The sequence below is a fragment of the Micromonospora sp. CNZ296 genome (assembly GCF_007827635.1).
This window is the reverse complement of the sequence record NZ_VISW01000003.1, coordinates 1-56738: the sequence shown is the minus strand read 5'-3', so window position 1 is coordinate 56738 and position 56738 is coordinate 1. Positions and strand designations below refer to the sequence as shown.

The 56738-nt window shown below is 71.8% G+C and carries 55 protein-coding genes (1 of these 55 running past the window's edge); 31 read left to right on the top strand and 24 right to left on the bottom strand.

The window, feature by feature from the left end:
- The 3 genes from FB455_RS05775 to FB455_RS05765 all read left to right on the top strand — a co-directional run.
- On the top strand, nt 1-1070 hold the 3' portion of the coding sequence (locus FB455_RS05775; protein WP_013285131.1) for an SPFH domain-containing protein. It extends 61 nt beyond the left edge of the window; the window shows 1070 of its 1131 coding nt (coding positions 62-1131); its start codon lies off the left edge, out of view; its stop codon occupies nt 1068-1070.
- On the top strand, nt 1067-2155 hold the full coding sequence (locus tag FB455_RS05770; RefSeq protein WP_013285130.1) for a TFIIB-type zinc ribbon-containing protein: 1089 nt from the start codon (nt 1067-1069) through the stop codon (nt 2153-2155). The genes FB455_RS05775 and FB455_RS05770 overlap by 4 nt, the downstream gene beginning before the upstream one ends.
- 147 nt (nt 2156-2302) lie before the next feature.
- Nucleotides 2303-3001 carry a DUF4386 domain-containing protein gene (locus FB455_RS05765; protein ID WP_145752577.1) on the top strand — a complete coding sequence of 233 codons (699 nt, stop codon included), beginning with the start codon at nt 2303-2305 and terminating at the stop codon, nt 2999-3001.
- A 6-nt stretch (nt 3002-3007) separates the two neighbouring features.
- Here the strand turns inward: FB455_RS05765 and FB455_RS05760 are convergent, their stop codons facing one another.
- The gene (locus FB455_RS05760) at nt 3008-3805 is read right to left on the bottom strand and encodes an SDR family NAD(P)-dependent oxidoreductase (protein ID WP_123109548.1); all 798 of its coding nucleotides are present in this window, start codon (nt 3803-3805) and stop codon (nt 3008-3010) included.
- Between the two features lie 87 nt (nt 3806-3892).
- Here FB455_RS05760 and FB455_RS05755 point away from each other — a divergent pair, with 87 nt between their 5' ends.
- Nucleotides 3893-4744: a helix-turn-helix transcriptional regulator gene (locus FB455_RS05755; protein WP_013285127.1), complete on the top strand. Its 852-nt coding sequence runs from the start codon at nt 3893-3895 to the stop codon at nt 4742-4744.
- A gap of 75 nt (nt 4745-4819) precedes the next feature.
- Here FB455_RS05755 and FB455_RS05750 read toward each other — a convergent pair whose 3' ends face one another.
- Nucleotides 4820-6055, bottom strand: a complete 1236-nt coding sequence (locus FB455_RS05750) for a cellulose-binding domain-containing protein (protein ID WP_145752575.1) — start codon at nt 6053-6055, stop codon at nt 4820-4822.
- A 241-nt stretch (nt 6056-6296) separates the two neighbouring features.
- Nucleotides 6297-7160 carry a DUF6745 domain-containing protein gene (locus FB455_RS05745; protein ID WP_145752573.1) on the bottom strand — a complete coding sequence of 288 codons (864 nt, stop codon included), beginning with the start codon at nt 7158-7160 and terminating at the stop codon, nt 6297-6299.
- Nucleotides 7161-7312: 152 nt separating this feature from the next.
- Here FB455_RS05745 and FB455_RS05740 point away from each other — a divergent pair, with 152 nt between their 5' ends.
- Nucleotides 7313-7774, top strand: coding sequence for an SRPBCC family protein (locus FB455_RS05740; protein ID WP_123109681.1), 462 nt, complete (start codon nt 7313-7315; stop codon nt 7772-7774).
- Nucleotides 7775-7820: 46 nt separating this feature from the next.
- Here the strand turns inward: FB455_RS05740 and FB455_RS05735 are convergent, their stop codons facing one another.
- The 4 genes from FB455_RS05735 to FB455_RS05720 form a co-directional block, all read right to left on the bottom strand.
- Nucleotides 7821-8513, bottom strand: coding sequence for a hypothetical protein (locus FB455_RS05735; protein ID WP_145752571.1), 693 nt, complete (start codon nt 8511-8513; stop codon nt 7821-7823).
- A gap of 16 nt (nt 8514-8529) precedes the next feature.
- The gene (locus FB455_RS05730; protein ID WP_240638082.1) at nt 8530-10839 is read right to left on the bottom strand and encodes a fibronectin type III domain-containing protein; all 2310 of its coding nucleotides are present in this window, start codon (nt 10837-10839) and stop codon (nt 8530-8532) included.
- Nucleotides 10840-11000: 161 nt separating this feature from the next.
- Entirely contained in the window at nt 11001-12860 is a 1860-nt protein-coding gene (locus tag FB455_RS05725; protein ID WP_145752568.1) for an AfsR/SARP family transcriptional regulator, read from the bottom strand.
- 189 nt (nt 12861-13049) lie between these two features.
- Nucleotides 13050-14231: a zinc metalloprotease gene (locus FB455_RS05720; protein ID WP_145752566.1), complete on the bottom strand. Its 1182-nt coding sequence runs from the start codon at nt 14229-14231 to the stop codon at nt 13050-13052.
- A 140-nt stretch (nt 14232-14371) separates the two neighbouring features.
- Between FB455_RS05720 and FB455_RS05715 the strand changes: the two genes are divergently transcribed.
- Together FB455_RS05715 and FB455_RS05710 are read left to right on the top strand one after the other, a co-directional pair.
- On the top strand, nt 14372-14944 hold the full coding sequence (locus FB455_RS05715) for a hypothetical protein (RefSeq protein ID WP_013285119.1): 573 nt from the start codon (nt 14372-14374) through the stop codon (nt 14942-14944).
- A 113-nt stretch (nt 14945-15057) separates the two neighbouring features.
- A complete protein-coding gene (locus FB455_RS05710; RefSeq protein ID WP_145752563.1) occupies nt 15058-15462 on the top strand; it encodes a DoxX family protein in 405 nt (134 codons plus the stop codon).
- Nucleotides 15463-15486: 24 nt separating this feature from the next.
- Here the strand turns inward: FB455_RS05710 and FB455_RS05705 are convergent, their stop codons facing one another.
- Together FB455_RS05705 and FB455_RS05700 are read right to left on the bottom strand one after the other, a co-directional pair.
- Nucleotides 15487-16611 carry a glycosyl hydrolase 53 family protein gene (locus tag FB455_RS05705; RefSeq protein ID WP_145752561.1) on the bottom strand — a complete coding sequence of 375 codons (1125 nt, stop codon included), beginning with the start codon at nt 16609-16611 and terminating at the stop codon, nt 15487-15489.
- 11 nt (nt 16612-16622) lie between these two features.
- Nucleotides 16623-17798: a cellulose binding domain-containing protein gene (locus FB455_RS05700; protein ID WP_123109540.1), complete on the bottom strand. Its 1176-nt coding sequence runs from the start codon at nt 17796-17798 to the stop codon at nt 16623-16625.
- 209 nt (nt 17799-18007) lie between these two features.
- Here FB455_RS05700 and FB455_RS05695 point away from each other — a divergent pair, with 209 nt between their 5' ends.
- From FB455_RS05695 to FB455_RS05685, 3 genes are all read left to right on the top strand, one after another.
- Nucleotides 18008-18286, top strand: a complete 279-nt coding sequence (locus FB455_RS05695) for an FmdB family zinc ribbon protein (RefSeq protein ID WP_114919853.1) — start codon at nt 18008-18010, stop codon at nt 18284-18286.
- Between the two features lie 21 nt (nt 18287-18307).
- Complete coding sequence (gene fmdA / locus FB455_RS05690; protein ID WP_013285114.1) at nt 18308-19561, top strand: formamidase; 1254 nt, start codon at nt 18308-18310, stop codon at nt 19559-19561.
- 98 nt (nt 19562-19659) lie between these two features.
- Nucleotides 19660-19989: a cupin domain-containing protein gene (locus FB455_RS05685; protein ID WP_013285113.1), complete on the top strand. Its 330-nt coding sequence runs from the start codon at nt 19660-19662 to the stop codon at nt 19987-19989.
- 85 nt (nt 19990-20074) lie between these two features.
- On the opposite strand, the gene FB455_RS05680 is transcribed toward FB455_RS05685, so the two are convergent.
- Both FB455_RS05680 and FB455_RS05675 read right to left on the bottom strand, forming a co-directional pair.
- Nucleotides 20075-20971, bottom strand: coding sequence for a hypothetical protein (locus FB455_RS05680; protein WP_145752559.1), 897 nt, complete (start codon nt 20969-20971; stop codon nt 20075-20077).
- Nucleotides 20968-21351, bottom strand: coding sequence for a PadR family transcriptional regulator (locus tag FB455_RS05675; protein WP_013474617.1), 384 nt, complete (start codon nt 21349-21351; stop codon nt 20968-20970). The genes FB455_RS05680 and FB455_RS05675 overlap by 4 nt, the downstream gene beginning before the upstream one ends.
- A gap of 91 nt (nt 21352-21442) precedes the next feature.
- On the opposite strand from FB455_RS05675, the gene FB455_RS05670 reads away from it, so the two are divergent.
- Complete coding sequence (locus FB455_RS05670) at nt 21443-22690, top strand: FAD-dependent oxidoreductase (protein ID WP_145752557.1); 1248 nt, start codon at nt 21443-21445, stop codon at nt 22688-22690.
- Between the two features lie 8 nt (nt 22691-22698).
- Nucleotides 22699-23187 (top strand): MarR family transcriptional regulator, encoded by a 489-nt coding sequence (locus FB455_RS05665; protein WP_225319448.1) that lies wholly within the window; start codon nt 22699-22701, stop codon nt 23185-23187.
- Nucleotides 23188-23204: 17 nt separating this feature from the next.
- Here FB455_RS05665 and mraY read toward each other — a convergent pair whose 3' ends face one another.
- Nucleotides 23205-24308: a phospho-N-acetylmuramoyl-pentapeptide-transferase gene (gene mraY, locus FB455_RS05660; RefSeq protein WP_047890936.1), complete on the bottom strand. Its 1104-nt coding sequence runs from the start codon at nt 24306-24308 to the stop codon at nt 23205-23207.
- Nucleotides 24309-24423: 115 nt separating this feature from the next.
- On the opposite strand from mraY, the gene FB455_RS05655 reads away from it, so the two are divergent.
- From FB455_RS05655 to FB455_RS05645, 3 genes are read left to right on the top strand one after another with little or no spacing between them, the layout of a single operon-like run.
- Nucleotides 24424-24633, top strand: coding sequence for a hypothetical protein (locus tag FB455_RS05655; RefSeq protein ID WP_013285106.1), 210 nt, complete (start codon nt 24424-24426; stop codon nt 24631-24633).
- A 13-nt stretch (nt 24634-24646) separates the two neighbouring features.
- Nucleotides 24647-24982, top strand: coding sequence for a hypothetical protein (locus tag FB455_RS34210; RefSeq protein ID WP_186466379.1), 336 nt, complete (start codon nt 24647-24649; stop codon nt 24980-24982).
- Nucleotides 24969-25775 carry an aminoglycoside adenylyltransferase domain-containing protein gene (locus FB455_RS05645; protein WP_145752554.1) on the top strand — a complete coding sequence of 269 codons (807 nt, stop codon included), beginning with the start codon at nt 24969-24971 and terminating at the stop codon, nt 25773-25775. The genes FB455_RS34210 and FB455_RS05645 overlap by 14 nt, the downstream gene beginning before the upstream one ends.
- Before the next feature lie 108 nt (nt 25776-25883).
- On the opposite strand, the gene FB455_RS05640 is transcribed toward FB455_RS05645, so the two are convergent.
- Nucleotides 25884-26738, bottom strand: coding sequence for an aldo/keto reductase (locus FB455_RS05640; RefSeq protein ID WP_047890938.1), 855 nt, complete (start codon nt 26736-26738; stop codon nt 25884-25886).
- A 96-nt stretch (nt 26739-26834) separates the two neighbouring features.
- Between FB455_RS05640 and FB455_RS05635 the strand changes: the two genes are divergently transcribed.
- A complete protein-coding gene (locus FB455_RS05635; RefSeq protein ID WP_013474613.1) occupies nt 26835-27248 on the top strand; it encodes a nuclear transport factor 2 family protein in 414 nt (137 codons plus the stop codon).
- A gap of 38 nt (nt 27249-27286) precedes the next feature.
- Here FB455_RS05635 and FB455_RS05630 read toward each other — a convergent pair whose 3' ends face one another.
- The 3 genes from FB455_RS05630 to FB455_RS05620 form a co-directional block, all read right to left on the bottom strand.
- On the bottom strand, nt 27287-28264 hold the full coding sequence (locus tag FB455_RS05630) for a phosphotransferase family protein (protein WP_145752552.1): 978 nt from the start codon (nt 28262-28264) through the stop codon (nt 27287-27289).
- A gap of 93 nt (nt 28265-28357) precedes the next feature.
- Nucleotides 28358-30829, bottom strand: coding sequence for an ABC transporter permease (locus tag FB455_RS05625; protein WP_145752550.1), 2472 nt, complete (start codon nt 30827-30829; stop codon nt 28358-28360).
- Entirely contained in the window at nt 30826-31587 is a 762-nt protein-coding gene (locus tag FB455_RS05620; RefSeq protein ID WP_145752548.1) for an ABC transporter ATP-binding protein, read from the bottom strand. The genes FB455_RS05625 and FB455_RS05620 overlap by 4 nt, the downstream gene beginning before the upstream one ends.
- A 270-nt stretch (nt 31588-31857) precedes the next feature.
- Here FB455_RS05620 and FB455_RS05615 point away from each other — a divergent pair, with 270 nt between their 5' ends.
- Nucleotides 31858-32961 (top strand): FUSC family protein, encoded by a 1104-nt coding sequence (locus FB455_RS05615; RefSeq protein ID WP_030270912.1) that lies wholly within the window; start codon nt 31858-31860, stop codon nt 32959-32961.
- A gap of 20 nt (nt 32962-32981) precedes the next feature.
- On the opposite strand, the gene FB455_RS05610 is transcribed toward FB455_RS05615, so the two are convergent.
- Nucleotides 32982-34055: an XdhC family protein gene (locus FB455_RS05610; RefSeq protein ID WP_030270914.1), complete on the bottom strand. Its 1074-nt coding sequence runs from the start codon at nt 34053-34055 to the stop codon at nt 32982-32984.
- 116 nt (nt 34056-34171) lie between these two features.
- On the opposite strand from FB455_RS05610, the gene FB455_RS05605 reads away from it, so the two are divergent.
- From FB455_RS05605 to FB455_RS05570, 8 genes are read left to right on the top strand one after another with little or no spacing between them, the layout of a single operon-like run.
- On the top strand, nt 34172-35044 hold the full coding sequence (locus FB455_RS05605) for an FAD binding domain-containing protein (protein ID WP_013285097.1): 873 nt from the start codon (nt 34172-34174) through the stop codon (nt 35042-35044).
- A gap of 2 nt (nt 35045-35046) precedes the next feature.
- Nucleotides 35047-35586 (top strand): (2Fe-2S)-binding protein, encoded by a 540-nt coding sequence (locus tag FB455_RS05600; protein ID WP_145752545.1) that lies wholly within the window; start codon nt 35047-35049, stop codon nt 35584-35586.
- A complete protein-coding gene (locus FB455_RS05595; RefSeq protein ID WP_114919845.1) occupies nt 35583-37973 on the top strand; it encodes an aerobic carbon-monoxide dehydrogenase large subunit in 2391 nt (796 codons plus the stop codon). The genes FB455_RS05600 and FB455_RS05595 overlap by 4 nt, the downstream gene beginning before the upstream one ends.
- Nucleotides 37974-37983: 10 nt before the next feature.
- Nucleotides 37984-38850, top strand: a complete 867-nt coding sequence (locus FB455_RS05590) for an XdhC family protein (RefSeq protein ID WP_030270919.1) — start codon at nt 37984-37986, stop codon at nt 38848-38850.
- A gap of 8 nt (nt 38851-38858) precedes the next feature.
- Nucleotides 38859-39431 (top strand): nucleotidyltransferase family protein, encoded by a 573-nt coding sequence (locus FB455_RS05585; protein WP_232236666.1) that lies wholly within the window; start codon nt 38859-38861, stop codon nt 39429-39431.
- Complete coding sequence (locus tag FB455_RS05580) at nt 39428-40297, top strand: AAA family ATPase (RefSeq protein ID WP_030270922.1); 870 nt, start codon at nt 39428-39430, stop codon at nt 40295-40297. Before FB455_RS05585 ends, FB455_RS05580 begins: the two co-directional genes overlap by 4 nt.
- Nucleotides 40294-41103: an SRPBCC family protein gene (locus tag FB455_RS05575; RefSeq protein ID WP_145752543.1), complete on the top strand. Its 810-nt coding sequence runs from the start codon at nt 40294-40296 to the stop codon at nt 41101-41103. The genes FB455_RS05580 and FB455_RS05575 overlap by 4 nt, the downstream gene beginning before the upstream one ends.
- The gene (locus FB455_RS05570; protein WP_013285090.1) at nt 41100-42335 is read left to right on the top strand and encodes a vWA domain-containing protein; all 1236 of its coding nucleotides are present in this window, start codon (nt 41100-41102) and stop codon (nt 42333-42335) included. The genes FB455_RS05575 and FB455_RS05570 overlap by 4 nt, the downstream gene beginning before the upstream one ends.
- On the opposite strand, the gene FB455_RS05565 is transcribed toward FB455_RS05570, so the two are convergent.
- Together FB455_RS05565 and FB455_RS05560 are read right to left on the bottom strand one after the other, a co-directional pair.
- Nucleotides 42260-43216: a LysR family transcriptional regulator gene (locus tag FB455_RS05565; RefSeq protein WP_013474602.1), complete on the bottom strand. Its 957-nt coding sequence runs from the start codon at nt 43214-43216 to the stop codon at nt 42260-42262. The genes FB455_RS05570 and FB455_RS05565 overlap by 76 nt on opposite strands.
- Nucleotides 43217-43382: 166 nt before the next feature.
- A complete protein-coding gene (locus FB455_RS05560; RefSeq protein WP_013285088.1) occupies nt 43383-44150 on the bottom strand; it encodes a helix-turn-helix domain-containing protein in 768 nt (255 codons plus the stop codon).
- 80 nt (nt 44151-44230) lie between these two features.
- Here FB455_RS05560 and FB455_RS05555 point away from each other — a divergent pair, with 80 nt between their 5' ends.
- Together FB455_RS05555 and FB455_RS05550 are read left to right on the top strand one after the other, a co-directional pair.
- Nucleotides 44231-44632 carry a nuclear transport factor 2 family protein gene (locus FB455_RS05555; protein WP_041798932.1) on the top strand — a complete coding sequence of 134 codons (402 nt, stop codon included), beginning with the start codon at nt 44231-44233 and terminating at the stop codon, nt 44630-44632.
- Nucleotides 44633-44899: 267 nt separating this feature from the next.
- A complete protein-coding gene (locus tag FB455_RS05550) occupies nt 44900-45466 on the top strand; it encodes a hypothetical protein (protein ID WP_041798930.1) in 567 nt (188 codons plus the stop codon).
- Nucleotides 45467-45524: 58 nt separating this feature from the next.
- On the opposite strand, the gene FB455_RS05545 is transcribed toward FB455_RS05550, so the two are convergent.
- Nucleotides 45525-46481 carry a helix-turn-helix transcriptional regulator gene (locus tag FB455_RS05545; RefSeq protein ID WP_145752541.1) on the bottom strand — a complete coding sequence of 319 codons (957 nt, stop codon included), beginning with the start codon at nt 46479-46481 and terminating at the stop codon, nt 45525-45527.
- Between the two features lie 58 nt (nt 46482-46539).
- Between FB455_RS05545 and FB455_RS05540 the strand changes: the two genes are divergently transcribed.
- Nucleotides 46540-47283, top strand: coding sequence for an alpha/beta fold hydrolase (locus tag FB455_RS05540; protein ID WP_013285084.1), 744 nt, complete (start codon nt 46540-46542; stop codon nt 47281-47283).
- 108 nt (nt 47284-47391) lie between these two features.
- Here the strand turns inward: FB455_RS05540 and FB455_RS05535 are convergent, their stop codons facing one another.
- On the bottom strand, nt 47392-48147 hold the full coding sequence (locus FB455_RS05535) for an ABC transporter permease (protein WP_041784169.1): 756 nt from the start codon (nt 48145-48147) through the stop codon (nt 47392-47394).
- Between the two features lie 27 nt (nt 48148-48174).
- Nucleotides 48175-49056 (bottom strand): 4,5-DOPA-extradiol-dioxygenase, encoded by an 882-nt coding sequence (ygiD, locus tag FB455_RS05530; protein WP_486481507.1) that lies wholly within the window; start codon nt 49054-49056, stop codon nt 48175-48177.
- Between the two features lie 159 nt (nt 49057-49215).
- Between ygiD and FB455_RS05525 the strand changes: the two genes are divergently transcribed.
- The gene (locus FB455_RS05525) at nt 49216-50334 is read left to right on the top strand and encodes an epoxide hydrolase family protein (RefSeq protein WP_145752539.1); all 1119 of its coding nucleotides are present in this window, start codon (nt 49216-49218) and stop codon (nt 50332-50334) included.
- 101 nt (nt 50335-50435) lie between these two features.
- Here the strand turns inward: FB455_RS05525 and FB455_RS05520 are convergent, their stop codons facing one another.
- Nucleotides 50436-51599: an MFS transporter gene (locus tag FB455_RS05520; protein ID WP_486481506.1), complete on the bottom strand. Its 1164-nt coding sequence runs from the start codon at nt 51597-51599 to the stop codon at nt 50436-50438.
- Nucleotides 51600-51823: 224 nt separating this feature from the next.
- On the opposite strand from FB455_RS05520, the gene FB455_RS05515 reads away from it, so the two are divergent.
- Complete coding sequence (locus FB455_RS05515; protein WP_486481505.1) at nt 51824-55099, top strand: AfsR/SARP family transcriptional regulator; 3276 nt, start codon at nt 51824-51826, stop codon at nt 55097-55099.
- A gap of 49 nt (nt 55100-55148) precedes the next feature.
- Nucleotides 55149-55790 carry an NAD(P)H:quinone oxidoreductase gene (gene wrbA / locus FB455_RS05510; RefSeq protein ID WP_013285078.1) on the top strand — a complete coding sequence of 214 codons (642 nt, stop codon included), beginning with the start codon at nt 55149-55151 and terminating at the stop codon, nt 55788-55790.
- A gap of 28 nt (nt 55791-55818) precedes the next feature.
- Here the strand turns inward: wrbA and FB455_RS05505 are convergent, their stop codons facing one another.
- Nucleotides 55819-56328: a DinB family protein gene (locus FB455_RS05505; protein ID WP_013285077.1), complete on the bottom strand. Its 510-nt coding sequence runs from the start codon at nt 56326-56328 to the stop codon at nt 55819-55821.
- Nucleotides 56329-56738 lie beyond the last annotated feature (410 nt).

Below are 56738 nucleotides of genomic sequence, written 5' to 3'. Positions count from 1 at the left end.
GCCGCGACACGATGGTCTGGCGATTCCCCCGGTATCAGAACGAGATCAAGATGGGCGCCAAACTGGTCGTCCGGGAGTCCCAGACGGCGGTGTTCGTCAACGAGGGGAAGATCGCCGACGTCTTCGAACCCGGGACGTACACGCTGGAGACCCGCAACCTGCCGATCCTGTCCACGCTGAAGGGCTGGAAGTACGGCTTCAACTCGCCGTTCAAGGCCGAGGTGTACTTCGTCAACACCCGGCAGTTCACCGACATGAAGTGGGGCACCCAGAACCCGGTCATCCTGCGCGACGCCGAGTTCGGCGTCGTCCGGGTACGGGCGTTCGGCGCCTTCGCGGCCCGCGTGGTGGACGCGTCGCGGCTGCTGCGGGAACTGGTCGGCACCGATCCGCAGTTCCGCACCGAGGAGGTGCAGGAATACCTGCGGCAGCTCATGGTGGGACGCCTGGGCGGCGCGCTCGCCACGGCCGGCGTGCCGCTGCTGGACCTCGCCGCGCACCAGGACGCGATCGGCCGGCGGCTGGCCGCCGTGCTGACCGAGGAACTGGCCGAGGTCGGAATCGCGATCCCCAAGTTCGTCATCGAGAACGTGTCGGTGCCGCCGGAGGTCGAGCAGGCGCTGGACAAGCGGACCAGCATGGGCGCGGTCGGCGACCTGGACCGGTACACCCGTTTCCAGGCCGCGAACGCGATGGAGGCCGCGGCGAACAACCCGGGTGGCGAGGCGGGCGCGGGCATCGGCCTGGGGCTGGGCATGGCGATGGGCCAGCAGATGGCCCGCTCGATGGGCGGAGGCGCGGCCACGCAGCCGCCGCAGCCCGCCGCCACGCAGCCGGCCGCCACCGAGCCGCCGCCGCTGCCGGACCAGGCCCAGTGGTACGTCGGCGTCGGCGGCCAGCGGCAGGGCCCGTACGACCTCGGCGCGCTGGCCGAGCAGGCGAACGCGGGCGCGCTCGGGGCGGACACGCTCGTCTGGCGTACCGGGATGGCGCAGTGGCAGCCCGCCGGGCAGGTGCCCGAGCTGGCGTCGGTGCTCGCCAGCGTCCCGCCGCCGCTGCCGCCGCAATGAGCGACACGGCTGTCTCGCCGCCCTCCTACCAGTGCGGGGGGTGCGGCGCCCGGGTCGAGTTCGCGCCCGGCACGACCGCGCTGAGCTGCCCGTACTGCGGGCACCGGCAGGAGATCGCCGGCGCCGGCCGGGAGGTGCGTGAGCACGCGTACGCGGAACTGGCGTCGCTGCCCCGCAAGCCGGTGGCGAGCGTCGGGGCGCACACGTTCGTCTGCCCGGGCTGCGGCGCCCGGACGGAGAGCGACGCGCTGGCGCAGCGCTGCCAGTTCTGCGCGGCTCCCCTGGTGGCCGACGCCGGGGCGGGTGAGCTGATCGCGCCGGAGGCGGTGCTGCCGTTCGCCGTCGACCGCAACGGTGTGCGGACGGCCCTGGGCCAGTGGTGCCGCAGCCGCTGGTTCGCGCCCGGGAGCCTGAAGAAGATCAGCGAGGCGGAGACGCTCAAGGGTACGTACCTGCCGCACTGGACGTTCGACGCGCGGACCGTGTCGGACTACCAGGGTCAGCGGGGCGAGCACTACTACGTCACCGAGACGTACACGGTGACAGTCGACGGCAGGCAGGAGACGAGGACCCGGCAGGTGCGGCACACCCGGTGGCATCCGGCCGCCGGCACCGTACGCCGGGACTTCGACGACGTGCTGGTGCCGGCCACCACCCACCTGCCCACCGAGCAGTTGGACAAGCTGGCGCCGTGGCCGCTGACCGAGGCGGCCGCGTACCACGGCGACTACCTGGCCGGATACCAGGCGCTGCGGTACGACACCGAGCCCGAGGCGGGCCTGACCGAGGCGAAGGCGCGGATGGCGCCGGTCATCGAGGGCGACTGCCGGTCGGACATCGGCGGTGACGAGCAGCGGGTGTCCGCCGTGGACACCACGTACTCCGACGTGTCGTACAAGCTGGTCCTGCTGCCGGTGTGGATCGCCGCGTACCTGCACGCGGGCCGGTCGTACCAGGTTCTGGTGAACGCGCGGACCGGTGAGGTCATCGGCGAGCGTCCCTACAGCACGGCGAAGATCGTGGCGGCGGTGCTGGCCGCGCTGGCGCTCGTCGCGCTCGTGGTGGCGTACGCGATGAGCCGCTGACGCGCACGGGCCACCGGTGTGCCGCACCGGTGGCCCGTGCGCATCGCGCGAGGTGACTGCCCGAGCGGCCGATGTGCCGCCGCGCGGGTCCACAGCAGAGTGAGGGCATCACCACCATCGGCCGGGCGGCGACGGAGGGAAGCCCCGATGGACTCACTGCGGAAGACCTCGCTGGTCGCGGGCGGCGCCTATCTGCTCACCTTCGTCTCGATCCCCACCGTGGCCCTGTACGCCCCGGTCCGCGAGTCGGACTACGTCCTCGGCACCACCTCGCAGGCTCCGGTCGTCCTCGGCGGCGTCCTGGAGATGATCGTCGCGCTCGCCTGCATCGGCACCTCCGTCGCGCTGTACCCGGTGCTCACGCGCCACGGTCCGGCCCGGGCGCTGGGCTTCGTCGGCGCTCGGGTACTCGAAGCCGCAGGCATCCTCGTCGGCGTCGCGAGCATCCTGACGCTCGTCGCGCTGCGGGAGTCCGACGCCGGGCCGGACGCGCTCGTCACCGGCCGCGCGCTCGTCGCGTTCTACGACTCGGTCTTCCTGCTCAGCCAGGGCTTCCTGCCCGCCGTGAACGCGCTGCTGCTGGGCACCCTGCTCTACCAGTCCCGCCTCGTGCCGCGCGTGCTGCCGGTGCTCGGGCTCGTCGGCGCGCCACTGCTCGTCGCCTCCGACCTCGGCACCCTGTTCGGCGCGTGGGACCGGCTGTCAGCGGTGGCGGCGGTCGCCGCGCTCCCCATCGCGGTGTGGGAGTTCTCGCTCGGCGTCTACCTGGTCGTCAAGGGCTTCCGGCCCTCCCCCGTGACGGACGGCGCGGTCGAGCCCCGTCCGGTCCAGGACGCCACCGTCTGAGCCGGGTCAGGCCCGCGCGCCGCCGTCGACCCGCAGCACCGTACCGGTGACGAAGGAGGCGCGGTCGCTGAGCAGCCAGGCGGCGGCCTGGGCGATCTCGTCCGGTTCGGCGGCCCGGCGCAACGGGCTGGCGGCCGCGAGCCGGTCGATGATGCCGGGCGACTCCGCGTCCCAGGAGCGCATCATCTCGGTGAGCGTGCTGCCCGGGGCGATCGCGTTGACGCGGATGCCCTCCGGCCCGTAGGTGATCGCCGCGGACTCGGTGAGGCTGTTCACCGCGCGCTTCATCGCCCCGTACGCGGGCAGTGCGGGGTTGCCCATCAGGCTGCCGACGCTGGAGTTGTTCACGATCGCGCCGGTGCCGGCGGTGGCCCGGATCGCGGCGACCTCGGCGACCATGGCGAGCCACGGCCCTTTGAGGTTGACGGTGTAGACGTGGTCGAAGTCGTCTTCGCGTACCCGGTCCATCGGTCCGGGCGGCACGATCGTCGCGCCGTTGTTGAAGGCGACGTCGAGGCGGCCGTACACCTCGACCGTGCGGTCGACGGCGGCGCGCACGCTTGCCGCGTCGGCCAGGTCGCAGAGCACGTACTCGGCGGTGCCGCCGGCGGCCCGGACCTGCTCGGTGACCGCCTTCAACTGCTCCTCGGTCCGGGCGGCGAGCAGCACCCGGGCGCCCTCGGCGGCGAACAGCCGGGCCGCCGCGGCGCCGATGCCGCGCCCGGCGCCGGTGATGAAGGCGACCTTGCCGGCCAGCAGGCCGGCGGTCGGGTGGACGATCGTGTCGGTTCGTGTGGTGTCCATGCCGGCAAGCCTGCGTCCGGTCGCGGAGCCCATCCAGGTACCGCCGGTACCTGGATACGCGCCGCCGCACGAGGGCACACTGGGGTCGTGGACCGACGTGAGCTGGCAGTGTTCCTGCGCAGCAGGCGGGAGCGGATCACCCCGGCCGACGTGGGCCTGCCCGCCGGACGGCGTCGCCGCACCCCGGGACTGCGCCGCGAGGAGGCGGCGCGGCTGGCGTTCATCTCCACCGAGTACTACACCCGGCTGGAGCAGGGCCGGGGTCCGCGTCCGTCGCGGGAGGTGCTGGCCGGGCTGGCCCGCGCGCTGCGGCTGTCCGACGCCGAACGCGACCACCTCCACCACCTGGCCGGGGCGCCGCCCGCGCCGCCGTCCGGGCCACCCCGGGAGGTACGGCAGAGCGTGCTGGACCTGCTGCACCGGCTGCCGCAGGCGGCGGCGTTCGTGACCTCGGCGGCGTTCGAGGTGATCGCCTGGAACGACCTCGCGGCGGCGCTCATGGAGGACTTCTCCGCAGTGCCCCGGCGGGACCGCAACCTGGTCCGCCGGGCGTTCCTCGGCCCGCACCTGCACGGCGCGGGGCTGTACGACGTGTCGGACGTGGGCGAGTTCGCCCGCCACTCGGTCGGGCGGTTGCGTGCCGCGGCGGCCCGCTATCCGGACGACCCGGAGATGGCCGCGTTGATCGCGGAGCTGCTCGCCGGGAGCGAGGAGTTCGCCCGCCTGTGGGCCTCCCACGAGGTGGGCGGCGCGCGGACGCTGTGCAAGACGTTCCGGCACCCGCTGGTCGGGCCGGTGACTGTCAACTGCGACGTCCTCGACATCACCGACCGCGACCAGCAGGTGGTCATCTACACCGCCACACCCGGCTCACCGTCGGAGGAGGCGCTGCGGCTGCTCTCCGTGATCGGCACCCAGCGGATGACTGTCGAGCACTGAGCCGCCCGCCCTCGGTGGAACGCCATGGGTGTCCGCGCTCCCGTTCGACACCCATGACGTTCCACTCGCGGTGGGTCAGCAGCCGATCCGGGTGGAGCCCATCGCCACGTCGTCGTACCAGAGGGTGTCGGCGCCGCCGCCGTAGCTCTCCCAGCCCAGCTTCAGGTCGGTGAGCTGCGGTCGCCAGGTGCGGTTGTACCACTGGCCGTCGATGTCGTGCGTCGGCACGCCGTCGGCGGTCAGCCCGGTCACGGCGACACCGTCCAGCCACGTACGCAACTGGCCGGCGGAGCCGTCCACGATGAACTCCAGGCAGGCCCAGCGGTTGGTGGGCAGCGGCACGCTCTGCGCCACCCCGGCCGGGCTCTGCTCGGGCAGCGTGGCGTCGTCGGAGGCACGGTTCCACTGGAGCGCGCCGTTCTGGCCGCCCAGCCGCAGGTCCCGGTTGCCGTCGGCGGCGTCGGACATGGTGATCATCGTGGTGTGGTCGGTGGGCTGGGCGGTGGTGTGCCGGACCCAGATCCGGGCGTACCTGACGCTGCCCAGGCCGCTGAGGTTCTTCGTGGTCCGGACGAACACGTGATTGCAGTACCCGGCGGCACCGTTGATGCGTATCGCGCGGCTGCCGCTGTGCGTGGTGGTCGTGTCGATGGAGGCCGTGCCGGCGCCGGAACAGTCCGGGCTCACCACGCTCCAGTCACCCGACGGCGTCGAGCCGGTCTGGTTCTCGAAGCCGTCGCACAGCACCGCCCCCGCACACCCGCTGGGCGGCGGCGTCGTGGGAGGTGGCGTCGTGGGAGGTGGCGTCGTGGGAGGCGGGGTGGTCGGTGGAGCAGTCGTGGGCGGGGCGGTGGTCGGCACCGCCGTGGTGGGCGGCGGCGTGGTCGGGCCGGCGCCGTTGCACGGTACGCCGTTCAGGCTGAACCCGGTCGGCGCGCCGCCGGCGGTGCCGTACGTGCCCTGCACGCCGAACTCGGTCGAGCCGCCGGCCGGGATGCTGCCGTTGTACGACATGTTGCGGGCGGTCACCGTCGACCCGGACTGGCTCACAGTGGCGTTCCAGCCGTTCGTGACGCGCTCGTCCCCGGCGTACGTCCAGGTGACCGTCCAACTGGAGACGGCGGTGTCACCCGGTGACACCTTGATGTTCGCGGTGAACCCGCCGGGCCACTGGTTGGGTGCGTAGTCGACCCGGCAGCCCTGTGCGGCTGCGGCCGGGCCGGTGAGCAGGGCCGTACCGGCCGCGGTGACGGCGGCCAGCGCGGCGACGGCCGCCACGAGCGGGGCGGGGCGGGCACGGAGAATCGTCATGGGAAGTCCTTCGGCGTCGGACAGGGCGCAGCGGCGCGCGTCGTCGTCGGACGCGGCGGTGCGCGAGGATGCGGCGCGGCGGTGCGCCACGGTGAGTGGTCGATGCGTACGACCGATGTGCCCGGCTCGAAAGGCGGCCCGGTCAGCCGCCGGGGTCCGGTCTGCGGACCTCGGCGGCGCCCGAGCCCAATCTATTTACCGTCGCCTATCCAATCAAGGTCTCCGCCCGCGCGGATGCCCGTCATCCCGGATCGGCGCCCACGCCGCTCAGCAGTGGTTGCCAGCCGTCGCGGTAGCGCACGCCGCCGGGTCGCAGCCGGACCCGGTCGTGCGGCGTACCGGGGACCGGCTCGATCCGGATCACCTGTGGCCGGTCCACCACGACGCAGACGTCCTCCCCCGGCCACCACCAGCCGCAGGAGCGGGCCAGGTCGGCCCAGGTGTCCAGGTGCCCGGCCTCGTCCGGCCCGTACCGGGCGAGGCCGAGCCGGCGCAGCACGTCGTAGTAGGCGATCCAGGACGCGTCCTGCTGCCCGTACCAGCACACGGGCACCGGGCCGTCGCCCGCGAGCGCCGCACGCACCGGCAGGTAGAACCCGTGCGCGAGGCTGCGGTGCAGCGCCGCGCGTACCCCCTGGTGCAGGACGACGGCGAGCGGTACGCCGCCGTCGAACGCCCGCTGCGGCGCCAGCTCGGGCCACGGCTCCTTGGCCTTACCCCTGCGTGCGGGTGACAGCTCGGGATCGGTGTGCACGACGCCCGCGCTGAGCGCGCCCCGGAGCTGGGACACGACCATGGCGATGTCGCTCGCCAGCATCGGTGTCCGGGGCGGCCGTACCGCCCGGATGCGCTCGTGGAGCCGGTCGAGTGTGGGCCAGCCGCTGACCAGAGGCAGTGCCTTCGCCGGCGAGTCGACCCATTCGAAGCGGGGTCGCGGCCGCGACGCCCTCGCGTAGACGGCGGTCAGGCAGCGCTCGGCGGTGGGCTTGTCGGCCGGCTGTGTGGACAGGGCGTGGTCGAGCCATTCCTGGCGGATCCGGACCGCCTGCTGCCACAGGTCGTGCGGGGTCTTCGCGGCGTCGTCGCGCCGCGTGGGGGCGCTCATCGCGCCGGGGCGTCGCCGCCCTTCCGGTAGGAGATCATGGAACGACTCTGACCCATGTCGCGGCACCGCTCAAGCGAATTCCGTACCGTGGCCGAATCCGCAGTGCCCGGCCAGGAGAGAAGGGAACACCGCTGCCCGTGGACAGTGACCGCTTGACCCGACCCCCTGTCATCACCGCGCAGATGCTCATCCGCCGGCCCGCCGCCGAGGTCTTCGAGGCGTTCGCCGACCCGGCGGTGACCACGAGGTTCTGGTTCACCAGGAGCAGCGGCCGGCTGGAACCCGGCGCCGTCGTCACCTGGGATTGGGAGATGTACGGCGTCTCCACCGTCGTCACCGTCAAGGACGTGGAGGAGAACCGCCGCATCCTGGCCGAGTGGGATCCGGAGTCCCCCACCCAGGTCGAGTGGCGGTTCCTGCCGGGTGAGGACGACACCACGCTGGTCCGGATCACCGAGACGGGCTTCGCCGGCACCGCCGACCAGGCCGTGAGCAAGGCGATCGACTCGATGGGCGGGTTCACCATGGTCCTCTGCGCCTGCAAGGCGCTGCTGGAGCAGGGTGTGCTGCTGAACGCCGTCGGCGACGCCCACCCGGCCGGATTCGAGGACTGACCGCGGCTGCGGTGGGTGGGCCGGGGCCCACCCACCGCAGGCCGGTCTAGCTGCCGAGCGTGGCCTTCGCCGCGTCGATGGCGTCGAGCAGCCGTTCCTGGTGCTCGAAGCCGTCGTCGTCGATCACAGGGCTCGCCCCGCATTCACGCTGCCGCGCGTGCAGCAGCGTCTCGTCCACCGGAGTCACCGGGAAGGCCAGCGGGTCGAGGCCGGGTGCCCCGTCCGCGTCCTCGACGACGAGCCACTTGTTCGCCTCGTCGTAGCGGACCACACCGGCGGCGATTCCCCTGGTCCACTGGTCGAAGAGCACGGCCAGGCTGGGGGCGGCACGGACCGACTCCCAGGCGTCCTCCCCGACCGGGTAGCGCCAGATCTCCCCCTTGTGCTCGCCCGCGAGGACGAACGTGTAGAGCAGGAAGTCGAAGTGGAACAGGGGTAGTTGCTGCCGCCAGGGGAACGGCGTGCCGATCGACAGCCCCAGGTAGTCGAGCGCGTCCCCACCGTCCGGCCACGGCATCCGCCATCCGCCGTTCGGGAGCAACCGCGCGTCCGGCCAGCGCTGCGACTGCAACCAGGCCAGCTGATCCGCGACGTGGTCCACGTCGAAGATCCGGCGCACCCGGTCCGGCGGCGGCCCGGCCGGCGACTCGCCCGAATCGGGCCAGTCGAGGCCGGCAGCAGTCGCCGCGACGCGGTACTCCCGCACCGCTTCGCGCAGTACGCGCATGTCGTCGAGCATCAGGAGGCTCCTCGGCTCACGGTGCCACGGGCGTCATGCACAGGCTAGCCCCGCCGCCGCTGAGCTTGAAGGCGAAGCTCGGGCCGCCGGCCTCGACCCACGGCTTCACCGGCAGCACGACGAACTTGGTCTTGTCGCTCACCTTGCACTTGCCGTAGAACGCGTTGATGTCGTTGGCCTGCGGAAGCGACTCGGCTGTCGACACCAGCTTCAGGCTGGCGACCTGGCCGGTCAGGTCGACCGCCTGGTCGGTCGACCAGAACGGGAACTCGTCGCAGGTCTGCCCGGGAACCCGTACGTCACACGCGTTCGGTTTGAACGCCGCGGTGCCGAACCAGCCGCGGCTGTGGCCCTTGGCGCGCGCCGCCTGCCCGCCGGCGCTTCGCGCCGGGTAGAACCACACCGCCCGGGTCGGCGGCTGCGGATATCCGCCGTCGCCCATGGCGGCCACGATGTGCTTGCCGGTCTCGGTCATGTCGGCGCCCTTGTAGTTCTTGGCCCCGGGTACGTAGACGATGATGTCGTCGTCGCATCCGGCCTTGCCCTGGGTGCCGCGCTGCGCCGTACATGCCTGGTCGATGATCCGCTTGAGGCGCGCGTCCTCCGTGGAGTCCCAGGCGAAGGGCAGGTTGCGCTGGTTCGCCACCAGCTTCGTCGTCTTGATGACCTCGGCGTAGACCTTCAGGCTGTTGTACCACTCGCCCTCGTCCAGGCCCCAGTTGTCGAACTGCTCGAAGTCGACGTCGTGCGAGATCGGGTACTCGATGAGCCCGTTGACGCCGATGGTGCCGGGGAAGAGGATGGCGAGCAGCGTGCCCAGCGCGGCCCCGAGGCCGAGGCCGCCGAGGCCGACGACCCACCACGAGATGCTGGCGGCGGCTACCGGGGCGACCGCGGCCGCCGCGGCCGTCTCCGCGACGGGAGCGATGAGCGTCGCGCAGGCGCCGCTGCTCAGACACCAGGCGATCGGCACCACAGCCGCCTGCAACAGCAGCGGCCGGGGCTGCGTGTCGTCGATCGACGAGATGACCGGACCGCGGCCGGAGGGAGCGATGGCGAACAGCGTGCGGGTGAGGTCGTCCGCACAGTCGACGAGCTTCTCGCCGGACGGTGGCAGGACGGCGTCGAGGCAGCTGGTGTCGGCTGCGCGGTAACAGCCGAGGAAGATCTGCGTGGCGCCGGAGGGCACCGGCACACTCGCACGCGAGCTGGCCGCGATGTAGATGTCACCACCGGCGCCCGCGCATTGCGACGCTTCACTGGCGGTGGTCTGCGTGACCGCCGGCGACAGCTCGTCCACGTGGATCATCGTGGTGAAGTCGCCGGCGAGTTCCCGCACCACAGTGCCGTCGGCGCTCAGCGCCTCCACCCGGAAGGCGTACGGCGTGTACTCCTCGAGCGGCTCGATCGGGAGCTTGATGACGCTGTCCGCCGTACACGGGCTGGCCACGTTGCCGTTGCCGTCCTCGCAGAGCTGGTCTCGCTCGAAGTGGTCGTAGATCTCGCCGTCGAGGTAGGCGCGGTAGCTCGCCTCGGTGGCCGGGTTCGGGTGCCAGCTGGCCATGGCGCCGCCCTCGTCCGGGTCCAGGGTCAGGCCGGCGTCCACGTCGGGCGGCGGCGGCAGGGCGTCGGTCGTGAAGGACGTCGTGGCGGGCGTCTTCGACCGGTTGCCGGCCAGGTCGACGGCGACCACGGAGACCGTGTGGTTGCTGGACGGCTGGAGTCCGGTGATCGAGTACGAGCGGGTGCCGACCGTGGTCCGGTGCGGGGTGCCCCCGTCGACGGTGACCTCGTATCCGGCGAGACCGTAGTTGTCGGTCGCGGCACCCCAGGTCACCTTGGCGCCGGTGGCCGTGATCGTGCCGACCGCCAGGTTCGGAACGTTGCTCGGCGGGATCAGGTCCAGCACGGTGATGTCGCGCAGGATCCGTGCGTAGCGGCCGGGTTCGCGCTGGGCACGGGTGCAGACCTTCACCGGACCCAGTCGCGGTGGGCGCATGCTGGCGGTCCAGGAGGCCGACCAGTCCGTGACGCCCTCCGGCGGCGGGCCGTAGGTGAAGCTGGTCGAGGTGGTCTTCTCGACCGAGACGTCCACCATCGTGGCCTGCTTGTGCACGTAGCCGCTGACGGCGATCCTGCCGTTCGCGTCGACCGCGACCTCCGACCCGGCTGCCGGTCCTTCGAGGCGGATGGACGCGTGGTTGACGTCGTCCGGCACGGACGGGTCGGCGCATGCCGGCAGTTGCGCCTCGGTGACGACCTGGGCGGATGCCGGCTGGCTGATCATGCTGAGCGGGAGGAGGATCGCGACGGCGAATGCCGTCATGCGTATGGACCGACTGAAATAGCGATGACGTCTGTAGCCTGACATGCCGCCCCGTCTCACTGAGATTGGTCGATGACGAGCGGAGCCTGTCACGGCGATCCATATTCGAGATACTTTGTCGTCTACGCTCGCCGGACGACCCGAGCGGTCGGCAGAATCGATCACCCGGACCGGGACGACAACGTGAGGAACGGGTTCCCCCGGACGAGCCGCGACGCCGGCCCGGACGGCACTGTCGACAATTCGGCGGCGTAATCCCTGACCAGCGCCGGCAGCCGGTAGCGTGCAGCACCGTCCCGGGCGACCAGGTGCGCATCGACCAGGCCTTCCATGGCCCGCCTGATCCGTTCGGTGGACTCGCCGAGTTGCGCCGCGGCACGGTCCACCGCCGCCGGAGCCTCCGGGCAGGCGGCGAGAAGCTCGAACAGCCGGCCGGCCACCTCGTCCTCCGAGGCGACGACCGCGACGGCGGCGGCCAGGCTCGCTCGTACGGACAGGTCGTCGTAACTCAGCAGATCCAGCGTGCTCCCTCCCGCTGTGAGTTCGCCGACCAGCGCGGCCACCGGCATCCCCGGCCACGTCGCCAGTCTCGAGCCGGCGACCCGCAGCGCCAGCACCGATCCGGCACACAGGCCGATCAGCTCGGCTGTCGCGCCCGGATCCGCGGCAAGCCGTTCCGGACCGGCGAGCGCGGCCAGCAGTTCCCGGGCGCCGGGTTCGGCCAACGGCGACAGGGCGACCCGCCGTACACCGTCGAGGTTGCCCAGAGCGCGCCGGGCCACGGCGATCAGGGCAGGACCGGGACTGGCGGGCAGTAGGGGCCGCACCTGGGCCGCGCTGGTGACGCCGTCGAGGACCAGCAGCAGCCGGCGTCCGGCGGTGAGCGAGCGCAGGCGCCCGGCGCGCTCGTCGGCGCTGTCGGGCATGTCGCCCGCCGCGACGCCGAGCGCGCGCAGCACCCGGGCCAGCAACTCCGCCGGGGTGACCGAGGCCCGGTACGCGACGTCGACGAAGATCTGCCCGTCGGTGAACTCACCGGCCACCGCGTGGGCCGCGTGTACGGCGAGCCCGGTCTTGCCGCTTCCCGGCGGGCCCGTGACGACCACGACAGCGGGTGCGCGGCCCGTCGCTCCCGTGCTGACCTCCCCCGCTTCCCTGGTGCGCCCGACGAAGGTGACCAGATCCGGTGGCAGCTCCCGGGGCACCGTCCGGCCGGTCTCGGCGGCGGGAGCCGGATCGGCGGCCGACGGTGCCGCGATCACCGGCGGCGGCCGGGTGTACGAGACGTCCGGCGCCCGTTCCAGGATCGCCCGGTGCAGGGCGGCCAGTTCCTCGCCCGGCTCGATGCCGAGGTGCTGGTCCAGCCGGGCGCGCGCGTCCCGGTAGGCGGCCAGTGCCGCCGGCACCTCACCGCAGCGGTACAGCGCGAGCATCAGCTGCCCCCACGCCCGTTCCCGCAACGGGTACGCGGCCAGATGCTCACGCAGCCCGGGTAGCAGCTCGGCATGCCGGCCGACCGCCAGGCGGGCATCGGTCAGCACCTCGAACACCTGAAGCCGCTGCTCCTCCAGGCTCGCCCAGCGGTTGTCGAGCGTGGTGCCGGTCGGCAGCCCTTCGCCCGCCGCGCCGCGCCACAACGCGAGCGCGGCGTCGAGCGCGGGAACGGCGTCGAGCGCATACCCCCTGACCAGTGCCGTGCGGCCGTTCTCCGCCAGCCGGTGGAACTCCGTGACATCCAGCTCGTCGGGCCGCATCCGCAGCTCGTACGCGTTCGGACGCGTCACCAGCCGGTCGCCCACCATCCGGCGCAGCGCCGCCGCGTGCGAACGCAGGTTGGCCGTCGCCGAAGGCGGGGGGACGTCGGACCACACCATGGCGGCCAGCCGGTCCAGGGACACCGACCGGTTCGCCGCCAGCGCGAGCCCGGCGAGCACGGCCCGCCGCTTTCCCGGTCCCGGCGCGACGCGCCGGCCGCCGACCCGCAGCTCGACAGGGCCCAGAAGCCGAATGTCCAATTGCATCCCGTCGCTCCCCCGTCGAACTCCGAGGCCGCCCACAGTAGGCGGCCCCGCAGATCAGGACAAGGCATTTCGATAAGGACCAAATGTGACGGGAATCAATGCAAGTAGCGGTGTGTCGACGTAACGGAAACACCGCAGAAAACGCCCGATCAGATCATGACGCCGACGAGCCACCGGCTCGTCGAGCGGTCAGGCGCCGGCCATCGGTGCCGGCGCGAACAGGGGCGGCGCCGGATCGGCTGCCCGGATCGCGGCCACGAGCTGTGCCAGTTGCGGGTAGTCGCCCCCGGCCGCGCGGAGAAGGTGATCCGCCTCGGCGGGGTTTCCGAGATACGACTCGGCGGCCGCCCGCAGAAGAAGCGCGACGGCGCAGAGGTCGCGCGGCTCGGCGCCGGGACGGACGTCGAGAAGCAGCGATCGCGCATCCTCGGGCCGCTGGTTGAGCAGGTGAGCCAGGCTCATCACGATCCGGGCGGACAACGCTCGCGGCTGCGTCCGGGCGGCGATCCGGGCGAGTTCCGAGATCTCCCGCACCTCCCGGCGTTCCACCGGCGCGCCGGTCACCACTGCGGCGTACAGGTACCACATCCCGAACTGGAGGCTCAGCATCTGGCCGATCGCCGCGGCGGCCGCGGGATCGGTGCCGCCCGCGCGAGCCAGCGCCGCGAGCCGCTCGGCCTCCTCGACCAGATCCGCCGACTGCGTGTGTCCCGCGCTCAATCTCTGCTGGTAGGCAGCGAGGGCCAGGAGCGGATCGCTGCCGTCGCGGGCCTGAATCCCGACCCGGTGGACGTCACCACCCGCTCGGGCGACCGCCCGCAGCGCCCTGACCACCTCCTCCTGGTAGTAGCCGGCCCGCAGCCCTTCGCGGGCGGCTGCCGGAGCCCGGAGCCAGCGGAGCAGGTTGTGGCCGTCGCTGTGGGTCGAACGCCCCGGAACGAGGTTGGTCAGGCCGAGCAGCGCCCCGACGAACGCGGCGCCGAGCAGCGTCAACCGCGTCAACGCCGTACCGGTGGACGCCGACGCGACGACGAGTGCCGTCGCGGCGCACAGGTTGGCCAGCGGGCCACCGAGATAGAACAGCACCATCCGCAGCGGTAACGCCGTCATCGACGGCGACGGCCGGACCGACACCTCGTTGCGCCAGCCGTTGAAGGGCGCGACACGGACCGCGATGACCGGCAGGCGCAGCAGCTTCGCCACGACGAGGTGACCGCACTCGTGCAGGACGACGTGCAGCCACAACGACACGCAGGTGAGGCCGGCGGCGACGATCGCATCCATCACCGACTCGGTGACGAGCAGCGCGAACGCCGTCGCCTCCACCGCCAGGAGGAGTGACACGGCGACCAGCCGACGGCGGAGCTTCACCAGGAGATGGTACGGCCGGACAGGCGGCGGCAGTGGGACACGCGCGCTCACGCCCGGCACAACCACGACCCGGCGGTACGGCCGTAAAGCCCCGACCCGGGCCGGATCAACTGTTGACGCCGGATGACACGCTTGCGCCGATGGATGCGTTCGTCTCACAGTTGCCCGCGCTGCTCGGTGTCGTCGTCGGCGCCCTCGGTACGGGTCTGGTGACCTTCCTGTCCACCAGGAGTCAGTGGAAGCGTGGTCAATCCGTACGGTGGGACGAACGACGACTGGAGGCGTACGGCGAGTTCGCGCAGGTCCTCAAGGAGATCCAGGCGATCTCACTGCGGGTCCTGGCCGCGGCGGACGGCGACAAGTACCGCTCAGGGCTGGACAAGGCCGCGGCACTGCCCCGGCTCGCCGACGCGGACATCAGGCACACCCTCGCGTGGGAACGCCTGTTGCTGCTCGGGGATGCCGCCACAGTCGCCGCCGCGCAGGACTGGCGCGAGGCGGTCTGGCAGCTGGAGCACCGGGCCCGCGAGGTCGGGGAGACCACCGAGCCGCTGACCGACGTCTACCAGCAGGCCAACGCGTGCCGTGATCGCTTCTATGACGCGGCTCGGCGCGGCCTGGGCGTGAGCGGCGGATCAGTCGCCCAGTCCGACCGCCTGCAGCAGCGCCTCGCATCCCCTGAGAACCACCAGCCCGCGTCCTCCGGCAGCTGATTCTGGACTTCGTACCCTCTCCGGCGCGATGAGTTCATGCGCCCCGGCCGGTCTGACCTGGTGTATCCGATCGGATGCGGGAAACCGGCAGACCGCCAGGAGGGACGAGAACCATGACCGTCGTCGACACCACTCCCCCGCCCGTCGCGCGCGGGTTGCACCGGACGCTGTGGGCGCTGCAAATCGTCCTCGGGGTCTTCCTCATCGTCGCCTCCGCCGGCCCCAAGCTGTTCGGCGAGACGAACGCGGTCCAGACCTTCGAGGACATGGGCGCCGCGCCCTGGTTCCGTTATCTCGTCGGCCTGCTGGAGCTGGCCGGTGGCATCGGGCTGCTCGTGCCTCGGCTGGCCGGCCTGGCCGCCGTCGGGCTCGCGCTGCTCATGGTCGGCGCCGCCGTCACCCAGGCGTTCATCCTGCACGGCGGCGCGCTGGTGCTCACGCCCGTGGTGCTGTTCGCGCTGTTCGTGTTCATCGCGTGGGGCCGCCGCCACACGATCCGCTCGCTCCTCGGGCGCTGATCAGGGGGTGCGCCGGCCGGCCCGTCAGGGCGTCCAGCGCACCCCCGGGTTCACCCGCCCGGACCAGTCGAAGACGGCCATGTTGTCCCACTGGTTCCCGGTGCCGTTGATGTTCGCCGGATCCCAGCCGTTGCCGCTGACGGCGTACCAGGTCGGTTCCCAGTAGAAGACACCGATCGCGCCGGCGTTGCGGGCTGTGTTCTGGACCCAGTCGAACTCCTGGGCCTGCCCGGCCCAGGTCGCGCCGATGCCGTCGCAGGTCGCGTCGCCGATGGCGTTCGGCTCGCTGTCCGCGTTGTCCCGGGTGAAGGGGTACGCGGTCTCCACGATCACCACCGGCTTCCCGTAGCGGTTCCGCAGGTCGACGATGTTGTTGTAGAGGTTCGCCAGGCTGCCGTGCCACATGCAGTAGTACGACAGGGCGGTCATGTCCCACTGCACGCCCTGGGCACGGATGCCGTCGTAGAACCACCGGGCGTTGGCGTTGCTGTCGGCGTTCGCGGTGTGGATCATCACGGGGATGCCGCCGCCGCAGGCCTTCACCGCGTTGTAGCCCTGCTTCAGCAGGCCGGCCAGCGGGGCGAAGTCGTTGTTGACGACCTTCCCCTCGTTCCACAGCATCCCGACGTTGATCTCGTTGCCGATCTGCACGCTGTCCGGCAGGGTGCCCTGCCCGCGGAGGGCGGCGCAGACGTCGTAGGTGAACGCGTACACGTCGTTGCGCAACTGGCTCAGGCTGTGCCCGGCCCAGGCCGCGGGCTTGTACTGCTTGCCCGGGTCGGCCCAGGTGTCGGAGTAGTGGAAGTCGATCAGCACCTTGAGGCCCTTGGCCTTCGCCACGCGCGCCTGGGCCAGCACCCTGCTCTTGTTGTTGTAGCCGCTGGCCGGGTTGTTCCAGACGCGCAGCCGGACGTAGTTGAGACCGACGGACCTGAGGATGTCCAGCGCGTCGCGCGCCACCCCGCCTGCGTCGTAGTACTTCGCGCCCAGATCCAGGCTGCGCTGCAACGAGGAGACGTCGGCGCCCCGCATGCTGAGCGTGTTCGCGGCGGCGACGGGCGCGGGCGTACCCCCGAATGTGGTGGTGACGGCGAGGGCGACGGCCGTGACGGCCCCGGCGAGGGCGCGGCGGCGGTGGGGTGTGCTCACGAGACTTCCTCTCAGCCGACAGTGCAGGGGGCGCCGTTGAGCGAGAAGCCGGTCGGCGGCGCGTCGCTCGCACTCCACCGCCCCTGGAAGCCGAAGGTCGCGGAGCCGTTCGGCGCGATGACGCGGTTCCAGTCGGCGTTGCGGGCGGTCACGGCGGCGCCGGTCTGGCCGACTGTGGCGTTCCACGCGGTGGTGACGTGCTGGTCCCCGGGGAAGCCGAAGGTGACGATCCAGCCGTCGACCGACGTCGTCCCGGTGTTCTGGACCGTCACCGCGGCCACGAAACCGCCGGGCCACTCGGACTGGTTCCGGTAGGTCACCCGGCAGGTCGAGGGCGGCGGGGGCGGCGGCGTGGACGTCGTCGGCAGTGTGACCGTGTTGGACGCGATCGACACGTTGCCGGCCGCGTCCCGGGCCCGCACGTAGTACAGGTTGCGCAGCGGCGTCGACGGGGGCAGCGGCGCCGTGTACGTGGTGCCCGGCACGGTGGCGACTCGGGTCGAGGTGAACCAGCCGTCGAACCGGTAGACGTCGTACCCGAGCACGCCGGCGTCGTCGGTCGACGGCGACCAGGACAGCGTGGCGGTCGAGGCGGTCACCTCGCCGACTGTGAGGTTCTGCGGCGCGCTCGGCGGGGTGGTGTCCGGGCCGGTGTCGGTCACCGGGGTGACCACCGTCAGCGCGTCGGTGGACGGCGATCGGCGCCCGGACCCGTCCCGGGCCGACACCCGGAACGAGTACTGCCGGCCCGGCTGGATGTAGCCGGTGATCGTGGTGGAGGTGACGTCGCCGAGGCTGATGCCGTAGACCACGTCGTCGAACGCCTGGTAGTAGGTGACGTCGTACCCGGCGACGGGGCAGCAGCCGGGCCTGGCGGCCGTCCAGGTGAGGGTGACCGACGTGGTCCGTACCTGGGTGGCGGTCAGGTTCGTGGGCGCGCTCGGCGGGAACGGCGTGGTGCTGGGCGTGCTGGGCGTCGAGGTGGGCGGCGCCGCCGTCCCGGTCGGCTCCGCGGCGGGCACCGCGGCGCCGCCGGGCGCCGGGGCGACAGCGGGGTACGCGGTGCCGGCGTCCGCCGACGGCGCGACGGCCAGAGCGGCACCGAGCACTGCCGTGGACAGCACGACCGCGGCCGTCAGACCCGGCCGCAGACGGCGGAACAGCGAGGACGAGAAGACGGCAGCCATAGGTCGACAATGCCCGCCATACATCGATGATCGCCAACGTGTCCCACACCTCGGCCGGTGCCACGGCCCCGCAGGCCGCCGCGAGGCGCGACCTCGCTTCATTCGTCGTTTTGCGCCACTTATGTCAGCAATCGGTCACAATCGGATAGACAGGGTGAGCCGCTGCGGAACGGCCACCGCACGCACGAAAGGCTGGACGGGAAGCGGCGATGGCCACCTTCGAGTACCGCTGCGCGCAGGACGGCAGCTTCGATGTCGCGATGCCGGTCGGCACCGCGGGCCCGTCGACGAACTGCCCCCGATGCGGGTCTCCGGCGACACGCGTGTTCTCCGCGCCCCGACTCACCCGCATACCGGCGGCGCTGCGCGAGGCCGTGGACCGGACCGAGCGCAGCGCGGAACAGCCGGAGGTGGTCGGGCGCGTGCCCGGCCGTCGCCCGGCGCGTCACTCGACGAACCCGGCCCACGCCCGCCTGCCCCGATGGTGACCACGAGAAGGGCTCAACGCCGTGCCTGAACTGCTGTTCCCCCTCGACTCCACGAAGAGGTTCACCGACCAGGAGAAGGTCGGGCACAACCGCTGGCATCCCGACGTCCCGCCCGTGGCGACGGTACGGCCCGGACAGTCTTTCCGTGTCCACTGCCGCGAGTGGTTCGACGGCGCGATCCACAACGACGACTCCGCCGAGGACATCCGGGACGCTCCGCTGACCCGGGTCCACGCTCTCAGCGGCCCGTTCGCAGTCGAGGGCGCCGAGCCGGGCGACCTGCTCATGGTCGACATCCTCGACATGGGCCCCATCCCGCAGGAGTCCGGTCCGCTGGCCGGCCAGGGCTGGGGTTACACGGGCATCTTCCCCACCGGCAACGGCGGCGGCTTCCTGACCGAGCAATTCCCCGACGCCTACAAGGCGGTCTGGGACTTCACCGGCCACAAGGCCACCTCACGGCACATCCCCGGGGTCTCGTTCACCGGGATCTCCCACCCGGGGCTGATGGGCACCGCCCCGTCCGCGTCGCTGCTGGCGACCTGGAACCAGCGGGAGGGGGCGCTGATCGCCACCGCGCCCGACCGGGTGCCGCCCCTGGCCCTGCCCCCCGAGCCGCAGGACGCGATCCTCGGCAGCCTCACCGGCGCCGACTTCGACCGGGTCGCTGCGGAGGCGGCGCGGACCGCTCCGCCCCGGGAGAACGGCGGGAACCAGGACATCAAGAACTTCACCGTCGGCAGCCGGGTCTTCTACCCGGTGTACGTGACGGGAGCCAACCTGTCCCTCGGCGACCTGCACTTCTCGCAGGGCGACGGGGAGATCACCTTCTGCGGCGCCATCGAGATGGGCGGCTTCGTCGACCTGCACGTAGACCTGATCAAGAACGGCATGCAGACGTACGGCGTCGCCGAGAACACGATCTTCATTCCGGGCGACACCCCGCCGCAGTTCTCCCAGTGGCTGGCCTTCTCCGGGCTCTCGGTCACCCTCGACGGCGAACAGCGGTACCTCGACTCGCAGCTCGCCTACCAGCGCGCCTGCCTGCACGCCATCGACTACCTGACCCGCTTCGGCTACCAGCCGGAACAGGCATACCTGCTGCTCGGTGCCGCACCCATCGAGGGCCGGCTCTCCGGCGTGGTGGACATCCCCAACTCCTGCGCGACCGTCTACCTGCCCACCGAGATCTTCGACTTCGACATCCGCCCCTCGGCTTCCGGTCCGACCCGGATCGATCCGGGCAAGGGCGCCCCGAAGGCCACCATGCCGTAGGCAGGTGCCCCCGAGGGCCGGCGGTTCGGCGACGGGCGGCCGCGCTACGGTTCCCGGACGAGGATCGCGCCCGGCGCGACGAGGAGATGGGACACCTCATGCAGAAGTCATCCCTGACCGCACTGGCCCGCGAGCAGCTGAAGCTCGCGCACGGCTCCTCCAGCGGCCGCAGCAGCTCCACCGTCTACGGCGGTCACGAGCACAGGCTCCGACAGACGCTGATCGCGCTGACCGCCGGGCAGATGCTCAGCGAGCACGAGAATCCCGGCGAGGCCACCGTCCACGTCCTGCACGGCCGGGTCCGGCTCGGCGCCGGCGAGACGTCCTGGGACGGCGCACCCGGCGATCTGCTGATCGTGCCGGACCGCCGGCACACGCTGGAGGCGCTCGAGGACTCAGCGGTGCTGCTCACCGTCGCCAAGCGCTGACGACCGCACGCGTCCTCATCGGGCTTCGATGACGGAGTGGCCCCTGCCGGGCGGTCCGGCCGGGGCCGGGCCGCCCGTCCGCCGGTCAGGCGCGGGTGCGCTGCCGCAACCGGGTCGAGACGATCGCGCCGACCGCCATGAGGACCGCGACGGCCAGGGACGGCAGGGCGTCCGGCCGGCGCAGCAGTTCTTCCGTCAACCCGGCGTTGTCCAGCTGGTGGAGCGTGCCCAGCAGGAGAGTCGGGACGACCGCGATCAGCAGTCGCTGGTCGGCGGTCGCCACCCACAGGAAGGCGGCCACCCCGGCGATCACCATGGCGGCGGCGACGATCCGCGGGACCGCGTCGACCATGCGGAGGCCACCCGCGGGGATCAGATGCAGGGCGAGGATTCCGGCGGTGACCAGGACGGCATTGGCGCGAGGTGCCGGCGGCACGTCCGCCGGCCGCCGCAGGCCCAGCACGATCAGCGGCGTGGCGACAACCGGTGCCCACCACTGCGGCAGGCCGTTGAGGAACAGGTACGGGGAGATCAGGCTCGGCACCACCGCCCCGGCAACAGCCAGGACGGCGGCGGTGCGGGCACGGCCGGCGACGAGCGCCACCAGCGCCGCGATCAGCACGACCTCGTGGACGCCCTGATTGCGCAGGACGGTCACCGGGTCCGAGAGTCCGCCGTACCGGAACGCCTCGACGATGTCGTCCAGGCCGATGAGGACACCCAGCGCCAGCACCGCCAGGGCGCCGAGGTGGATGCCCTGCCAGAACAGCACGGCAGTGGGACGGGCCGCGGCGCTGCCGCCGTACACCCGCAGGCCGCCCCGGAGGAGCGAGACCGCCTCCCGGGCGCTGGGCCAGCGACGGGTGGTGGGTTCGTCGCCGATCAACGTGTCGATCAGTTCGTCGGCGCGTTCCCGGCGGTAGCCGGCCGGGTAGGCCCGCAGCAGCATGCGGTAACGCCTCTCCAGGACATCGGAACTCATGCTGGTCTGATCCTCACGGTAGAAGGTTGACGGGCACTTGCCTGCGATGCGACCCGGCGCGGCAGGCGGTCCGTGACCACCCGGGCGGCCTGGGCGAGCCGGTCGGCCTCCTCGGTGAGTACGCGGCAGCCCTCGTCGGTGAGCCGGTAGTAGCGACGGGCACGCCCGTTGACGATCTCCTCACCGTCGGCGGCGACGAGTTCCTCGCCGAGCAGCCGGTCGATCACCGAGTACAGCGATCCGGCAGCGAGGGTCACCCGCCCGTCGGACAGCTCGGTCACCCTCTTGATCACGGCGTAGCCGTGGAGCGGCCCACCGAGCAGGGCAGCGAGGACGAAGTACGACGGTTCCCGTAGCGCGGGACGCGAAGCAGATCCCATGAGCCGAATATACAACCAACTTGAGTATCAGTCCAAGGTGACTGTTCACAGTGGCCATTGCCCAAATCATCTTAATGATTAAGGTAATCGGATGAGCACATCGACCGACTTCTCAGTGGCGATCGCCGGCGCCGGCCTCTCCGGCCTCTGCCTGGCCCAGTACCTGACGCGCGCCGGCATCGACGTGCACGTCTACGAGCGGGATCCCGGCCCCTTCGTCCGGCGGCAGGGCTACCGGATCATCCTCGACCGGTACGGGCTGGCGGCGCTGCGCGAGAGCCTGCCCCGCCCGCTGTACCGCCTGGCGCTGGCCACCGGCGACGAGCCCGGCGGGCACCTGCGCTTCACCGACAGACGGCTGCGGGACGCCTTCACGATCACCTTCAAGGACGACCCGCACGAGACCCGCCAGGTGGACCGGCTGACCCTGCGGTCGATCCTGCAGTCCGGGCTGGACGGGCGCATCCAATACGGCAGGGCCGCCGTCGCGGTGGACAACGGCGGTCCGGCCGGGCTGCGGCTGCGGTTCTCCGACGGCAGCGCCGCCGCGGCGACAGTCGTGGTGGGCGCGGAGGGCGTCGGCTCGGCGCTGCGCGCGCAGCTCATGCCGGACGCCGACCCGGCGGACACCCCGATGGCGGGCATCTACGGCCGGTCGCCGTTGTGGCGCGACGGCGCAAGCGTCATCCCGGACGCGCTGCGCACCAGCGGAGTCCTGTCCATCGCCGACCGGCCCGGCAGCGCCTTCTTCTTCACCTCCATGCGGTTCGGCGAGAGCCCGCGGGAGGCGTTCTCGCGCCTGGCTCCGGGCAGCTACGCCCCCACCGGCGACGACTACGTCATGTGGGCACTGCTGCTCCGGCGGGACGAGCTGCCTCAAGGCGTCCGCGGGGACCTGCGGGCGCTGTGGCACGTGGCGGCCCGGATGAGCATCGACTTCCACCCGCTCGTCCGACGGCTGGTCGACACGGCGGAACTGGACGCCACTGTGCTCAACCTGTTCGCCACCGGCCGGCGCCCGCACCGGTGGGCGGTGCCCCGGGCGACGATGATGGGCGATGCCGTACACGTCATGCCGCCGTTCGGCGCTCATGGCGGCAACACCGCGCTGCGCGACGCCGCACTGCTCGGCCACCGGCTGGTCGAGGCCCGGCGGAACGGCACATCCGTGGAGGAGGCGATCGCCGGATACCAGGACGAGATGGTGCCGTACGCCTTCCACGCCGTCGACAACGCCGCCAGGCTGATGCACCGTCTCACCGGTGGCGCCGCCGCACCGCACTGGGTGCTCACCCGCGTGCTACCTCGGCTGCACCGGGTCACAGTGCCGGAGGCATGATTGCCCGCGTGTCCCACGATTCGGCCCGCGCCTCCGCAATCGCCGACCTCATGCGCGCCGGGCGGGAGACGTCGCGGCTGTCCATGGTGTTCCGGTACGCCATCGCGGAGCGGCTGGGCCTCGCCGTGAGCGACCTGGAGTGCCTCGACTACCTGGCGGACATCGGCTCCGCCACCGCGGGGCAGATCGCCGAGCGGACCAACCTCACCACCGGTGCGGTCACCAGCATGCTCCGCCGGCTCCAGCAGGCCGGCTACGTGACGACCGAGCGCGACCCGGCAGACCGGCGGCGGGTCGTCGTCACCATACGGCCGGAGCGGATCGCCGACCTGGAACGGCCGTACGAGCGTTTCGCCGAGCGGGCGGAACGGCTCGTCGAGGGCTACAGCGCCGAGGAGGTCAGGCTGCTGGTCCGGCACCACGACCGCCTCCAGGCGATGTACCTCGCCGAGTTGGACCACCTCCGCGACGGCGACACCGCCCAGCGGTCCACCTGAACCGGCGTCTCCTGTCGCTATCCCACGGCCGCCAGGAAGTCCGAGTAGAACAGGCCCAGGCCGGCCGCGACGCAGACACCGGCCACGATCCAGAAGCGGACCACGATGGTGGACTCGCTCCAGCCGGCCAGCTCGAAGTGGTGGTGCAACGGCACCATCCGGAAGACCCGCTTGCCGGTGGTCCGGAACGAGACGATCTGGATCACCCAGGTCGTGGTGATGATGACGAAGAGCCCACCGATCAGGATCGAGAGCAGCGTCGTACGGGTCACCACCGCCAGCCCGCCGATCAGGCCACCCAGCCCGAGCGCGCCCACGTCACCCATGAAGATCCGCGCCGGGGACGTGTTCCACCACAGGAAGCCCACGCAGGCACCGGCCGCGGCTGCCGCGATCATGGCGATCTCCAGCGGATCGCGGACCTGGTAGCAGTACTCGTTCACGCGGGCGTACCCGTCGTCGGCGCACCAGTGCCGGTACTGCCAGAAGCCGATCAGCGAGTACGCGCCGAGCACCAGGATCGACGCGCCGGTGGCCAGGCCGTCGAGGCCGTCGGTGAGGTTCACACCGTTGGACATCGCCGTGATCACGAAGATGAAGACCATGACCGCGCCGACCTTGCCGACGTCCAGCCAACTGATGTCGCGGATGAGCGAGATGTGCTCGCTGGCCACGGTCTGGCCGTTGGTGCTGGGCACGTACAGCGCGGCCACGCCGAACCCGCCGCCGACGAGCGCCTGGCCGAGCAGCTTGCCCTTGGCGGACAGCCCGTCGGAGTTGCGCCGGCGCACCTTGAGGAAGTCGTCGAAGAATCCGACCGCGCCGCAGAAGACGAACAACCCGAGCAGCACCAGGGCCGTCATGGTGGGCCCCTCCTGCGCGATCTGCCGTTCGGGCAGGGTGGTCAGGGCGAGATGCCCGGCGACGTACGCGAGGACTGTCGCCACGATGAAGACGACGCCGCCCATCGTGGGCGTACCCTTCTTTCCCTCGTTGCTGGCGAGCCCGATCGACCGGATCGGCTGACCGGCCTTCAGCGCGCTGAAGACGCGAATCGCCACCGGCGTGCCGAACAGGGAGATCACGAACGCGACAGCGGCCGCGACGATGACCGCCCTCACGGACGGCCCACAAAGTCATCGATCACGACACGTGAGCTTGCCATCCGGAGGCGGACGGAGCAGCCCCTGAGCTTCACCACGCCGAAGCTGGCCTGCACGCCGTAGCGTCGACGGCATGAGAACGATTGTGGTGTCGCTCGCGGTGGCCGCGGTGGTGTTGCTCGCGCTCGTCGTCTTCGTCGCCCGGCGCGACCGGTCGAGGCGCCCGTCGGACGAGGACTCGGCTGCGGTCCGCCGGGCCGCCGCCGACCAGCACCGGCACGACGCGCAGCGGCAGGCCACATCGGGTCTCGCGGAGCGGCACCGCAACCCGCCGAGCACGTAGGCGCGACCGGCGCATGCGGTTGCGCGTACAGCCGCTGCTTCTGCCCGCCGGAGAGCCGCCGGAACTGCGCGCCGAGCAGCTCCCGCAGCTTCCCGTTGTCGCGTTGCGGGTCGATGCCGACGATCTCGCCCTGCTCGACGGCGAAGCTGACGCCGTCCACAGCGGTGTGCTCGCCGTAGCGCTTGACGAGGCTGTCGACCTCGATGACTGCCATGGCAGAAGCGTGCCGTCCGAGGTGGCTGATGCCGGGGTCAGCCGAGCCTCGGCGTACTGCCGGCGTGGACGGGTCGACTTACTCGATGGCGGCCAGGCGGGCCGTGGCGCAGGATCACCTGGTGGTCCCACCTGACATGGTTCTCTCCGATCTCCGCGAGGCGTGGCGCCGGGCGCTGGCCGGCAGGCTCCTGGGCCTGTACCTGCACGGCTCGCTGGTGGCAGGCGACTTCGCCGCGAACCGCAGCGACCTCGACCTGCTCGCGGTGCTCACCGACGATCCGGACGAGAAGCTCCTCGACGTACTCGCCGAACTGCATTCCGACCTCGACCGGCGGCACCCGCAGTGGGCCGGCCGGATCGAGGTGGAGTACGTGTCACTGGACGCGGTGCGCGCCGATCCCGGCCGGGATCACGTGATCGCCCGGATCAGTCCCGGCGAGTCGTTGCACCTGTTGCCCGCCACCACCCACCGCGTCGTGACCTGGGCCGCCGTGCACGACCACGGCCGTACGCTGCTGGGACCGCCGGCCGATGAGCTGCTCCCCGCCGTCGACCCCGGCCTGGTCCGCGCGGCCCTGCTGGACCACGTCCGCGACTGGCCGGCCTGGGTGCTCGAGATGACCCCACCTGGAGCCCAGTCGTACGCGGTGCTCACGCTCTGCCGGGCGTTCCAGCGCCTGCGCCATGGCCGGCAACTGTCCAAGCGGCAGGCCGCCGAGCAGACCATCACCGCCTGCCCTCGATGGGCGGACCTCATCGCCTGGGCGCGCGACTGGTGGTACGACTCCGGCCAGGACACCGATCCCGGCCGGTTCGACGAGGTCCGGGCATTCGTGACCGAACTCAGCGCCGCCATCCTGGCCCCGACCGATGGTGGGCAGTGGCGCGAGCTGGACTGCGACGCCGCGACGAAGCAGGCGAGCTAGACGGCCTCCACGGCGATCAGGGCCATCCCGGCCAGGAACGCCGACGTAACCGCTGCCGGCAAAGGGTGAGACCTTCCGTCGAGGGTCGTGGACTCGTGGCAGGGCGCGCTAGTCGAGCCGGGCCAGTTCCTCGGGGGACAGGCGCAGCGCCCCGGCGGCCAGGTTCTCGACCAGATGGTCGGGGTCGCCCGTACCGGGGATGGCCAGCATGTGCGGCCCGCGGCTGAGGGTCCACGCGATGCGCACCTGCGCCGGCGTCGCCCCGTGCGCCCGGGCGACGGCCGCCACCGCCTCGTTGCCGGCCACGCCACCTGCCTCACGTCCGTCGCCGGCGATCGCGAAGAACGGCACGAAGGCGACGCCCTGCTCCCCGCAGGTGCGCACGAGCTGGTCGTGCACACGTCGGGTGTCGACGCCGTACGGGTTCTGCACGCAGACCACCGGGGCGATCGCCTGTGCCTGCGCGAGGTGCTGCGGACGGATGTTCGACAGGCCGAGATGCCGGATGAGCCCGGCGTCCCGCAGGTCGGCCAGCGCGCCGAAGTGCTCCGCGACCGACTCCAGCCCGTTCTGGCGCAGGTTGACGACGTCCAGGTGGTCACGGCCCAGCTGGCGCAGGTTCTCCTCGACCTGTCCGCGCAGTTGGTCGGGCCGGGCCAGCGGCAGCCACTCGCCGGAGGGGTCGCGGCCCGGCCCGACCTTCGTGGTGATGACCAGTTCGTCGGCGTACGGCGAGAGCGCCGTATTGATCAGCTCGTTGGCCGACCGCAGTGGCGAGAAGTAGAACGCCGCCGTGTCGATGTGGTTGACGCCGAGCTCGACCGCCCGGCGCAGCACGCCGATGACGCGTTCGCGGTCGCTCGCCACACCGCGGTTGCCGGTCAGGCGCATCGCGCCGAATCCGATCCGGTTGACGGTCAGGTCGCCGAGCGTCCAGGTGCCTGCGGACGCCGCAGTAATCATGTTGGGCACCGGGCGAACCTAGCCATCCCCGCTGACCTGCACAGGCGGTCATCCGCCCGATACCGGTTCCCGGAGATCGCTGTTAGGTTATCTACAGTGAACGACGATGATTTTCCCACGGGGAACGGCGGCGCGGATCTCGCCGGGGTCGAGGGCTTACGCGCCGCTGAACGGCGTCTTCAACGTGCCCAGCTGTCCTCCGACGTCGCGGAGTTGGATCGGCTGATCGACGACCGCCTCGTGTTCACCGGGCCTGACGGCCGTCTCTACTCCAAGCAGGACGACCTGCACGCGCACCGATCCGGCCAGCAGACGATGACCCGGGTCGACGAGGAGGACCTGGCCGTGCTCGCCGTCGGCGGCACCGGGGTGACGTGGTTCCTCGGCACGCTGGAAGGCACCCTTGCCGGCGAGCCGTTCGTCGCCCGGGTCCGCTACACGCGCACGTGGATCCTCGACGAGGACGAGGGGTGGCGCCTGCTCGCGGCACACGTCGGTCCGGCCGGCTGAGACACCCTCGCGCACGGTCCCGTGGTGCCGGGCTGCCGTCAGATCGCGGCGAGTGCCTTGGTGATGTTCCACTCGGCCAGATCCAGCATCCACTTCCGATCCGGAAAGTCGGTGTCCGCGATCCGCAGGGGCCCTTCGATCAAGGACAACGTCTGCGCGTATCGGTAGAGCGCCAGCCGGTGGGGGTCGAGAGCGACCGGGCGCAGCGCCGGGTATGTCTCGCCGAAACGCATTTGCAGCCAGGCGTGGTCCCATTCGACGTCGAAGTACGTCAGCCCCTCAAAATCGATCATGACGGCCTCACCGGCCGGTGTGACGAGCACGTGATCCGGGCCGAGTTCACCGTGCACCAGCCCGTACTCCTCGCGTGGGGTGACCGCGCTCCTGAGGTGGCGTACGTGGGCGGCGACCCGGTGGTGGGCATCGGCCAGCCGGGCGTCGCGGGCCGCTGCCGCGTCGAGGTGGCCGAGCGCGCGGTCGACGATCACGTCCTCGGTGCGTCGCGTCTGTGACGCCTCACCTCGGGCGATGGCCGCGACCTTTCCGTAGTGCGGCCCGAAGGCCGTGTGCATGCGGCGCAGGGCGTCACCGAGCGCGGACAGCGGCGTGACGGCAGCGGCCGGATCGTGTTCCACCAACGCCTCCAGCCGCAGCGCGCCCGCGTCCTCGACAAGCGCGATGTCGGCGTCGAGGTGACTGCCGTCCCGGTCGATCATCAACAGATGCGGGACACGCACTCCTGCCCCGGTGAGCGCCGCGTGGGCGGCGGCGAAGAGATCCGCACCCGACGCATCCGTGAACGGGTCGTCCGGGACCGCCGGTGACGGCGGCCAGTAGTTCTCGCCCGCGGCCCACACGTACAGCATCACGGTTGTCCGGTCGTCCAGCCGAAGCCGGTAGACGCCCTTCTTGGTGCCGCCCGTCAGCCGGTCCAGGGCAGCGAGCCGCCGGTCCGAGCCGAACTGGTCCGACACCAGGTCGTGCAGGTCATCCGGTTGCAGGAATGTCCGCGTCATGGCCGCCTCTCGTCGGACCGAAGCGGCCAGGCTGCCAGGCCGGGCACCGGCGCACAACCGAGTTGACGCACCGGACCCGCCCCGCCGCCGGTCCTACTCCTTCAGGCCGATGTTGTCGATCGGCGGAGCACTGAGCAGCCGCCGGACGGGCCACACCGTACTCACCAACGCCAGCAGTGCCGTACCGCCGAGCACCGCCGCCCACCCGAGCGGCGGCACGTACGGGATCGGGCTGCCGGTCAGTCCGTTGACGATCGCGCTCAGCGTCAGCACCGCGATCGTCGCGCCGATCAGCACCGCCGTGCCGAGCAACCCGGCCTGTTCGGCCCGGACCATCCCGCGGATCTGACGGCGGGTGACCCCGACCAGTTGCAGCAGCGCCAGCTCGCGGCGGCGGGCCAGCGCCGCCATCACCATCGTGTTGGCCGCCGCCAGCGCCGCGTACCCGACCATCACGCCGATCAGCAGCCGGTTCAGCCAGGCGCCGAGCGCCAGATCGGTGCCGAGCAGGCGCGTACGGGTGGCGGCGTCGAGAACCTCGGCGCCGGGCCGCGCCGCCGCCCACGCAGCCAACGCGGTGCCGGCGTCCGGGCCGCCGCGGACCAGGACCTCGTCGACGGTGTTCCCCGCGGTGTGCCCGGCGACCGTCCCGGCAGCCAGGGTGACGTCGCCGAAGCCGAGGCCACGGTCGTAGATCGCGACGACGTCCAACGTGACAGGGGTGCCGTCGCCCAGCCAGAGTTCCGCCTTGTCGCCGACGTCCCAGCCGGACGACGACGCCTGCGTCGTGGACAGGGCGACGGTGCCGGCGCGCAGGTCGGCCAGGGTGCCCTTGCGCACGGCGAGGTCCATCGTCGACGTGACGCCCGCCGGGTCGACGGACTGCGCGCCGACCGGCTCGATGCCGCCGAGCGCCCGCACCACGACCTGGGTGCGGCGTACCCCGGTGGCCGCCTGCACCCCGTCCAGCTCGCGGATCTCCCCCGCCGCGTCCGCGGGCAGTCCACCCGGAGCGACGAGCACCCGCTCGGCGAGTGTTCCCGCGCTGCTCTGCGTGGTGGTCTGCCGTTCCAGGTTGTTCTGCAGGAACCAGACCGAACCGCCGAACCCGACGGACAGCACGAGGGCGGTCAGGACCGTCGCCATGCCCTGCGCGTTGGCCCGCAGGTTGGCCGCGGCCAGGTATCCGCCGGCCCGCCAGATCCGCGGCAGCACCGGGGTGAGCAGGCGTGCCGCGTACGCGTTGATCATCGGTGCGAGCAGCGCCACCGCGATGACGAACAGGTAGAGCATGCCGACCGCGCCGGCCAGCGCCCCGGCCGACCCGGCGGCGCCGAGCGTGAACGCCCCGGAGCTGCCGGCCGCCATCAGCGTCAGCACGCCGGCGATCAGCCGTACCGGGCCGCTGCGCCGGGGTTCGACAGCGATCTCGCCGAGCGCCTCGATCGGTTTGATGGCGGTGACCCGGCGTGCGGCGATCAGCGCGGCGACCACCGCCACGAGGACCGCCGTACCGATGGCGGCGGGCACCGCGAACAGACCGCCCACCATCGGGAAGCCGGCCGGCACGAACCCCCGCCCGACCAGTTCGCCGTGCACCCAGCGGGCCGCCAGCAGGCCGGCCGGGCCGCCGATCGCGGAGCCGGCCAGGGCGAGCAGCGTGGCCTCGGCGACCAGCATGCGGCGCACCTGCCCCGGCGTGGCGGCGACCGCGCGCAGCAACGCCAGGTCACGCCGACGGTGCCGGACGGACAGCCCGATGGTGCCGGCCACCACGAACACGATCAGCAGGACGACGTACCCCCCGAAGGCCGACCCGGCCTCGACCAGCAACCTCTGTGCGGCCTGGTTCTCCGGCTGCTCGGCCTTCCCGCGGTCCTTTCCGGCGTACGCCGTGGCACCGGCCGCCGACGCGATCTCCCGCACCGCGCCGAGGTCGGCGCCGGGCGCCGTCCGTACGCCGATCGCGTCCACCCGGCCCGGGTGCGCGGACAAGCGGGCGGCCTGCGCGTCGGTGAAGAACACCGCCGCCGAACCGGTCTCGGCGGTTCCGCTCACCCGGTACGACCGGCTGATCCCGCCGACGACCAGCTCGATGCGGTCGCCGGGCGTCACGCCGAGCCGGGTGTCGGCCACCACCTCGTCGTCGTTCCGGGGCGCGGCACCGGCGGCGAGGGAACGGCCGGTGAAGGCGTAGGTGTCCCAGCCGTGTCCCACGGCCGCGGGTGAGCCGATCAGCACCGCGTGGTCGCCGGTGACTGCCGTGACGCCCGGCACCCGGCGGATCCGGTCCACGAGGTCGGCGTCCACGGTGCCGCCCTCGGGCAGCGTCACGGTGCTCGTGGTGGTGTCACCGTCGAACTCGCGGAACGTGTGGCTGATCGTGCGGTTGGCGACGACCACGTCGGCGCTCGCCCAGAGCCGCGGCTCCGGGCGGAACCGCAGCCCTGACTCGACGAGCGTGCCCATCGCCACCAGGATCAGCACGCCGGCGATCAGGGCCAGCAGGGTCGCGGCGGCGGGGCCGGTGCGGTGCCGCAGCAGGCGGGCGGCGAGGCCGGTCATCGGAGGACCCGCCCGTCCAGCGAGGCCAGGTGCTCGGCGATACGGACGGCTCCGAGCTGCGGGAGGTCGGCGACCATCGCACCGTCGGCCAGCACGAGCACCCGATCCGCGTACGACGCGGCGATCGGGTCGTGAGTCACCATCACCACCGTCTGCCCGTGCTCGTCCACGACCGCGCGCAACAGCGTCAGCACCTCCGCCGCGGTCCGCGAGTCGAGGGCGCCGGTGGGCTCGTCCGAGAAGATCACCTCGGGGCGGGTGGCCAGCGCACGGGCGATCGCCACCCGCTGCTGCTGGCCGCCGGACAGCGCCGCCGGCCGGTGGTGCAGCCGGTCGGCGAGGCCGACCCGCTCGACCACGTGGGTCAGCCAGGTCCGGTCCGGGCGGACGCCGGCCAGACGCAGGGGCAGCACGATGTTCTCCTCGACGGTGAGCGCGCCGATCAGGTTGAACGCCTGGAAGACGAACCCGATCCGGGTACGACGCAGCTCGGTCAGGCGCGTCTCGGACAGCCCGGACAGGTCGGTGCCGCCGAGGATCACCCGACCGCTCGTGGGGCGGTCGAGCCCGGCCGCGATCTGCAACAGCGTGCTCTTGCCGGAGCCCGAGGGGCCCATCACCGCGGTGAAGGTCCCCCGGCCGAAGCCGACATCGACGCCCGCGAGCGCGGTCACCTGGTTGCGGCCGGTGCCGTACACGCGGGTGAGTTGTTCGACACGTACCGCCGGTTCGATGGTGCGTCCCGGATGGTCCGGCATTCTGGTGGCCTCTCTCCGTGTCATCGGCAGGAACTGCGCGCACCAGAAACGCTATTGACCTGGAGGAACGGCGACCATCCAGCGGGCTGCCCGATCCGGGTACAGCAGGCGCTACCACCGGCCCGGGCGCTCGCCTGCCGGCACGTCGTCCGTTCCACCTGCCGCCCGCCGCCCGAGCGATTGAGCAGGTCACAGCCGGGGTAGTGGGCCTCCTCGCGGAAGATCGATCGGCGGCCGGTCCCGGCCTGCCCGGCGAGAGGGGTACCACCGGTGCGGACCTGGGTACGCGACGCCGTCGCGCGGTTGCGCGGCGACGGGATGACAGTGGTCGAGCTGACCGCCGCCGCTGTGGTCGCGTGGATCGTGGCGGCGGTGGTGATCCGGCACCCGGACCCGTTCTTCGCGCCGACCGCCGCGCTCGTCGTGCTCGGCGAGTCCCGCGGGCGACGGCTGCGGCAGACCGTCGAGATCCTGTTCGCCGTGGCAGCAGCCGTGCTCGTCGCGGAGCTGCTGGTGTACGCGCTGGGCCCGGGCACCGAGACGGTCCTGCTGGTGCTGCTGCTGACCACCACGACGCTCGTGGTGATCGGGGCCCGCCGCGCCCTGGTCGTGCAGGCCACCGTCTCGGCCATGTACCTGGTCGTGGTCTCCGCGCCGAACGGGACGCTGATGCCGTTCCGCTTCGTCGACGCGCTCATCGGCGGCGCCGTGGCGCTCGCCGCCAGCCAGCTGATGGCCGCCCGTGACCCGCTGGCACCACTGGTGGCCCAGGCCCGGCGCAGCTACACCGACCTGGCCGACCTGCTCGACCAGGTCAACGCGGCGCTGCGGGGCTGCGACGAGGACGCCGCCCGCGCCGCGCTGGACCGGGCGCGGCAGGTGGACGACTGCGTCGCCGAGATGCAGGCCGCCGTGCTCGCCACCGGTGAGACGCTGCGGCTGGGACTGCGCCGACGGCACCTGGGCAAGCTCGTCGAGGTGGAGGCCACGCTGCGGCAGCTCGACTACGCCGCCCGCAACATCCGGGTGCTGGCCCGGGCCGGTGTGACCCTGACCCGCCGGCACACCGCCACGCCGCCGGAGCTGGCCGCCGCGATCGGCGCGCTGACCTCCGCCGTACGGTCGGCTGGTGAGGCCATGGCCCACGACCTCACCGGCGCCGACGCCGACCGGCACGCGCAGCGGGCCGACGCGGCGGCGCTGGAGGCGGTCCGGATCGCCGCGGGCCTGCTGCGGACCGATCCGCCACTGCCGGTCACCATGATCGTCGGGCAGATCCGGGCGACCGCGATCGACCTGCTGCGCGGTGTCGGCCACGACGACGTGGCGGTGCTGGACCGGGTGGACGAGGCGCTCGGCCTGAGCCGGGGGTGACACGTCCGCCGCTGGTCCGCTCAGCGGTGGTGGATCGGGGTGTCGAGGTCCGTCAGCCGCCGGCCGGACCCTCCCGCGGCCAGGGCGACGAACTCGGCGGCGATCGCCACGGCGGTCTCCTCCGGCGTCCGCGCCCCCAGGTCGAGTCCGATCGGTGAGGAGAGCCGGGCGAGGGCGGCCTCGTCCACACCCGCCTCGCGCAGGCGGCGCAGCCGGTCGGCGTGGGTGCGGCGGCTGCCCATCGCGCCGATGTAGCGGGCCGGCGTGCGCAGGGCGACCTCGAGCAGCGGGACGTCGAACTTCGGGTCGTGGGTGAGGACGCAGAGCACCGTCCGCTCGTCGACTGCTGTCGACTCCAGGTACGTGTGCGGCCACTGGACGACGAGGTCGTCGGCATCGGGGAAGCGCTTGCGGGTGGCGAACACCGGACGGGCGTCGCACACCGTGACGTGATAGCCGAGGAAGCGGCCGATCCGGGCCACCGCGACGGCGAAGTCGATCGCGCCGAAGACGATCATCCGTGGTGGCGGCAGGTACGACTGGACGAAGACGGACACCTCGTCGTGCCGCTGCTGCCCGCGCGTACCGAGTCGAACGGTTCCGGTGGTGCCGAGGGCGAGCATGCCCTCGGCCTGCCGCGCCACCGCGCGGTCCAGGTCGGCGTCGCCGAGGGTGCCGGCCACCCGGTCGGGCCAGACCACCATCTGGGCCGTCCCGGCCGACGCCGTCGCCACCGGCGCACCCGCGCGGATCGCGGCGAGCACCGCGTCCGGCTCGGTCAGGACGACGTCCGGCTGGACCAGGACCTCGATGGTGCCTCCGCAGGTCAGGCCCACCTCGAAGGCGTCGTCGTCGCCGACACCGTACGTCTCGGTGCATGCCTGGCCGGTGCGTATGGCCTCCTGGCAGAGCTCGTACACCGCGCCCTCGACGCAACCTCCCGAGATGCTGCCGACGACCTCACCGTCGGCGCAGACCGCCATGGCCGCGCCCGGCGGTCTGGGCGCCGACTTCCAGGTCCGCACGACTGTCGCGACGGCGAACCGGACGCCGGCGGCACGCCACGCGGTCAAGCCGTCGACGATGTCTCGCATCGCCGCACGATCCGTGAGCAGCAGCGGCACCGTCAACGCCGACCTAAGGACTTGCTTAGGTCGGCGTTGACTTCCGCGGGCACCGGCACCACATTGACGACTTCCGGAGGTGCGATATGCAGGTGCCGGCCCCGTTCGAGTACGAACGAGCAACCAGTGTGGACCATGCCATCAGCCTGATGGAACGGCTGGGCAGCACGTCCCGGCTGATCGCCGGCGGGCACAGCCTGCTGCCGATGATGAAGCTGCGGCTGGCCAGTTTCGACTATCTCATCGACATCAACGATCTCCACGACGAGCTCGGCTACATCGAGGCGGGCCCGGACGAGCTACGCATCGGTGCGCTGACCCGGCATCGGGAACTGCTCGAGTCCGCCACCCTGACGGCGGCCTTCCCGATCTTCGCCGACGCCGAACGGGTGATCGCCGATCCGGTGGTGCGCAACCGGGGCACGCTGGGCGGCTCCCTGTGCCAGGCGGACCCATCGGAGGACCTGTCCGCGGTCTGCACCGCCCTGGACGCGAGCTGCGTGATCCGCGGGCCGGGCGGCGCCGAGCGGGTGGTGTCCATGGAGGAGTTCCACGTCGGGCCGTACGAGACGGCCGTCGGCGACGGGGAGATCCTGGTCGAGATCCGGCTGCCGGTGCGGCCCGGCTGCGGCAGCGCCTACGAGAAGGTGGAGCGCCGGGCCGGCGACTGGGCGGTGGTCTCGGCGGGTGCCGCGGTCTGGCTCGACGGCGACGTGATCTCCGACGCCCGGGTCGGGCTGGCCGCTGTGGGTCCGAACACCACCGGCATCCCGGAGATCTCCGCGGCGCTGCGCGGGCAGGAGCCCGGCGAGGGCCTCTTCGCGCAGGCCGGCGCGATCGCCGCGCGCAGCTGCGATCCGGCCACCGACCAGCGGGGCAGCGCGGACTACAAGCGGCACCTGGCCGACGAGCTGACCAGACGGACCCTGCGCCGGGCCGTGGAACGGGCGAGGAGCTGAGCATGCAGGTCACCATGACCGTCAACGACGTCGAGGTCACCCGGGAGATCGAGGGCCGCCTGCTGCTTGTGCACTTCCTGCGCGACGTGCTGGGCCTGACCGGAACGCACGCGGGGTGCGACACCAGCAACTGCGGCACCTGCGTCGTCTGGCTCGACGGCGAGCCGGTGAAGTCGTGCACCGTGCTGGCCGCGATGGCCGGCGGGCACCAGGTGCGTACCGTCGAGGGCCTGGCGAAGGGCGCGGAGCTCGACCCGGTCCAGCAGGGCTTCATCCAGTGCCACGGCCTGCAGTGCGGCTTCTGCACTCCCGGCATGATGATGACGGCTCGCGCGCTGCTGAACCGCAATCCGGACCCGACCGAGGCGGAGATCCGCGAAGCGATCTCCGGTCAGATCTGCCGCTGTACGGGCTACGCCACCATCGTGCGCTCGGTGCGCTGGGCCGCCGTGCACGAGGCGAACGCGGCCGCCGCGGTCACCGAATCACGCGAAGCCGGCGAGATCGACAACGCCGGCCGGCCCGCCGGGAGCGTCGTATGACGACTGTGCACGAGCGCGTGGACACCTTCCACGACAACGACCAGAAGCCGGTGGGCTACGGCCGCATGCTGCGGAAGGAGGATCCGCGGTTCGTACGCGGCCGGGGCCGGTTCGTCGACGACGTCCGGCTGCCCGGCATGCTGCACCTGGCCATCCTCCGCTCGCCGGTGGCCCACGCGCGGATCCTGAGCATCGACACGAGCGCCGCCGAGGCCTCACCCGGCGTCAAGGCGGTCGTGACCGGGGCGATGCTGGCCGAGCAGGGTCTGGCCTGGATGCCGACGCTCTCCAACGACGTGCAGGCCGTGCTCGCCACCGACAAGGTGCGCTTCCAGGGCCAGGAGGTGGCGTTCGTCGTCGCCGAGGACAAGTACGCGGCGCGTGACGCGCTGGAGCTGATCGACGTCGAGTACGACGTCCTCGATCCGGTCGTCGACGCCCGCCGCGCGCTCGAACCGGGCGCACCGGTGATCCGCGACGATCTCGACGGCAAGACCGACAATCACTGCTTCGACTGGGAGACCGGTGACGAGGCGGCCACCGCGGCCGTGTTCGCCCGGGCGGACGTCGTGGTGAGCCAGGATCTGGTCTATCCGCGGGTGCACCCCGCGCCGATGGAGACCTGCGGGGCGCTCGCCGACTTCGACGCCGTCGACGGCAAGCTGCGCCTCTGGTCCACCACGCAGGCGCCGCACGCGCATCGCACCCTCTACGCCCTGGTGGCGGGCATCCCCGAGCACAAGATCCAGGTGATCTCGCCGGACATCGGCGGTGGCTTCGGCAACAAGGTGCCGATCTATCCGGGATACGTCTGCGCGATCGTCGCGTCGATCGTCACCGGGAAGCCGGTGAAGTGGATGGAGGACCGCTTCGAAAACCTGATCAGCACCGGCTTCGCCCGCGACTACATCATGCGTGGTGAGATCGCGGCGACCCGTGACGGCCGGATCCTGGCCATCCGCACCAACGTCCTCGCCGACCACGGCGCCTTCAACGGCACCGCCGCGCCGGTGAAGTACCCGGCCGGCTTCTTCGGGGTCTTCACCGGCAGCTACGACATCGAGGCCGCGTACTGCAAGATGACGGCGGTCTTCACGAACAAGGCGCCGGGCGGTGTGGCGTACGCCTGTTCGTTCCGCATCACCGAGGCCGTCTACCTCGTCGAGCGGATCGTCGACTGCCTCGCCGACGAACTGGGCATGGACCCGGCCGAGTTGCGGCTGAAGAACTTCATCCGCCCGGAGCAGTTCCCGTACACGACGAAGACCGGCTGGGTGTACGACTCCGGCGACTACGAGCCGACCATGCGGCTGGCGATGGAGATGGCCGGCTACGCCGACCTGCGGCGCGAGCAGCAGGAGAAGCGGGCCCGGGGCGAGTTGATGGGCATCGGCGTCGCGTTCTTCACCGAGGCCGTCGGCGCCGGCCCGCGCAAGAACATGGACATCCTCGGCCTGGGCATGGCCGACGGCTGTGAGCTGCGCGTACACCCGACCGGCAAGGCAGTGGTCCGGCTCAGCGTGCAGTCCCAGGGCCAGGGACACGAGACGACGTTCGCGCAGATCGTCGCCGAGGAGATCGGCATCCCGCCGGACGACATCGACGTGGTGCACGGCGACACCGACAACACGCCGTTCGGTCTCGGCACGTACGGCAGCCGGTCCACACCCGTCTCCGGTGCCGCGGCGGCCCTGGTCGCCCGCAAGGTCCGCGACAAGGCCCGGATCATCGCCTCCGGCATGCTGGAGGTCTCGGTCGCCGACCTGGAGTGGGACAAGGGTTCCTTCCGGGTCAAGGGCGACCCGGGCAGGAGCGTGACCATCCAGGACATCGCGATGCGGGCGCACGGCGCCGGCGACCTGCCCGAGGGCGTCGAGGGCGGGTTGGAGGCGCAGATCTGCTACAACCCGTCGAACCTGACGTATCCGCACGGGGCGTACATCTGCGTGGTGGACATCGACCCCGGCACCGCGCAGGTCAAGGTGCGGCGGTTCATCGCCGTCGACGACTGCGGCACCCGGATCAACCCGATGATCATCGAGGGGCAGGTGCACGGCGGGCTGGCCGACGGAGTCGGCATGGCCCTCATGGAGATGATCGCGTTCGACGAGGACGGCAACTGCCTCGGCGCGTCGCTCATGGACTACCTGATCCCCACCGCGCTCGAGGTGCCCGACTGGGAGACCGGCTTCACCGTCACCCCGTCCCCGCACCACCCGATCGGCGCGAAGGGCGTGGGCGAGTCGGCCACCGTCGGCTCCCCGCCCGCGATCGTCAACGCGGTCGTCGACGCCCTCGAACCCTTCGGCGTACGGCATGCCGACATGCCGTTGACGCCGTCGCGCGTCTGGGACGCGATGCGCGGCAACGCCCGCCCGCCGATCTAGGGAGGTGGCCATGACGACTATCGCCCGCCGTACGCGTGATCTGACCGTCTCGCGCGCGCCGTTCGTGCACGCCACGGTGGTCCGGGCGCAGGATCCGACGTCGGCCCGGCCCGGCGACGACGCGGTGATCCTGCCGGACGGCACCATCGAGGGTTTCGTCGGCGGGATGTGCGCCGAGAGCTCGGTGCGGGCGGCCGCCCTGGACGCCCTCCGGGACGGTAAGGCGCTGCTGCTGCGGGTCCTGCCGGACGGCGCGCCCGCCTTCCCCGATACGCCGGGGGCACGGGTCGTGGTCAACCCGTGCCACTCGGGCGGGGCGCTCGAGATCTTCCTGCGCCCGGTGCTGCCCGTACCCGTGCTGGGTCTGGTGGGCGACACGCCGATCAGCGCGGCGGTGGCCACCCTGGCTGCCTTCCTCGACTTCGAGGTGGCCACGTCCGGTGACCACTCGGGCGCGACGGCGGTCGTGGTGGCCGGCCTCGGCAAGGGCGAACAGGACGCCGTCCGCGCCGCGCTGGACGCCGGAGTGGGCCACATCGCGCTGGTCGCCAGCCGGACCCGCGGCGCGGCGGTGCTCGACGAACTGGCGCTGTCCGACGCGGAGCGCGCCCGGGTCCGGACCCCGGCCGGACTGGAGATCGGGGCACGCTCACCGCAGGAGATCGCGCTGTCGATCATGGCCGAGGTGGTGCGGGCGCTCCGGGTGGACGGCCTCGCCTCCTCCCCCGCACCACCCGCGGCGCTCCCCCAGCAGGCAGTCGACCCGGTGTGCGGGATGACAGTCCTGGTCGGGCCGGACACCCCGCACGTGCGGATCGACGGCACCGACCACTGGTTCTGCTGCCCCGGCTGCCGCGACCGGCACGTGGCGGCGTAGCCGTGTTCGTGACCGGCCTGGTTCTGGCCGCCGGGGCGTCGGTGCGCCTCGGCGAGGCCAAACAACTGCTGCCGTACCGCGGGCGGACGCTGCTCGACGCCACCCTCGACCTGGCCCGCTCGTGTGCCTTCGACCAGTTGCTGGTGACCCTCGGCGGCGCCGCCGACCTGGTCCGCGAGCGGGTGGACCTGGCCGGGGTCCAGGTCGTCGAGAACGCCGAGTTCAGCACGGGCTGCGGATCGTCGGTCCGCGCCGCGACGCAGGTGGTGGACCCGCGCGCCGACGGGCTCGTGCTCCTGCTCGGCGACCAGCCCGGCGTACGGGCCGCCGACGTACGCCGGGTCGCGGCGGCGACCACCCCGCTCGCGGTGTGCCGATACGCCGACGGCCTGGGGCACCCGTTCTGGTTCGCTCGTGACGTCCTGCCGGAGCTGCGTGTCCTGCACGGTGACAAGGCGGTGTGGAAGCTGCTGCACTCCGGCCGGCACCCGGTCACGGAGGTACCGGTGGACGGGCCGGTGCCGATCGACGTGGACACCCGCGCGGACTACCGGCGGCTGCTCTCGGGCGAGGCGCGGTGAAGGATCCGCAGGCCGTGCGGCGCCGGCTCGACGCCGTCGACTACCTGGCCGACGACGGCATGGCGATGGCCGTCTTCCTCGCGCTGGAGCTGGGCAAGCCGCTGCTGCTCGAGGGCGAGCCCGGCGTCGGCAAGACCGCGGCGGCGAAGGCGCTGGCGCGGGCGATGGACACGACACTGATCCGGTTGCAGTGCTACGAGGGCCTGACCCCCGGCGAGGCGCTGTACGAATGGAACTACCAGCGGCAGTTGCTCGCCATCCGGCTGGCCGAGGCCCGGCACGCCTCGCTCACCGACGCCGACCTGTTCGCCGCGGAGTTCCTCCAGGAACGGCCGATCCTGCGGGCGGTACGCCACCCGGGGCCGGTCCCGCCGGTGCTGCTGATCGACGAGATCGACCGGGCCGACGACGAGTTCGAGGCGCTGCTGTTCGAGTTCCTCGGCGAGTCCGGGATCACCATCCCCGAGCTGGGTACGTTCACCGCGACCACGCCGCCGGTCGTGGTGCTCACCTCCAACCGCAGCCGCGACCTGCACGACGCACTGCGCCGCCGCTGCCTGTACCACTGGATCGACTTCCCGCAGATGGACCGCGCCACCGAGATCGTCCGGCGGGCCGTGCCGGGCGCCACCGAAGGGCTGATCCGCACGGCGACCGCCTTCGTCGGCGACGTACGCGCCCTCGGCCTGGACAAGGCACCCGGCATGGCCGAGGCCATCGACTGGGTCGCCGCGCTGTCAGTGCTCGGCGCCGCCGACCTCTCCGCCGACGACGTCGTCCGGACCATCGGCACCATCGCCAAGACCCCCGACGACCGCGCCGCCGTCGCCGCCGCGCTCGGCGCACACCAGGAGAGGCCGGCATGAAGATCACCAACGAGTTCACAGTCGACGTTCCGATCGCGCGGGCGTGGGCGATCCTCACCGACCTGGAGGGCATCGCGCCGTGCCTGCCGGGCGCCCGGCTGACCGGCGTCGACGGCGACGTCCACCAGGGCACGGTGAAGGTCAAGGTCGGTCCGGTCGTCTCCGAGTTCGCCGGCACCGCACGTTTCGTCGAGAAGGACGACAGTCGCTATCGGGGGGTGATCGACGCGAAGGGCCGCGACCGGCGGTCGGCGGCCAACGCGTCCGCTCTGGTCACCGCCCAACTTCGGCCGGACGATCAGCGCACCGTCGTCAGCGTGGACACCGATCTGAAGATCTCCGGGCGGCTGGCCCAGTTCGGCAGCGGCATGATCAAGGAGGTGTCGGGCAAGCTGCTCGCCCAGTTCGTCGCCAACCTCGAGGCGAGGCTGGCGGCCGAGAGGACCGGCGACAGCACGGCCGGCAACCCGCACGAGGCCACCGCGCCTGACGCACCCGAGCCCGCACCCGCAGTCGCCGCCGCGACCGGCCCCGACGCCTCCGCGGCTCGCACCCTCGCGGCCGAGGCGGCAGCGCCCGACACCGCCTCGCCCTCGTCCGCCACGCCGCCCGGGTCCGCCGTGGCCGGCACCCCCGTGGCCGCCTCGGCGTCCACCGGTCGACCGGATGCCGGCAGCAGCGCCGAACCGGAGACGCTGGACCTGCTCGGCATTGCCGGTGGTGCCGTCGTCAAGCGCCTCGTGCCGGTGCTCGTCGGGATCGTCGTCGTCGGTGCGGTGATCGCCTGGTGGGTCGCACGCCGGTGAGGCACGGTCTGCTGCGCGGCGTCGACCGCGCGGCGTTCGCGACGGCGTTCGCCGACCGGTTGCGGCGGGCCGGCGTACCCGCCGGGCTCACCGAGGCCGGTGACTTCGTCCGGGCGCTCGGCGTGTGCACACCCGGGGAGACGACCGCGCTCTACTGGGCCGCCCGGATCAGCTTCGTGCGGCGGCACGCCGACCTCGCCGCCTTCGACAGCGTCTTCGCCGCTGTGTTCGCCGACGCGCCGCCGCTGCCGCTCACCCGGTCGGCGGCCCCGCCGGGCGCTCGCGACGACGTGCACCTGCCGGTGCCCGCCGACACCGACGCCACCGGCGACGGCGGTGGGCTGCCGTGGGCGACGTTGCCGGCGCCCGTCGCCGAGGCGGAGCCCTCCGATGCCGGAGTGCGGCTGCCCGAGCGACGGCCCAGCGCCCTCGCCGGACTCGCCGACCGGCCGTTCGAGGACCTCGACGACGCCCAGCTCGCACTGCTCGGCGAGGCCCTGCGCGAGGCGGTCGCACGCTGGCCGTCCCGGCGCACCAGGCGGCACGCCGTAGGCCCGGCCGGGCGGCGGGTCGCGCTGCGTCCGACGATCGCCCGCGCCCGACGCACCGCGTGGGAGCCCGTCGAGGTCGTCCGCGAGCGGCCGCTACGCCGGCCGCGCCGGGTCGTGCTGCTGTGCGACGTCAGCGAGTCGATGCGGGCCCAGGCCCACGCGTACCTGCACCTGCTGCGGGCCTTCGCGATGACCACCGACGCGGAGGTGTTCGCCTTCGCCACGACGCTCACCCGGCTCACCGTCGCGCTGCGGCACACGTCGGCGTCCGCGGCGATCGCGCACGCGGGCGCCGCCGTGACCGACCGTTTCGGGGGTACGCGCATCGCGACGAACCTGCGGGGCCTGCTCGCGTCCCCGCACGGCGACGCGGTTCGCGGGGCGGTGGTGCTGATCGGCTCGGACGGCTGGGACAGCGACCCGCCGGCCGAGCTCGCCGCCGTGATGGCACGGCTGAGCCGCCGCGCCCACCGGATCGTCTGGCTGAACCCGCGGGCCGGCGCCCCCGGCTTCGCTCCCCTGGTGGCGGGCATGGCCGCGGCCCTGCCCTACTGTGACCGGCTCCTGCCGGCCGCGACGTTCCGGGACCTGCTGGACGCCGCCGGTCAACTCCAGAGCGTCACGTGCACCGAGGGCCGGAAATGGTTCACCGCGACGCCCACGCCACGCATCATCGCCTGAATCGCCCGGGGCGTCGACGCGAAGCGGCACAGCTCGGCTGCCACGGACGGAGTGCCGGGGGTGACGAGTACCAGCGAATGCCACACCGCCTCGGCCGTGGCGTGCGGCCCGGACAACGCCACGAGCTGGCCGCCGCGGACGTCCGGCGCGACGGTGAACGACAGCGCGGGCGCGATCCCCCGGCCGCGCTGGGCCTCACCCAACGCCGCCGCGTGGCTCTGGAAGATCTGCTGCCGCTCCTCGGGTACGCCGAGCCGGCGCAGCATCGCCGGGACAGCGCCCAGGGTGTTGGTGGCCGAAGGCCCGAGCAGCCAGGTCTGGTCGCGCAACTGCCCCGGTGACGCCGGCACACCGGCCAGCGGATGATCCGGGCCGACGACGGTCACGAGCCGGTAGTTCATCATGGGCCGGCAGGAGATCGCCGGTTCGGCCACCGGCGGCAGCGGCCCCATCGCGATGTCCGCGGCCCGGGTCAGCAGCAGCGACTCGAAGGAGCCGGGGTCGCAGACGCTCAGCTCGATGTCGAGGTCGGCGGCGCGTCTGGCGAACAGCTCGATCAGTCTCGGCGCGGCGAACTCGGCGAACTCGCTGGACGCGGCGACCCGCAGCATCCGGCGGCCGTGTGCCGCCGAACTGACCTCCAGGACCGTACGGTCCTGCAGGCCCAGCATCTCGGCCGCCCGGCTGGCGAGCCGCAGCCCGCCGGGGGTGAAGGCCAGCCCTGCCGCCGTCCGGGTGAACAACTGGTCTCCGAACTCCCGCCGTAGCTGGCCGATGAGCAGCGAGACCGCCGACTCGGAGACCTCCAGCTGCGCGGCGGCCTGCTTGACGGATCCCAGCCGGACGACAGCGACGTAGGCCCGTAGCTGCGTCGGAGTCATCGGCGTCGACCCGCCCTTCTGCGGCGCCGTGGACTGCTGCGGGCAGCCCGCGGTGTACCCCGATCATTCCCCGCCGATTGCGCCGCCGCCAGGGACAGCGCACCTCGGGGCGATCCGGCCGGTACGCGGGGTGAGCGCCCGCGACTCAGAAGCGGCTGACAGTACGCTACGTCGCGAAGTAGGCGGCACTCTCCGCGTCGGCCGGGTAGTAGGACTCGATCGCGATTTCGTCGATCGTGATGTCCATCGGGGTGCCGAATGTGGTGATGGTCGAGAACAGCCGCAGCTCTCGTCCGCCGACGCGAAGGATCATCGGTATCACGACGTCCGCTTCGATCCGTTGACTCGACGTGTTCTCCGGCTCGGGCGCCAACAGTTCTTCGTAGAGTGCGGTGAGTTCAGGGTCGGGAGCATTTGCGAGCTGGCGTGAGATCCGGGTGCGGAACACCGCGCGCACGTCGGCCAGGTTGACGACCATGCGCGCGAGACCGCGCGGATCCAGTCCCAGCCGTACCAGGTTGACCGGCGGTCGCAGCAGGTCAGGAGCCACCTGCGCGAAGAACGGGTCGACAGCGCGGTTGGTCGTCACGATGTTCCACCGGCGATCGAAGACCACCGCCGGGTAGGGCTCGTGGGCGCGGAGCACCCTCCGGACAGCGTCGTGGACGGCTGACAGTGCGTTGTGGTCGAGCGGACTCTCGGCGTACCGAGGTGCGAAACCCCCGGCGAGCAGCAGCCGGTTGCGATCACGCAGCGGCACGTGGAGCTGATCCGCGAGTCGAAGGATCATGTCGGAGCTCGGCTTGGACTTACCGGTCTCGACCAGACTGACGTGACGAGCCGAGACGTCCGCAGCGATCGCGAGATCCAGTTGGCTGAGTCCCCGATGCTGCCGCCACTGCCGCAAGAGTTCCCCGACCGTGTGCACGATCATGGAGCGTACTCATCGTCGAGTCGGACGCCATGAAATCCGAGTTCATCGACAATCGAAGCGGTCACGCAAACACTGCATCCATGACCACGGAGAACCAGAGCATCGTCCGACGGGCGCTGGCAGGACTGATCGAGACGGGTGACGTCGATGCGCTCGCCCCGTTCCTGAGTGATGACTTCGTCCACCACAGGCCGGGTACGACCACGTCGACCAAAGTGGAATGGCTCGCCGCCGTCCGCGCCGCGCTGGTACCGCTTGCCGACATGCAGGTCGAGATCCATCAGGTGCTGGCCGACGGCGATCACGTCGTGATGTACTCGCGGCGCTGGCTTCCCGGCGCAGGACCGGAGATCGCGGTCGTCGACATCTGGCGGATCGACGACGGGCTGATCGCCGAGGCGTGGGAGATCATCGAGCCGGTGGCCCACGTGACCGCCAACCTCGCGTGGTGGAAACCTGCTCAGCACCTGCCACGCGCATGAGCTCCGCCTGCGACCAGGCCCTCGTAGGCCGCGGTGGTGTCATCCGTCCAGAGGACGACCGCGACGCGCTGGCCTTCGGCGACCGGGTCCAAGCCGTGGTCCTCGCGGGTATCGTCGCTGAAGAGAACCAGCTGGGGACTGCGGAAGGTCCACATGCCGCGAGCCTATCGGCGACGCGCCGGGCGTATCGAGGACCAGCTGGGTCAAGCCCGCCGAGGAAAGCACATCCCGGATGCCGTCGCTCGGCCGCGATGTCACACTGCGGCAGTGGAGCGCTTTCGGTGTGCGAGCTGCGGGAAGAAGCTGAGCGTCCCGGTCCGGTTGGTGGAACTGCCGGCGCCGCCGCACTGGTCGGTCCTGGACTGCCACCACGTGAACCCGCCGCTCCTCGACCCGGGCGCCTACGCGATCGACGAGGCCGCCTACGGCCGTGATCAGCTCACCGGCACCTTCGTCCTCTCACCCGGTGACGTACGCGGGACACGCTTCGTCCATGACCGTGTCCGCACGGGCTGCTGGTCGATGGTGGGATGGATCCCCTGCGTCGCCTGTCGAGGCTGCGGGGCCGTGGTCGCCTCGCGGGCCGACGACTGCGGGATGGCGCAGGAACTGCGCTTCCATCCAGCGATGGTTGTCCGGGAGCGGTGTGAGGATGAACCGGACCGCGTGACCGATCCTTTCGCGCTGATCGCCGATTGGGACCGTCCTGCGCCCGACACCAGACCGCACCGAGGGGTGCCCGAGCCGACCCGTCCTCGACCCGAACTCGTCGCCACCCGCTGGGGAGGCCGAGGCTTGAGGGAAGCTCTCTTCCGAGACGATCCGCCGGCCTGACCCAGCCGCGCGCCAACCGCACTTGGGCCGAGGCGGCTCTGACTACCACTACCGAGCCTCAAGCGTCGGCGTCGGTGAGCAGTCGGGCGGCCAGGGCGCGTACCTCGTCCTTGAGTTCGTCCGGTCGGTCGATCGTGAACGACCAGCCGAGCCCGGCGAGCATCTGTGCCGCACCGTCGAGCCGTTCGGCTCGGGCGGTGAGGCGTACTCCGCCGGGAACCTCGGTGAGCGTGCCGACCGAGGGCGGGATCCGTCGCTGCGCCAGCTCCAGGCTGGTGTGCAGCACCACGGAGATGTCGTGCGCGTACGGCACTGCTGCCAGACCGGCGAGGACCTGCATGGTGGGATCGAAGCCGGCTGGGATGTCGAACCTGCCCGGGGCGGGGCGGGCCGTCCCGACGCGGTCGAGCCGGAACGTCCGTACGGCCCGGCGGTTGTGGTCGTGGCCGGTGACGTACCACCGGCCGGCGTGGAAGACCAGCCCGTACGGGTCGAGCCGGCGCTCGCCGGACTCGCCGCGCCAGGTGGTGTAGGTGATGTTCACCGGTTGCTGATGTCGGGCCGCGTCGGCGAGCACCAGCAGCACCTCGATGCCGGCCGGGGCGGGCTTCCGGACCCGTGCGGTGAAGTCCACTGTCTCCAGCAGCGAATCGATCCGCCGGGCGAGAACGGCCGGCAGCACCCGGCGGATCTTCGCGGTCGCGCTCTCGGCGGCCGCGCCTTCGGCGGTGACCAGCCCGGCCCGGCCGGCGGCCACGAGCCCGAGCATGACGGCGACCGCCTCCTCGTCGGTGAGCATGAGTGGCGGCAGCTTGTATCCGGGCGCGAGCCGGTATCCGCCGTAGCGACCGCGCCGGGCCTCGACCGGGATGCCCAGGTCGGCGAGGTGCGCGGCGTATCGGCGGACCGTGCGCTCGTCGACGCCCAGCCGACCGGCCAGGTCGGCGACGGTGAAGCCGCCGCCGGCCTGGAGGATCTCCAGCAACGCCAGTACGCGCGCGGTCGGCCGGGTCACAAATCCCCACTCCTAATCCGGGCGGAACCTGTCCGGTATCGATCGTAGCGTGTCATGCATGACGACCTTCGTACTGGTTCCCGGGTTCTGGCTCGGCGCATGGGCCTGGCGCCCCGTCACCGCCGCCCTGCGCAGGCACGGCCACGAGGTGCACCCGCTGAGCCTGACCGGCCTGGGCGAACGCGCCCACCTGGCCCGCCCGGACACCGACCTCGACGTCCACGTCACCGACGTGGTCAACCTGCTGCGCTACGAGGACCTGCACGACGTAGTGCTCGTCGGGCACAGCTACGCCGGCGCGGTCGTGACGACAGCCGTTGCCGACCGCATGACCGACCGCATCGCCCAACTGGTCTTCGTCGACACCGGCCCGCTGCCCGACGGGGCGGCGAACGACGACTTCAGCCCGCCCCCGGAGCGTGAACGCAACGCGGCGGTGGTCGCCGAACACGGCGACGGCTGGCGGCTGCCGCCCCCGCCGTGGGCCGAGCTGGCGGCGGGAGCAGCAGACGTGGATGAATCGGTCGTCGCGTTGCTCGCTGAGCGGTCGGTGGCCCAGCCGTGGGCGACTGCCACCACCCCGGTGCGGCTCACCGGGGCGTGGGAGAAGCTGCCCCGCCTCGGCGTGCTGTCGAGCTTCACCGCCGAGCAGGCACGCGAGATGGCCGCCACCATGCCGCTGTGCCGGCACATGGCCGGCGATTCGTGGCGGTACGAGGAACTGCCGACATGGCACTGGCCGATGCTCAGCCGGCCGGCCGAGCTGGCCCGGATCCTGCACGAAGCAAGGCCGACGGCATAGCCCGCGGTGCCCGGGCGACCGTACCCAGGTCACCCGGGCACCGGCACGGGGGAACCATCCCGTTTTCGGGTTCTCTCCCGGCCAGGCGGTCAGACGTCGAAGCGGAACCTAGACGGCAGGACCCGGTCGGCGAAGCAGTCCGTTGGCGACCAGCTCGACGGTCACCGCGACGGCGATCGCCTCGACGGCCAGGAGCGCGACCAGGACCAGTAGCTGGGCTGCCCCGGCCTGGACGGGTGTGCCGCCGCCGAGCAGCACGCCGACGAAGGCACCGGGGAGTGTGACCAGGCCGACGGTGCGTGTCTGGTCCAGCGCGGGCACCAGCGCCTGCCCCGCGCTGGGCCGGCAGATCTCCAGCGCCGCATCCCGCGGCACGAGGCCCAGCGCCAGTGCCGCCTCGTACTCGCCGTGGCGGTCGCGAAGCTCGTCCAACGCGCGGCGGCCCGCCAGGGAGGTGGCCGTCATCGCCCCGCCGATGAGGATTCCGGCGATCGGAACGACCGCGACCTCGGTCAGCGGCACCGCGCCGGAGGCCACGACGAGGGCGGAGGCCGGGAGCGCGCCGGCCGCGATCGGCGCCAGCACCGGCCAGCCGAGGCGAAGCGAGCTGACCCGGCGCGCGGAGGTCGCCGCCGCGACCAGGATCATCAGCGTGATGAACCCGGCGCTGGCCCACCACGACCGCAGGACGGCAGTGATGAGCAGCGCCACGGCGCACAACTGCACCACCGCGCGCAGCGCCGCCGTGGCGATGCCACGGGCGTGGCCGAGCCGGCCGGCCCGCACCGTTGCCACGGCGACGAGCACGAGAACGACGAGTACGGCGGCGAGCGCCGGACCCACCGCGACCGCACCTTGATCCATGGGAACATTCGACCAGCCGACGCTTGCTCAGATGTTGGAGCCGTCCGGCGGCAGCCCGGGCGGTGGCTGCGGGGATCCGCCCCGGCCGGCAGCCGGTGGACAGGACATGCCCAGGGTGTAGGCCGTCATGGACAGCGAGCCGTAGGCGTAGCCGTCGACGAGGACCTCGGTGTCGGGGGTGTCCGTGGCGGCGGCCAGACCGGCGAGATACAACGCGGGGATGAAGTGATCCGGTGTCGGTACCGCACGGCGGAAGTCCCCGTGCGCGTCGAGGGTCGCGTACTCGCCCGGGTCGGTCAGCATCCGGGCCTTGGCGTCCTCGTCGAAGCGTCGCGCCCAGTCGAAGCCGTCGTCGGCCAGCGCCCAGTCCATGCCGCGCAGGTTGTGCACGATGTTGCCGCTCGCCACGATCAGCACTCCACGTCGGCGCAGTGGAGCGAGCCGGGCGCCGAGTTGAAGGTGGTAGTCCATCGGCTTGTCGGCGTTGATGCTGAGCTGGACGACGGGAATCGTCGCGTCCGGAAAGGCGTGCATCAGCACCGACCAGGTGCCGTGGTCGATGCCCCAGCTGTCGACGTCCGCCCCGACCCAGGTCGGATGGACGACGTCACTGACCTCCTCAGCCAGTTCGGGCAGCCCCGGTGCCGGGTACTGCACCTCGAACAGCTCCTGAGGGAACCCGTAGAAGTCGTGGATGGTCCTCGGCCGGGGCATCGCGGTGACGGCCGTGGCGTTGATGTACCAGTGGGCACTGACCACCAGGATCGCGCGGGGACGCGGCACCGCTGCGCCGAAGGCTCTCCACGCGGAGGTGTACCGGTTGACCTCGAGGGCGTTCATGGGGTTGCCGTGGCCCAGGAACGCCGCGGGCATCAACACATCCAGGGCCGGATGTACGTCTGAAGACACGTGGACACGATAGTGCCGCCTCGCAGCGGTTCCGGCCTGAATCACGCTCCCCGGCGGATCGGTGATCGAGTCTCCCGGATCGTGGCTGCCGATCGCCGTGCGGCAGCCTGCCCGTTCGGGCGGCTGCCGAGTGACTCCTGGCGATGGGACCATGATCGGGTGACGCCCTTCCACATCGATGTGCCCGAAGCCGTCCTGGACGACCTGCGGGCTCGGCTCTCGCGGACGAGGCTCGCGCCGGCCGCCCCGGGAGAGCCGTGGGCCGCCGGCACCGACCCTGGGTACCTGGCAGATCTGGTGCGGTACTGGCTCGACGGATTCGACTGGCGTGCGGTCGAGCGTGCCCTCAACCGGTACCCCCAGTTCGTCACCACGATCAGAGGCACGCCGATCCACTTCGTTCATGTCCGCTCGGCATCGCCCGACGCCACGGCGCTGATCCTGACCCACGGCTGGCCCAGCACGTACACGGAGATGCTGCCTCTGGTGTCCCGGCTCGCAGACTTCGACCTCGTCATACCGAGCCTGCCGGGCTTCGTCTTCTCCGGACCACTAGCCGAGGGCCCGACGACCGAGGCGGCCGTCGCGGACGTGTGGGCCGAGCTGATGACCCGTCTGGGCTACGACCGCTTCGGCGCCTACGGTGGCGATGTCGGGTCCGGCGTGTCGACGTGGCTCGGCGCCCGCCACGCAGATCGGGTCATCGGGGTCTTCTCGCAGCACATCAAGTTCCCGCCGGCGGACCGCAGGGGCGACCTCAGCCCGGCCGAGGAGGCGTTCATCGCCATGCTCGACGCGAAGGCCCAAGATGACTGGGGCTACGGAATCATCCAGGAGACACGGCCCGACACCCTTGCGGCCGCGCTGAGCGACTCGCCGTCCGGACTGGCCGCATGGATCATCGAGAAGTACCAGCGCTGGAGCGACTGTGGCGGCGACATCTCCCGCCGCTTCGGCTTCGACGAGCTGCTGACCACCGTGATGCTGTACTGGGTCACCAACTGCATCGGCACGTCCTTCCGGCCCTACCGTGACGACCACCTGGCCCCACACCTGCCAATGATCGCCGTGCCCGCTGGCATCACTGTCAGCGTGGAGGACGCCGGCCTGCCCCGGTCGTTCGCCGAACGCACCTACGCCAACCTCACCCACTGGCGCGAGCCCAGCGTCGGCGGCCACTTCCTCGCCCAGGAAGAGCCCGATCTGCTCGCTGCCGACCTGCGCGCCTTCTTCAGCGCACTGCAGTGCTCCAGAAGCCCAACCGGCGACGTCGTCTAGATCGTTTCAACCATGGGACGAGTGGTCCAGATCCTCTCGAACGCTGCGCCACGCAGGCCACGACGCCGAGGCGGCCGACGTTGAACTGCGCGTCGGGGCCCTCAAGCGGTTGGGTGCGAGAGCGTCACGGCAACCACTGGTCCGATCGCGACGCTGAGCAGGTAGGCGAGGTTGAACAGACCCAGGGCTTCGGCCCGGTGGGAGGCGGACACGACGCCGGCCGCGTGCAGGGCGAGTACGCCTTGGCCGGTCGCGGCGGCCAAGGAGCCGAGCGTCATCGCCGCAAGCAGCAGCGGTACGGCAGTGGTGACCGCCGCCAGCAGCGGCGCGGCGGCGCCGGTGACGAGCAACGTGGCGGCCGCGACGCGGCGTGAAACTCGCACTGAAGCCGCGACCAGGAACCCGGAGCAGACGCCGCCGATCAGGTAGGGCGCCAGCAGCACGATCCCGCTCATGGTGCCTGCCCATCCCGCGTGCTGTCGCAGCAGGTCCGGCGCGGCGTAGAGCAGGGCGAAGTTCCCCACTCCCAGCGCGAAGGCCAGCGCGCCCGCCGCGAGGAACCGGCCGTTCCGCGCCACCGCAGCAGGCAGGAAGCCGTCCGGACGGACCTTGGTCCAGAACACCAGCAGAGGCAGCAGTACAACGGTGGCCGGGCCGGCCACCAGCGGCCGGTGCGGAATGAGGACGGCTGCGGTGACCAGCATCGCCAGGATGGTCATCCCGAAGAAATCGAATGGCGCCGGCACCGCGTCCGCTGCGGTGGTGCCGCGGCGAGCCGCGGGCACGGCGAGCACCGCCAGCAGCGGCAACGCCAGCGCCACCTGCCACGACGAGAGGTCGGCGATCAGTGCCCCGGTCAGCGGACCGGTGGCCCCGACGACCGCCAGCGACGCGGCGACCACGCCCATCTGCCGGGCCGAGTCGGCCAGTTTCATCGCCGTCACGGTGAGTCCGGCAGACCCCAATCCCTGCACCGCCGCACCGGCCACCATCGCCGGCACGCTCGGGATCAGCACGAGGAGGAGCGTCCCCGCGGCCACCAGCGCGGACGCGACGGTCAGGACCGCTCCTACGCCGCGACGGGCGAGCAGCGCCGCCAGCAGCGGCGTCCCCAACGCGATCCCCCAGCCGAAGGCGGTTACGCCGGCGGCCGCGGCCTGTTCCCCGCTACCCGTTGCGCGCGCCAGGTCGTCGAGCAGCAGTGCCGGTGCGGCAATCCCGAACGACAGCGGACCGGCCAGCAGGGCGAGCCAGGGTGTGGCCACCCGCCCTGGTGCGAGCTGCCTGGGACGGTGAGCGGCTCGGCGCCGCTGTAGCTGATCCATGTCGTTCCTCCGGTGTCGGCTCGGTTCAGCCTGCCCGGGGCTCCTTACCATCGACTGATGACCGGCTGACGTACGCGTCGGTGACCCCGCACCGCTTCTGGTGAGCAGACCCGCGGTCGGCGGACGTTCGCGGGGCGGGACAGCCGGCTGGCTAGTGTGAAGCGATGAGGTTCGGAGTGCTGGGCAACGTCGCGGTGTGGACGTCGGACGGCACACCTGTCGCCGTGCCCGGCCTCAAAGTGCGTGGTCTGCTGGCTGACCTGCTGGTTCATGAGGGACGCCCGGTGACCGCCGACCGGCTGATCGAAGATCTCTGGGGTGACGAGGCGCCCGGCAACGCGCTCGGGGCGCTCCAGACCAAGGTGTCGCAGTTGCGCCGCGCACTGGGGGCGGGCGAGGTGGGTGGCCGTGCGCTGGTCGAGTCCGGTGAAGCCGGCTACCGGCTGCGGACGCCGTCGGAATCGGTCGACGCCGGTCGCTTCGCCGCTCTGTTGCTACGCTCGAGCGCGCAGCGGGAGCCGGCTGTGCGGGCGGCGACGCTGACGGAGGCCCTGTCGCTGTGGCGCGGTTCCCCGTACGCCGACTTCAGCGACGAGCGATTCGTCCGCCAGGCGGTCGAGCGGCTCAACGACCAGCGCCTGACCGCGCTGGAGGAGCTGGCCGAGGCCCGGCTCGCTCTCGGTGAGCACCACCTGCTCGCCGGGGAACTGACCGACCTGGTCGCACGCCACCCGTGGCGTGAGCGACTACGGGCCGCGCACCTGCGCGCGCTGTACGGCTCGGGACGCCAGCATGAGGCGCTGTTCGCCTACGAGCAGTTCCGTCGGCAGGCGCGCGACGAACTCGGCATCGATCCCGGCAGAGAGTTGGTCGAGCTGCACGGGGCGATCCTGCGCCAGGATCCCGCCCTCCAGCCGCCGGCACCGGCGTCGGCTCCGGCCCGAACCAACCTGCCGGCGCCTCTGTCGCCTGGTCCGTACGGTGGGCTGATCGGGCGCGACGCGGCCGTCGAGGCGGTACGGGAGCGGCTGACGAACGAGCGGCTGGTGACCCTGACCGGTCTCGGTGGGGTGGGAAAGAGCAGGCTGGCGATCGAGGCCGCCCGTGCGCTGGGTGACACGTTCCCCGCTGGAGTGTGGCTCGTCGAGCTGGCCGGCCAGCAGTACAGCGGCGACCACGCGACCTGCACCGAGATCGTCGACATGGTGGCGGCGACGCTCGAGATCCGGGACGACGGTCCGCCCGGCCTGCCCGGGGACCGACCACCGCGCGAGCCGATGGACCGGCTGGTCACCGCGCTGCGGGGTCGGCGAATGCTGTTGCTGCTCGACAACTGCGAACACGTGGTGGCGCCGGTCGCTCAACTGACCGAGAAACTCCTCGGCGCCGCGGCCGACCTGCGCATCCTGGCGGCGAGCCGCGAGCCGCTCGGGATCCCCGGCGAAGTCGTCTTTCCGGTGCCGCCGCTTGGCCTGCCGGAGCCCGGAGCCGGCGCGCGGCAGATCGCCGAGGCTCCGGCGGTTCGGATCTTCGTAGCCCGCGCCCGCGCCACCGAGCCGGGGTTCACCGTCGATCAGCGGAACGCGGACGCGGTCGCCGTCATCTGCCGGCGTCTCGACGGCGTACCGCTGGCGCTGGAACTGGCCGCGTCCCGCCTGGCCGTTCTCGACCCGGGCGAGCTGGCGGCACGGCTCGACGATCGCTTCCGGCTGCTGTCATCCGGCCGGCGCACCGCGCCCCCGCGTCAGCAGGGGCTTCGCGCCGTGATCGACTGGAGTTGGGAGTTGCTGTCGCCTCCCGAACGCGCGGTGCTGCGCCGGCTTGCGGTCTTCGCCGACGGCGCCACCCTGGCCGCCGCCGAGCAGGTGTGCGGTGGCGGGCAGGTGGCATCGGACGAGGTCCTCGATGTGCTGGCACGCCTGATCGACCGATCGCTGGTCATGGTGCGGCACGACGAGAGTCCGCGACGTTTTCGCCTACCGGAGACAGTGGCTGCCTACGGTCTGGAACAGCTCGGCAGCGCCGCCGAACTGCCCGAAACTCGTCGCCGTTACGTCACGTGTTTCGCCCGTCTCGCCGAGCAGGCCGCCGGACGGCTACGTGGTCACGATCAGAGTCGTGCGCTGCGCGAGCTCGACGCCGAGAACGCAAACCTCCGGGCGGCACTCGACGTCGCCGCCACCGACGGTCAGGCCCGCGTGGGCTTGGCGCTCGCCACCTCGTTGTCCTGGTACCGGCTTCTCCGGGGTCGATTCGGAGAGGTGAGCCGGTCACTGCGAACGGCGTTGGACATCGTCCCGAGGAGCGAGGACGACGTCGCACCGGACGGCCTACGGCGACATGCGGAGATGTGGCTGACCGCTCTCGCCACCCGGGACGGCGATCCGACCGCTCCCCGGCAGCGGATCCTGGAGAGCTACCAGGACACCGAGGGGCCGGAGAAGGCGTTCGCGCAGTGGTTGTTCGCCTCCATGATGCTCGGCTCCGGAGATCCGGGCGAGGCCGCCGTCCTGGTCGACGCGGCGCTGGCGGCGTTCCGCGCCGGCGGGGACCGGTGGGGCATCGCTGCCGCCTGTGCCATCCGAGCGGACCTCGCGCTCGTACTCCGCAGCGACCTGCCCGCCGCGCAGCGTGACTGCGAGACCAGCCGGTCGCTGTTCGAGCAGGTGGGCGACCGCTGGGGACAGGTGCATCCGACGAGCCTGCTGGGAACCCTGGCCGAGATCCACGGCGACTACGATCGCGCCGCCACGCGCTACCGGGAGGCGCTGCGCATCGCCGAACACCTGCGACTGTGGACGTCGGTGTCCCGGCAGCTGGCATGCATCGGCCGGCTCGCCATCTTGAGGGGCGACCTCGACGAGGCCGCCGTCAGTCACGACCGCGCGCTACAGGTGGCGCAGGAACAGTCGAGCCGCTCAGCCGCCGCCTTCGCCGGCACGGGCCTGGCGATGATCGCGCGACGGCGGGGCGACCTCGACGCCGCCGAGACCCAGCAGCGAAACCTCCTCGACTGGAACCGCCGCGCCGGCTTCCTGCCGGGCTGCGCGCTCGCGCTGGCCGAGTTGGGATTCATCGCGGAGCACCGCGGTGATGCTGTCCTCGCCGAGCGCCACCACCGTGAGTCGCTCGACGCGGCGCGCGCCACCGGGGATCAACGGGCGGTCGCCCTGGCTCTCGAGGGCCTGGCCGGGGCGATCAGCCTCGGCGGTGACAGTCGCACCGCCGCGCGGCTGCTCGCCGCGGCGCGGACGCTGCGCGAGGCCGCCGGAGCGCCGCTTCCTCCCGGGGAGCAACATGACGTCCAGCGCATCACCGTCCGCCTCCGGGAGGCGCTCGGCAGCGACGAACTCGCCGCCGAAATGAGCCGCGGCGCGCAGCTCGACCTCGACGAACAGCCGTTCAGCGGCGTCGGTAAGGGGATGGTCAGCGAACGGTAAGCCTGATCGGCACGGTTGACCGAGAACCGAGCCGACCCCAGGAGGCACCATGCACACCGATGCCAGGATCGCCGTCATCTACTACTCCGCCACCGGCACTGTGCACCGGCTCGCGCAGGCATTTGTCGACGGAGCCGCCGACGCCGGCGCGGAGGTCCGCCTGCGCCGGGTGGCAGAGTTGGCACCGGAGCACGTCATCGATGCCAAGCCGCAGTGGCGAGCCCACCTCGACGCCACTGCCGACATCCCGGTCGCCACCCTGGACGACCTTCGGTGGGCCAACGGGTACGCCTTCGGCACGCCGACCCGTTTCGGGAACATCTGCTCCCAGCTGCGCCAGTTTCTCGACACCACGACCGTCCCGTGGCAGGCGGAGGAACTGGCCGACAAGCCGGCGACCGGCTTCACGGCCACCTATGAGGAACACGGCGGCCAGGAGGCAACCCTGCTCAGCCTCTACCAGACCTTCCACCACTGGGGGTCGATCATCCTCCCCACGGGCTACCTGAACTACGACACCGCTCACGCCGCCGGCGGAAACCCGTACGGCGTCAGCCTGGTGGAGAGCCGCGCCAGCCGGGATCCCGAGTACGTCAAAGCTGTCCTCGAGACGGCCTGCTTCCAGGGCGCACGCCTGACCCGGATGGCAGCCGCTGTCGCCGCCGCCCGCGCGGACAGCCGGCTCGGGTGAGGCCCGGCGGCGGGAGCAGTACGATCTACTACTCGCCGGTTGGGCCGCCTGCCAGTTCTGCCACGATGTCCAGGTGCCCGAGGTGGCGGGCGTACTCCTGCACGAGGTGGAACAGCACCCGCTCCAGCGACGCCGGGTCGGCGCCGTCCCAACGCTCACCGGGCGCGCCGATCGCGTCGAGGTCGCTGCCCTCCACCACCGCCCGCGTGTGCCGGCCCTGCGCGCGCAGCGCGGCCAGCAGGTCGGCCCGGGTCTCCTCCGGCCCGACGAACCACCGCTCGTCTCGCCGGTCACCCCACGGGTCGCCGACCTCGCGCCCCTGGAATCCCCACTCGATCCAGCGCAGCTCCACGTACCGCAGGTGCTTGACCAGTTCCAGCGGCGTCCACCCGGACGGCAGCGCGCTGCGGCGCACGTCGTCCTCGGACAGCGCGAGCACCTTCGCCACCACCGTGTCCCGGAAGTAGTCGAGGTAGCGCAGGAACACCTCCGTACGACCGGCGGCCGGAACGGTGGGTGCGGGAAACTCGATGGTCATCCGACCAGTATCCGCAGGCCCAAGTGGGCCGCGCACCATACGAGCCAGTGTCGCGGGTGGCTGCGGCGGACGTCAGACGGCCTCTTCGCCAACGGTTCCTACACTCGGCTGGTGCCGGAACCGCGCTTCGAGATGGTGATCGCCCACGTCTTCGACGTCACGGGCCGCCCACTGATCGTGTCCGGGTCTTTGTAGTCCGACCGACCTGCGCCAAGGCGACATGGTAGAGGTTCTGTGTGGCGGCTACGTCGTGGCCGCAACCCGCGCCTACGTTGAGCTGCACTCGCGTCCCGGTACCGCGTCTCTCGTACTGCCTGTCGACGACGGCTTGAGACTGACCCTCTGTCGGCGGATTGGGATTGACCCCCTTCCGTAAGTCTGGAGGGGTGATCAAGTTGGAGGAGTGGGCT

Bases quoted from the DNA above. Each gene is read 5' to 3' on its own strand.
- FB455_RS05770 (WP_013285130.1), top strand. From the start codon at position 1,067: ATGAGCGACACGGCTGTCTCGCCGCCCTCCTACCAGTGCGGGGGGTGC.
- FB455_RS05765 (WP_145752577.1), top strand. From the start codon at position 2,303: ATGGACTCACTGCGGAAGACCTCGCTGGTCGCGGGCGGCGCCTATCTG.
- FB455_RS05760 (WP_123109548.1), bottom strand. From the start codon at position 3,805: ATGGACACCACACGAACCGACACGATCGTCCACCCGACCGCCGGCCTG.
- FB455_RS05750 (WP_145752575.1), bottom strand. From the start codon at position 6,055: ATGACGATTCTCCGTGCCCGCCCCGCCCCGCTCGTGGCGGCCGTCGCC.
- FB455_RS05745 (WP_145752573.1), bottom strand. From the start codon at position 7,160: ATGAGCGCCCCCACGCGGCGCGACGACGCCGCGAAGACCCCGCACGAC.
- FB455_RS05735 (WP_145752571.1), bottom strand. From the start codon at position 8,513: ATGCTCGACGACATGCGCGTACTGCGCGAAGCGGTGCGGGAGTACCGC.
- FB455_RS05730 (WP_240638082.1), bottom strand. From the start codon at position 10,839: ATGACGGCATTCGCCGTCGCGATCCTCCTCCCGCTCAGCATGATCAGC.
- FB455_RS05725 (WP_145752568.1), bottom strand. From the start codon at position 12,860: ATGCAATTGGACATTCGGCTTCTGGGCCCTGTCGAGCTGCGGGTCGGC.
- FB455_RS05715 (WP_013285119.1), top strand. From the start codon at position 14,372: ATGGATGCGTTCGTCTCACAGTTGCCCGCGCTGCTCGGTGTCGTCGTC.
- FB455_RS05710 (WP_145752563.1), top strand. From the start codon at position 15,058: ATGACCGTCGTCGACACCACTCCCCCGCCCGTCGCGCGCGGGTTGCAC.
- FB455_RS05700 (WP_123109540.1), bottom strand. From the start codon at position 17,798: ATGGCTGCCGTCTTCTCGTCCTCGCTGTTCCGCCGTCTGCGGCCGGGT.
- FB455_RS05695 (WP_114919853.1), top strand. From the start codon at position 18,008: ATGGCCACCTTCGAGTACCGCTGCGCGCAGGACGGCAGCTTCGATGTC.
- FB455_RS05685 (WP_013285113.1), top strand. From the start codon at position 19,660: ATGCAGAAGTCATCCCTGACCGCACTGGCCCGCGAGCAGCTGAAGCTC.
- FB455_RS05680 (WP_145752559.1), bottom strand. From the start codon at position 20,971: ATGAGTTCCGATGTCCTGGAGAGGCGTTACCGCATGCTGCTGCGGGCC.
- FB455_RS05675 (WP_013474617.1), bottom strand. From the start codon at position 21,351: ATGGGATCTGCTTCGCGTCCCGCGCTACGGGAACCGTCGTACTTCGTC.
- FB455_RS05670 (WP_145752557.1), top strand. From the start codon at position 21,443: ATGAGCACATCGACCGACTTCTCAGTGGCGATCGCCGGCGCCGGCCTC.
- FB455_RS05655 (WP_013285106.1), top strand. From the start codon at position 24,424: ATGAGAACGATTGTGGTGTCGCTCGCGGTGGCCGCGGTGGTGTTGCTC.
- FB455_RS34210 (WP_186466379.1), top strand. From the start codon at position 24,647: ATGCGGTTGCGCGTACAGCCGCTGCTTCTGCCCGCCGGAGAGCCGCCG.
- FB455_RS05640 (WP_047890938.1), bottom strand. From the start codon at position 26,738: ATGATTACTGCGGCGTCCGCAGGCACCTGGACGCTCGGCGACCTGACC.
- FB455_RS05630 (WP_145752552.1), bottom strand. From the start codon at position 28,264: ATGACGCGGACATTCCTGCAACCGGATGACCTGCACGACCTGGTGTCG.
- FB455_RS05625 (WP_145752550.1), bottom strand. From the start codon at position 30,829: ATGACCGGCCTCGCCGCCCGCCTGCTGCGGCACCGCACCGGCCCCGCC.
- FB455_RS05620 (WP_145752548.1), bottom strand. From the start codon at position 31,587: ATGCCGGACCATCCGGGACGCACCATCGAACCGGCGGTACGTGTCGAA.
- FB455_RS05610 (WP_030270914.1), bottom strand. From the start codon at position 34,055: ATGCGAGACATCGTCGACGGCTTGACCGCGTGGCGTGCCGCCGGCGTC.
- FB455_RS05605 (WP_013285097.1), top strand. From the start codon at position 34,172: ATGCAGGTGCCGGCCCCGTTCGAGTACGAACGAGCAACCAGTGTGGAC.
- FB455_RS05600 (WP_145752545.1), top strand. From the start codon at position 35,047: ATGCAGGTCACCATGACCGTCAACGACGTCGAGGTCACCCGGGAGATC.
- FB455_RS05595 (WP_114919845.1), top strand. From the start codon at position 35,583: ATGACGACTGTGCACGAGCGCGTGGACACCTTCCACGACAACGACCAG.
- FB455_RS05590 (WP_030270919.1), top strand. From the start codon at position 37,984: ATGACGACTATCGCCCGCCGTACGCGTGATCTGACCGTCTCGCGCGCG.
- FB455_RS05575 (WP_145752543.1), top strand. From the start codon at position 40,294: ATGAAGATCACCAACGAGTTCACAGTCGACGTTCCGATCGCGCGGGCG.
- FB455_RS05565 (WP_013474602.1), bottom strand. From the start codon at position 43,216: ATGACTCCGACGCAGCTACGGGCCTACGTCGCTGTCGTCCGGCTGGGA.
- FB455_RS05560 (WP_013285088.1), bottom strand. From the start codon at position 44,150: ATGATCGTGCACACGGTCGGGGAACTCTTGCGGCAGTGGCGGCAGCAT.
- FB455_RS05555 (WP_041798932.1), top strand. From the start codon at position 44,231: ATGACCACGGAGAACCAGAGCATCGTCCGACGGGCGCTGGCAGGACTG.
- FB455_RS05540 (WP_013285084.1), top strand. From the start codon at position 46,540: ATGACGACCTTCGTACTGGTTCCCGGGTTCTGGCTCGGCGCATGGGCC.
- FB455_RS05535 (WP_041784169.1), bottom strand. From the start codon at position 48,147: ATGGATCAAGGTGCGGTCGCGGTGGGTCCGGCGCTCGCCGCCGTACTC.
- FB455_RS05515 (WP_486481505.1), top strand. From the start codon at position 51,824: ATGAGGTTCGGAGTGCTGGGCAACGTCGCGGTGTGGACGTCGGACGGC.
- wrbA (WP_013285078.1), top strand. From the start codon at position 55,149: ATGCACACCGATGCCAGGATCGCCGTCATCTACTACTCCGCCACCGGC.
- FB455_RS05505 (WP_013285077.1), bottom strand. From the start codon at position 56,328: ATGACCATCGAGTTTCCCGCACCCACCGTTCCGGCCGCCGGTCGTACG.